This is a genomic window from Microcoleus sp. D3_18a_C4 (assembly GCF_036702415.1).
Taxonomy (GTDB): domain Bacteria; phylum Cyanobacteriota; class Cyanobacteriia; order Cyanobacteriales; family Microcoleaceae; genus Microcoleus.
Window position 1 is genome coordinate 1 of the sequence record NZ_JAUBTI010000015.1, and the last position, 57671, is coordinate 57671.

The window sequence follows — 57671 nt, forward strand, 5'->3', positions numbered from 1 at the left end:
CACAAGGTAGGCAACTATCGAAGTGCCAAAAATACAGTAGGAATACCGCTAGGTTTTACAACATTAATCACCCCGTCCAAGCTCAAAGTCAAAGCCCATCTGGCTAAAATTGCAGAAGTGATAGACACCCATAACACCGCCCCCCAAGTCGCTTTAATTAGTCGGCTGAATCCAATAATTAGGGGATGGTCAAACTATTACTCAACAGTAGTAAGTAAAGAAACCTTCCGAAAGGTAGACAACCTTACTTATGACAAGTTAAGAGCATGGGCTAGAAGGCGGGGAAAAGGTAGCATCAACAAAGACAAATACTGGCGAACAGTAGGCGACAGAAATTGGTGTTTCAGCACAGAAGAAGGATTAGAGTTGCTCCAACACTCAGCAAAGCCTATTGTAAGGCACGTTAAAGTGAAGGGTAACGCAACGCCTTACGATGGTGACTGGATTTACTGGAGCAAGAGACGCGGAGAATACCCGGAAACACCAAAAAGAGTGGCAACACTGCTTAAGACACAAAAAGGTAAATGTACCCACTGTGGTCTGTATTTCACACCTACAGACATTGTAGAAGTTGACCATATCCAACCTCTCTCATTAGGCGGTAAGGATGAATACAAAAACTTCCAACTTCTACATAAACACTGCCACGACACAAAAACGGAAAATGACGGTTCTCTTAATAAGGACTATTGTAACAATCCGTTTTGAATTGTGTCCATAAAAAGGATGAAGATATCAAGGAGCGGAATGATGCGAAAGCATCACGTTCCGTTCTGAACGAGAGGTAGGGGTAGAAATGCCCCTATCGACTCTAACAAAACCAGGGATTTTGGCACAATACCTTTACCCAGATTTTGTAGGGGCGGGTTCCACCAACAATATCTAACGATTACCAACAATCTAGATAAACCCGCCCCCCACCACCGATCGCCCACATCAACCTGGAATTTGCATCGCATCGGAAAATGTAGGTTGGTATTTTTGGTTGGGTGGGGGCGGGTTTATCAGATTGTTGATTATTGGCAATTATGGTTGGTGAACCCGCCCCTACAAGCATCATGTACATGGTGATTTATGGTTGGGTGGGGGCGGGTTTATCAGATTGTCGATTATTGGCAATTATGGTTGGTGAACCCGCCCCTACGGTAATTACCCCAACCCTTCAACTAACAAATTGCGAGCACTTTCCAACGCTTCCTGCAACTTACTTGCATCGCGTCCCCCAGCTTGCGCCAAATTCGGCCGCCCGCCGCCTTTTCCGCCGCAAATTTGAGCAATTCCCCCGATAAACTTGCCAGCTTGCAATCCTTTCTTATTGACTTCAGGACTAAAAGCAGCCACCAAACTTACCTTGTCCGGTTCAGGAATTGATGCCAAAACAACCGCAGCATTTCCTAACTTTTGCTGCAATCTTTCCGCCGCAGTTTTCAGCGCTTCCGTATCCACATCTCCCAATTGAGCTACAATGATTTTGAATTCGCCGAGATCCTCAGCCGCACTCAGCAACTGGTCGGATTTCGCGATCGCCAATTCCGACTTCACAGCAGCCAAATGTTTCTGAGTATCCTTCAACTCATTCTGCAAATTAGTAATCCGGTTCGGCAATTCTTCAGGCTTCGCCTTAAATCGATCGCCCAAATCGCGCACCACCTTATCCCGCACATTCAAATAGTCTAAAACAGCTTGACCGGAAACCGCTTCAATCCTGCGAGTTCCCGCCGCTACCCCCGCTTCGGAAACAATCTTAAACAGCCCGATTTCTGCGGTATTGCTGACGTGAGTTCCGCCGCACAATTCCATCGAAACGCCGGGAAAATCGATAACCCGCACCACATCGCCGTACTTCTCGCCAAACATCGCAGTCGCGCCTTTTTCTCTCGCAAGGGCGATCGGCATTTCTGCAACCTCAGCAGCGTGCGCCTCAGCAATCCAACTATTAACTAAATCCTCAATTTTCTGCAACTCTTCTGCTGTGACAGCGCGCGGAGAATTGAAATCAAACCGCAATCTCTCAGACGATACCAGCGAACCAGCTTGCGAAATCGAATCGTCCACAATTTTCCGCAAAGCTGATTGTAATAAGTGAGTTGCTGTGTGGTTAGCCTGAATTCGGCGGCGACCGCTATTGTCAATTTTCGCAGTAATACTATCGCCAACTCTCAGCGTTCCCCGTTCCACAAAGCTGAAATGCACGAAGAAATCCGATTCCTTCTTCACATCATCAACTCTTACCAACAAACCCTCTCCATTCTCTCCCTGAATGCTGCCATTCAAATAACCTTTATCCCCAATTTGTCCGCCGGATTCAGCATAAAACGGCGTTTGGTTCAAAACAACTTGTACCTCAGTGCCTGCCGCTGCTTCCTCCACAGATTTGCCGTCAACCAAGATAACTTCCACCTCAGCTAAACTCGACAATTCAGCATAACCAACAAACTCAGTTCCTTGGATGGTTTCAGCCAACTTATCCAAAGAACCCTGCACCGTCAAATCGATTGTTTGGCGAGCATCTTTAGCGCGAATTTGCTGTTCCTTCATCGCCGCTTCAAAGCCGTCCAAATCCACAGTAATTCCCTGTTCCTCAGCAATTTCTTGAGTCAGTTCTAAGGGGAAACCGTAGGTATCGTAAAGAGTGAAAGCATCTTGACCAGAAATCTCTGCTGTGGGTTGGGCATCTTGCCCGCCCGGAGACCCAGAAATCTCTGCTGTGGGGTGTAGGGGTTGGGCATCTTGCCCGCCCTGAGAAAGCAACAGGCGCCCGCCCCCAGAAACCGACAGGCAAGATGCCTGTTCCACAAGAGCTTTTTTGAGAATTTCCTCCAGCAGCTTCTCTCCGCGTTCCAAAGTCTTGAGAAACTGCGCTTCTTCCCTTGCCAATTCCGCCTTAATTTGAGCTTCCCGCCGCCGCACATTCGGATAAGCAGCTTCCGAAAGGCCGATCGCACTTTCAGCCACCCGCACCGTAAATTCGCCCTGAATTCCAATCAGCCGCCCGTGGCGCACCACCCGGCGAATCAACCGGCGCAAAATGTAACCCCGACCAACATTCGACGCGCGAATTTCGTCCGCAATCATGTGCACCACAGCCCGAATATGGTCGCCAATTACTTTCAGCGAAACCTTGACTTTTTCATCGCTATTGTGGTAATCAATTCCGGCAATTTCCGCCGCCGATTGAACGATCGGAAAAATCAAATCTGTTTCGTAATTATTGGGGACTTTCTGGAGGATTTGCGCCATCCGTTCCAGTCCCATGCCAGTATCAATATTTTGATTTTGCAGCGGGGTTAAATTGCCCTCTGCATCTTTATTGTACTGCATGAAAACCAGGTTGTAGAATTCGATAAACCTGGTATCATCTTCGAGGTCAATATTGTCGCCTCTCTCTGGGTGAAAATCATAGTAAATCTCCGAACACGGGCCGCAGGGGCCAGTCGGGCCGGATTGCCAGAAATTGTCATCTTCTCCCATGCGCTGAATCCGATCGCCCGGAATGCCAATTTCATCGCGCCAAATCGCAAAAGCTTCGTCATCTTCTCGGAAAACGCTAACAACCAAATTCGACGCCGGTAAACCGAAAACTTCCGTGGAAAGTTCCCAAGCCCAAGCAATGGCCTGTTTCTTGAAATAATCCCCGAAACTGAAATTACCCAACATCTCAAAAAACGTGTGGTGGCGGGCGGTGCGGCCGACGTTTTCGATGTCGTTGGTGCGGATGCACTTTTGAGAAGTCGTGGCGCGCGGTGATTCGGGCGTGCGCTGTCCGAGAAATATCGGCTTGAATTGTAACATTCCGGCGATCGTCAGCAACACAGTCGGATCTTCGGGAACCAAAGAAGCACTCGGCAATATCTTATGTCCCCGCTGAGCATAAAAGTCGAGGAAGGTTTGGCGGATTTGGCTGCCACTGAGAAACTTAGGAGAAATAGTCATGACAAGAACTGTTAAGAATGTAAAGATGTAGCAACAATAGAATTTATAGGACTTTTGCACGGGTGTCCAGAAACCGGGTTTTTCAACCAAAATACTTGCTTAAAATCCTCAATCTCGGTGAAAAAACCCGATTTCTTTGTTCGGAGTGCGTGAGTGCTAACTTACATCTATTTGGATATTCATATCATTATACTTAGTAATGTAAAGACCTATCAAGTTTTGCAAATAGTGCTTTACTCCTGGGAAAGGCCATGCTAACTTAATAATAGACACCGGGACAGGAAGAGAAAGGAGGTCGCTATATTTAGAAAGAAAGTTCGAGGATATAGACATGGTGTCTCCGGTCTAGATTCCCAGGCGCAGCAGAAATTAACCGAACACAACTTGGAATAGTGGCGAACTGCCGATCGCGCAGTCAAGCCAAACCGCAGTCGAGTCAGACTTATTGTGGTAGCGGATTAAAAGTAAAGCTGCACAAGTTGTAAACCCTAGTAAGTCACAGTTCTCAATCGGAAACACATCTCGTTTGTTAGAAAAAACAAAGTTCTCATATTATTGGGTCTGGTCGCTGTCGATCGGGCCCTATGAATTTTTATAGGGCGATCGCAGGATTCGAGGATTCGAGGGGGAGAGCTCGGCCGAGTTCGACTTTATAAGGAATGAGAATTAAATAACTTACAATGCGTGATGGTTCTTGTGGGATGGGCGTCCCGCCCGTCCAGAAAGGGCGGGCTATAAGCCCAACCCCTACCCCCCAAAAACTTGTGTAAATTATTTAATTCGCGATCCTAAGTGCTTTCTGGTCAAAGGCAGCATCCCTCGGAGCCGATCGGCGAGCGATCTGTGCAGCTTTTGAGTTATATATTATATATAATGGGACGTGGAGCAAGCCCGCCCGCTTTTTGCCGGGACTCCAGCGCTGTGGTATGAGGCACTGTCAAGATGGGATATCATTGAGGATGTCACTCAAGACCTTAAAACCTACCCCGCGCTGTGCTGTATAGCAGCAAAATCTACGCTTCTATTAGCCTGCTGCCAGCCAAGGATAGCCAACCGCCATTTTTGGTGACAAGCCCAGGCTCAAAAATTTGAATCTCAGGATATTTAGAGTCAAAACTCTAAAAAATCCCATCCCCGACGCAGGGGTGAGAGTTCAAAAAAATAAAAGCCCGCCCACTCAAAAAAGCTAGTGCCGCCAACAAGTAGTAAATCACTAGCACAGTTCTTAAACTCACAATTTCCGGAGATTCCAGGTGCAAGTATGGCCGAAATAACTAAAGAAGAAATGCGCGAACGGCTGGGAAATATCGACCAGATCCGGGATATCATTTTTGGAGCGCAGCTTAGAGAATACGACAATCGCTTCGATAAAATAGATTCCGACTTGTCGATGATGCAGCAAGATATGCAAACTCGCATCGAACAAGTAAGAACAGTTCTTTCAGGAGAAATGAGGGCTGCAGTTGATTCGTTAGAAAAGAAAGTTAAATCGCTCACCTCAAACACCCAAGAAGAAAGCGCAGATATCCGTCAGCAAGTCGATCGCATTAACCGCAAATTCTCCAGCAGCATGGAAGCCCTCGACGAGGCTATAGACAATCAAACCAGTTCGCTTCGCGACGAACTCTCCCAAACCAGAGATCGACTATCTGAAGAAAGCCGCACTTTGAAAACACAGGTTTTTGAAGAACTCGATCGTCGCTTTTCTATGCTCAGAGATGTTAAAGTTTCCAGAGACGACATGGCAGAAATTCTGTTTGAACTCGGCATGAGGCTCAAAGGAACAGAATTTGTACCCGAACTTAAAGGCGTTGCGGATAATAAGTCAAATACCGAATTTCTGTTGCCGGAGCGCCACCATCACGGATAATAACGCATGGCTTTACCGAAAGAAAATCCGGCTGACGAAAATGAGTTAGAGGGTTTTGTTTCTGAACCTGACGAGTCTCCTGCCGATGCGGCAACCCAGCTAGAACCCTTGCTGAATCTGTTAGTCGATCTCAAAATTTTTGCGGGTTCCAACCAGCAAAATGCAGAGCCCGAAGATCACAGCAGTGGCGAAAATAATCAAGCTGGGGCCCTCGGCGGGTTGATGGATTTGTTAGGTATTTCTGAGCAAGCGCCAGAGGAATTTGCAGCGAGTGTACCCGAAACTGGATCTCGCCAACCGGAGTCTGGCGATTCCCCACCTGTTGCAGACGAGTTCAAAAGTTTGCTATTTGCTACTCACAAACTCAACACTTCAGAACTGGAAAAAGACTATTCCTCAGCTAAAACTATAGATGTTTCCGCGATCGCCCAGCCGGATTTGGAGGAGGAATCACAGCCTGTCGAAGAATTGTCTAACTTGACAATGAAAGATTCTCTACAGTACGTACAGGCTCAAAAATCCCACAAGTTCGATCGGCATTTACAGGATGTTTCCCCTCCCGAAACCGAGTCAAAACCCTCGGAAATTCCCCATAATCCCATAGTTTCCACAGTCTCAGATCCACCAGAAACGGGATATTTAGATACTGCAGTGGCTTCGACTCTAGAAAGCCCTAACTTACTAGAACCGCCAGCAGAAATATTAGGCCAAATTAAACAGGATTTAAATGAAGCCGACAGCGCGATGGAAACGCTGCAAAATCTGATTTTCGGCTCAAAAATCTCGGATATCGAACAAGTCAAAAATCTTCTGGCAGAAAACGACTTGCCGGGGGTGCGCCACCTGATGGCAACAATCGACGATAAATTAGGAAAATTGGAACACCAAATCTACGAGCCCCAAGAGTTGATTGAGTTGATGTTGCCTTGGATCGCAGAAATTCTCAGCCGCAAAGTGGCCGATTCCAGAGAAGAAGTTGTTAAGGCGATCGTGCCCATTATTGACGAAGTGATTAGGGCAAAAACTCAGGAAAACAAGTCGGCAATGAGTGCGGCAATAGCTGAGTTACTTCCCGACGCACTTGCTCAACAAATAGTGAATTCGCCAGCGGATATTGCTAAGGCGATCGCCCCAGAAATCGGTCTGGCAATTAAAGAGCAAATTCGCCTCGACCAAGAGTCGATCGCTCAAGCCCTCGCCCCGGAAATGGGCAAAGCGATTACAGCCCAAATTGAACTTGAACGCGACGCAATGGTGGATGCCCTCTATCCCGTAATTGGCAATACTATTTCCCGATACATGGCAGAAGCTATCAAGACAATCAATGAAAAAGTGTCAAATGCCCTCAGCGTCGAAGGAGTTCAGCGCAAAATTCGCTCCAAAGTACAAGGAGTCTCCGAAGCCGAATTAATCCTCAGAGAATCAATACCCTTTACCATCCAAGCAGCATTCTTAATTCACAAAGCATCAGGCTTGGTTATTTCCGAAGTTCAAAACTCAGAAAGCTACCAGTTAGAATCAGAAATGGTAGCAGGAATGCTCACAGCTATTCGCAGCTTTGTTAACGAGTGCATCGTGCAGCCCGGAGAAGTTTCCGAACTCAATCAAATTGAATACGGCGACTCAAAAATTATGCTAGAAGTAGCGGGATATTGCTACATGGCAGTCGTGATCAAAGGAGAACCGCCAAACTTGTTCATCAACAAACTGCGACAAACCGTTACTAATCTCATCCTTAATTATGCTAAAGTAATTCACGAGTTTAACGGCGATCCCGGTACTATACCTGAGTCCCTGCACCCGTACATAAAAAGTTTATTCGACCCGCTGCAAAGGGAAAAATCAACAAAACCCCCGATCGCCCTAGCCGCGATCGGTTTAGCCGCCCTGAGCTTAATCTTAGTACCTTGGGGGATTTATCAGTATCGCAGCAACATTTACCGTCGCCTCGAAGCAAATGCCCTGGCAGCTTTAGCATCCACTCCCCAATTAGCAGTTTACCGCTTAGATGTTGCAGTTGATGGCAAAACTTTAAAGCTAACCGGAAAGTTGCCAAATCAAGAATTGCGGGCACAAGCTGCAAAAATAGCCGCATCAACTGCACCGAAATTGCAATTAGATAATAGAATTCTAGCTGTAGATGTCCCCCCAGATCCAGTTTTGACGGCGGCCGAGGTACAGCGGATTACCGCTGTTTTGAATCAGAAAGAGGGCCTTTCTATTTCTACGCGGTATGGCGATCGCAAAGTTACAGTAGAGGGTACTGTTAGAGACGGTGCAGACGCACAGAAAATAGCTCAGTCCCTGAAGCAGATTCCCGGTGTTCAATCGGTGATTAGCACAATTAAATTAGATCCGCTGAAAATTACAAGCCGCATTTACTTCCAGCAAGGAACGGCAAAATTAGACCCTACATACGGAGAAATCATCGCCAGTGTCAAAAATTTCATGGATCAATATCCTCAAAAACAGATTAAGATAATTGGGCACAGCGATCGAACTGGGGAAATTTCTACAAATCAACAGTTGTCGCTGAGGCGTGCCGCAGCAGTGCGAGATGCTTTAGTGCGGCAGGGTGCTGACCCAAAGCGCCTCCAAACGGTTGGCATCCCCCATCCTCCTGCCGACGTGGAACCCAATCAACCACGACTTTTAAGCAGATGCGTGGTATTTGAACCAATAACTAACACCATAAACAGTAAATAATTATGTCAGTTACTATAGCTAAAAAAATGTGTATGATCGGCGATTTTGGTGTGGGCAAAACCAGCCTGATCCGCCGTTTTGTCGATCGGCAATTCACCGACCAATACCTCTCCACCGTGGGAGTAAAAATTTCTCGCAAAAACGTAGAATTAGAAAACGTAAAACAGCGGGAAAACGTGACTGCACAGTTGCTGATTTGGGACTTAGAAGGGCATACAAAATTCAAAGGAATAGCACCTACTTACTTGCAGGGAGCTAGTGGCGTTTTAATCGTTGCCGATGTCAGCCGATCCGAAACAGTTGAGCGAATCTCCGAACACATTCAGCTTTATTCTTCCGTCAATCCTAAAGGGTCAATTATCGTCGCTTTGAACAAAGTAGACTTAATTGACGAGGAAAAATTGGCGCTGCTAGTGGAAATGTCCCATGCGATAGGTCAAGACAAAGTAATAGCAGTTTGCACGACATCTGCTAAAACCGGCAAAGACGTTGACGAAATTTTCTACAAACTAGCTTACACAATGGTAGAACAAGTATGAACCCCCTGTTAAGAAAGCTGTTAGGCCCGCGACAAACACAGTATTTTCTAGTAAATCACCATTTCATCATTCAGGAAACCTCCGCCGAAGTGCAGCATTATGCCGATACTCCGGGCGACGCGATACCAGGTGCAGATGCTCGCCTGAGTTTTCCCGAACTGATTGGCATTGAAAATATCCTCATGTCTATCATTATGGGACGGCTCCCTGGTTTTGAAATCAAAGGTATCGCTCGGTTTGCAGACCCGAACCGCCCTTTATACTTTGATATGTTGGCTATCAAATATGAAGAAGAACAAGAATATGTGCCAAGTAAATTGCTAATTTTGATTGAAGATACCACCGAAAAGATGGTAATGAAGCAATCGTTGATTCAGAGGGCGAATGAAGCTAATCTGTTGGTTAGTGCCTTAGCCGCTTCTAAAGATTATATAGATAAAGTTATTCGTTCGATGGGCGATGCTTTGTTGGTGACAACAACATTAGGAACTATCAAAACAATCAATCAATCGGCCCAATGGTTATTTGGGTATAGCGAAGCAGAATTAATTGGCCATCCCCTGTGTTTAATATTAGTAGAAGAAACATTAATTTACCAAGCTCGCCACCGCTATATTTTGTCTCAGAAAGAGCTGCGTAGAGAACTAGAAATAGTCTGCACTACTAAAGCAGGAGAAGAAATTTGGGTAGAATTTTCCTGTTCGGCAATTCAGACAGAATTAGAGGGACTTTACGATTTCATTTATATAGGCAGGGACATCACAGAACGCAAACAACAAGAAATAGAAATTCGTCGCTCTTTGGCAAAAGAGCAAGAACTCAGACAGGTAAAATCTCGTTTTTTCTCGATGATCGCTCACGAATTCGGCAATCCTTTAAATACAATATTATTTGCTACTAAAATCCTCCAAGACTACGGCGACGAAATCACCCACGAGGAAAAACAAGAATACCTCGCACACGTTAAATCCGCATCTAAACACATGGCTCAGCTATTAGATGACGTGCGGTTGCTCAGCAGCGCCGAAGCCGGAAAACTCGAATTCTATCCCGCACCAGTTGACTTAAAAAAATTTTGCAGCGAGTTAGTAGAATCAATTAAAATTAGTTATGGAAAAAATCATACAATTAACTTTATTTATCAAGAATTAGTTACGCCAGCTAAAAAATATGATACCGACTCGCAGGAAACGCAACATTTGCCCGCACTAGATCCAAAATTGCTGCGGCACATCTTGACAAATTTGCTGTCAAATGCTGTCAAATATTCGCCGATCGACAGCAATATTTATTTTGAATTAAATTGTCAGAATAATGAAGAAGCCACATTTAAAATTAAAGACGCAGGCATTGGCATTCCTATCGAAGACCAAGAACAACTCTTTGAATCTTATTATCGAGCCAAAAATGTCGGAAAAATACCCGGTACAGGACTGGGTTTATCCATAGTCAAGCAGTGTGTAGATTTGCACGGAGGTCAAATCGAATTTTCCAGCGAGATCGGGTTAGGCACTACCTTTATAGTCAGAATTCCCTTTGAGAAACAGAGATAAATAGATGGATTTTCGATTATTCGATACACAGGGCGCATTCACTACTAAGAATCTCACATGAAAACCTTGTTTAAAAAACTGTTAGTTCCCCACCACTTGGAGTACCTAGCACTGGATAAAGATTTTTTAATCCAAGAGAAGTCTCTCAAAGTGGAGCGGTTCGGCGACTTTCCCGATGAAGTAGTCGCCGGCAACGATGTCCGCATTCCCTTCCCCGAATTGGTGGGAACTGAAGAAATTTTAATCGATATTTTTGAAAGACGTTTGCCAAATTTTGAATTAAAAGCGATCACGCGGGTATTAGAAAATGGCTCGCGGCTTTATTTTGATATGTATATCGTGCAGTTCACCAATGACGAGAATTATCAGAGATTAATTATATTTTTTCAAGACGTAAGCGACAGGATGGCTTTAGAACAAACTCTAGTCCAAGCTACCAATGAAATGGATATTTTATTGAGTACCTTAGCCGCTACTAATAATTATGTTGAAAAAATTATTACTTCAATGGCAGAAGTTTTGTTGGTAACAACAGCCTCGGGAAAAATAAAAAAACTCAATCAAGCTGCTCAAGATTTGTTCGGTTACAGCGAATCAGAATTAGTAGGCCAGCAAATAGAAGTTCTTGCTGCTGTGGGCGCATCTTTGCAAGCAGTCAGTCAATATCCGCCTCAACAATCTCGAACTAACACTGAAGTAATTTGCACGGCAAAAAGCGGAGAAAAGCTCACCGTTTCGTTTTCCTGTACGGCGATTCCGACGGACATTAAAGGCATTTCTGGATCTTCGCCCGCCGTTCAAGATTTCGTGTACATCGGCCGCGATGTCACAGATAGACAGCGCGCCCGCAAGCGAAAAACAGCTCAGTACGTCACCACTCGCATCCTGTCGGCATCCGAAACAATCAAAAAAGCTATAGCAGCAATTCTCCCCGTAATTTGCGACAGCTTGGGATGGGATACCGCCGAACTGTGGATGCCTGAAGCTGGGGAAAAACTGCTGTCAGGAAGTAAGAGAATAACTGCGGTTTCCGACCCCAATTTGCTTCGCTGCGTCGCCAGTTGGACAAAACGCTCAGTTTCTATCCCCAAATTTGCCGAATTTACCGAACAAATGACTTGTGCGTTTGGCGAAGGATTACCGGGTTTCGTTTGGGCTAGCGGTTCATCTCAGTGGATTGCCGATGTCACAAAAAGCGACAGTTGTATGCGCCGAGAAATAGCCGCAGAAGAAGGATTACACGGAGCTTTTGGTTTCCCAATTTTGGGCGACTACGAGGCGGAAACTTCTGCAAGAGCTGTGTTGGGGGTGATGACTTTTTTCAGCCGTGAAGTGCAGTGTTTTGATGAAGAATTGCTCCAGACAATGGCGACAATCGGCAGCCAAATCGGTCAATTTATCAAGCGCAAGCAAGCGGAAATAGCTTTGCGGGAAAGCGAAGAACAACTGCGAGACTTATTTGAAAATGCTACTGACTTAATTCAAAGTATAGGAGCGGACGGTCATTTTTTGTATGTAAATCGGGCTTGGCGGCAAACTCTGGGCTACACCGAAGCAGAAATTGCTCAAATGACTGTTTTTGATATTATTCATCCCAACAGTTCCCCAGAGTCTCTGGATATATTATATCAAGCTTTTACCCAAAAAACTGTAAATGAAAATACCTTGTATCCAGAATCGATTGAAGTAATATTTATCACTAAAGATCACGAACAAATTTTGTTGGAAGGCAGCCTAAGCTGTAAGTTTGCGGATGGTTCGCTAGTAGCGATTCGCGCTATTTTGCGAGACATTACTGCTCGAAAAATGACAGAAGACGCCCTGGCAAAATCTGTGTCCCTGCTGCAAGCAACTTTTGATTCTACTGCTGATGGTATTTTAGCTACTGACAGGAGCGGAAAAATAGTCACTTTCAATCGAGAATTTGTGGAAATGTGGGGCATACCTAACGAAGTGATGGCACTGCGAGATAACGCGGCAACGATCGCCTTTGTCCTGAACCAGCTCAAAGACCCCCAAGCATTTCAAGAGAGAATAGAATCGCTTGACGAGCAGCCCGAAGCCGAAAGTTACGATTTGTTGGAATTTCAAGACGGCAGATTTTTTGAACGCTATTCGGAACCGCAGCGGCTGGGAGATAAAATTATCGGCAGAGTCTGGAGTTATCACGACATTACGGAACGCAAGCAAGCAGAAGATGCCCTGCGGGAAGAACAAGAAAAATCAGAAAAGCTGCTGTTAAATATCTTGCCCAAGGCAATAGCAGAACGCCTCAAGCAAAACGAAACTACTATTGCCGAATACTTTCCAGAAGTGAGTGTTTTGTTCGCTGACATTGTGGGGTTTACTGCTTTGTCTGCCGTCATGAATCCGATCGAGCTTGTGGAGCTCCTCAATAAGATTTTCTCAGGATTCGACCTTTTGTGTGAACAACATGGGTTAGAGAAAATCAAGACTATCGGCGACGCATACATGGCAGTAGGAGGACTGCCTGAACCCCGGACAGACCACGCAGAGGCGATCGCCCAAATGGCCCTAGATATGCAAGCAGAAATAGCCAGATTTAATGCTAGCCATAATAAATATTTTAGCATTCGCATCGGCATTCACAGCGGCCCGGTTGTTGCCGGAGTAATTGGCATCAAAAAGTTTATTTACGATTTGTGGGGCGACACAGTAAATATTGCTTCCCGCATGGAATCTCACGGTTTGCCTTGGCGGATTCAAGTCAGCGAAACTACTTATAAGTTATTAGAACACAAATATGTATTTCAGGAGCGGGGAACTATTGAAGTTAAAGGCAAAGGGGGAATGAAAACTTATATTCTCATTGGTAGAAAATAATGCCGATCATCAGTCATAAGTCATCTGGCTGATGACTAAAAGTGTTGCTAAAGTTAATTAACAATACTTTTTGACCCAGACTAATGGAACTTGCTAATTTGTCGGCCAATTTACGATCGCCCGACGAAGCTGTCGATCGCCATCCTGTGACGGTTGCGCCCTCAACTTCCATCGGGGATGCGATCGCCCTGATGCGTCGGACGAACAACCATTGCCCACTGCCTAATTCACCTGCATTTCCCGACTCAAACGAAACTGTAAAAGCATTTATTAGTTGCGTCTTAGTTGTCGATAAAAATCAGCTAGTCGGACTGCTAAGCCCGGAAGATGTGCTCAACTTAGCTGCGACCGAATATGGATGGCAAGGCATGAAAGTTGCCGAGGCAATGACGCGGAATTTAATTGTCTTACAAGAATCAGAATTTACAGATATTACTACCGCATTTAAGCTATTTTGTCAATACTCGATCGATTACTTGCCAATTGTAGATGAACGGGGTCAGCCAGTAGGTTTAATCAGTGAAAAAAGTATTCGCCCCGCAATGTATAGCTGGATCGAGGCACTGCACCAAGAAGTGGCAAAACTCCAGGAACAATGCGAACTGTTAGAGGGCAATTGTGAACTAGAAAAAGTCAGCGATCGCCAAAATGCCGAAAATGCCCTGCAGCAGAGCGAGGCGCGCTACCAGGCGATTGTGGAAGACCAAACCGAACTGATTTGCCGCTACCTCCCCGACGGTAAAATAACTTTTGTCAATCAAGCTTACTGCCGTTATTTCGGCTTGCAGCCGATCGACTTACTGGGCAACAGCTTCATGACGCTGATCCCAGAACCAGACCGAGAACTTTTTCAACAGCAATATACTTCTGTGTCTCCCGACAACCCTATTTTTATCTGCGAACACCGAGTAATTTTGCCGAGCGGGGAAATTCGCTGGCAGCAGTGGATCGATCGGGCGATATTTGACGAGAGCGGACAAATCGTCGAGTATCAAGCAGCAGGCAGGGATGTCACGGATCGCAAACAAGCAGAAATCGCTTTGCAGCACCTCAATGCAGAGTTAGAACGGAGAGTGCAGCAGCGGACACAATGGTACGAAATGGCAGTATCGGCCGGCAAAGTGGGGGTTTGGGACTGGAATTTGGAAACCGATGAAATCTACATTGCTCCGTCTTTGAAAGCTTTATTGGGCTATCAAGACACAGAGATTCCTAACCGCATGGAAAATTGGGCGTCTCACGTTCATCCCGACGATCGAGTTGCAGTCGCCGAAGCAGTAAATGCTTATTTAGAGGGTTTGACAGAAATTTATGAAGTAGAACACCGGATGGTGCGTAAAGACGGCAGCACCTGCTGGATACTTGCCCGCCGCAGCGCGATCCGATCGGCTTCTGGCAAGGCCTTCCGCCTGACTGGCACTGACACCGACATTACCGATCGCAAATTGACCGAAGAAAAACTCCAAAACTCCGAAGCCGAACTGCTGGCGCTGTTTAACGCCATGACGGATATCGTGCTGGTTTTCGACGCAAGCGGCCGCTACCTCAAAATCGCCCCCACGGCCCCCGAACTGCTGTACAAACCGGCTCCTGAAGTGCTGGGCAAAACCCTCGCCGAAATCTTCCCAGAAGCGGAAGCTAATTTTGCCCTCGGCCACATTCGCCAAACATTGGCATCTGGGGAAACCCACAGAATTGAATACAGGATGGAAATTGGCTGCAAGTTATTTTGGTTTGATGCCAGTATTTCGCCGCTGGATCTCGATCGGGTGATGTGGGTCGCCAGAGACATTACCGCTCGCAAACACGCAGAAGCTGCACTGCAAAAGAGCGAGGAAAAGTTTCGCAACTTATTTGACGATGCTCCGATCGCGCTTGGTTTGGCAAGCGTGCGCGACTACCGCACGATCAAAGTGAATGAAGCTCACCGCCAGATGTTGGGCTACAGCGATTCGGAGTTGGCTACCATGACTTTTAGTGAACTCACGCATCCAGAAGATTTACAAGCAGATGTGGAGCAAGTCAAGCAGTTGGTCTGCGGCAATATTTCTCGCTTCCAAAGGGAAAAACGCTTGATTAAGAAGAATGGCGAGCTGATGTGGGCAAACTTGACGGTGACGCTGATCCGCGACCGCGAGGGCATTCCTCTCTACAGCATGGGGGCGATCGAAGATATCAGTTATCGTAAGCGGGCAGAAATAGAATTTCAGCAGTTAAAAGAACGGCTGCAATTTTTACTGGGTTCTAATCCTGCGGTAATTTTTACAGCCGCACCGACGGGGGACTTTTGTACTACTTACATCAGCGACAACGTTCAGACAATCGTTGGCTACGAGCCGCAAGAAGTGTTAGCTGATTCTAAATTTTGGTCTAGCAGGATTCACCCTGAAGATCGGTCACATTTTCTAGTAAACTTTTCGGATTTATCCGAGGGGAAAAATTGCATTTGCGAGTACCGTTTTCTACACCAAGACGGAATTTACCGCTGGCTAAGGACGGAACTAAAACTATTGGTTGACAGCAGGGGTATTCCGATCGAAATTATTGGTTATGCCGCTGATATCAGCAATTCTAAATACGCCGAACTCGCTAGGGGGCAGCAGTTCGAGCAAGAACGGCTTGTGGAGGCGATCGCCCGTCGTGTCCGCCAGTCTTTGCAATTAAAGGAAATTCTCAACACCACGGTTGCGGAACTCCAGCAAGTATTATTAGCCGATCGAGTTTTGGTTTATCAACTTTTACCCGAAAACGGCGGCCGAGTCATTGCTGAAGCCGTGGCCGAAGGATGCAGCCAACTCGTGGATAGATGTTTTGCCGAAGAGGCTTTTCCGGCTGAAATTTATCAGCTTTATTTGCAAGGGCGAATTTCTGCGATCTCCGAACGGGATGACCCCTGCATTACAGCTTGTGTGACCCAGTTTATGAAAAAAATTCAAGTTAGGGCAAAGTTAGTAGTGCCGATTATTCAGCACAGCCAACTTTGGGGATTGCTGATAGCCCACCAATGCGAGATCCCTCGTGATTGGAAAGAATGGGAAATCAATTTATTTCAGCAGTTGGTAAATCAATTGGCGATCGCCATTCAGCAATCTCTACTTTACCAGCAACTGCAAGCTGAACTGAGCGATCGCAAACAAGCAGAAGCAAATTTGAAAAACTCCCTCAAAGAAAAAGAAATTTTGCTCAAAGAAATTCACCACCGCGTCAAAAACAACCTCTGCGTAGTTGCCAGTCTGTTAGAATTGCAATCGAACACAGTTGCCGACCCGCAAGTAAGCAAAATGTTTGAAGAAAGTCAGAATCGCCTTTATTCTATGGCTCTGATTCACGAAAAACTGTACCGTTCGACTAACCTGGCGCAAATTAATTTTGGCGAATATCTCGAAGATTTGGTAAGTAACTTGTTTCACTCTTACAATATTAGCAACAACCGAATTCAGTTGCAGGTATTAGCTGAGCCCATTTCCCTAAATCTAGAAACCGCTACTCCCTGCGGTTTAATTGCTAATGAATTGGTTTCAAATACCCTGAAACACGCTTTTCCTGATGGCACAACGGGTACAGTTAGTGTAGAATGCTATCAAACGGGCGATCGAGAAATCAACCTCTTAGTTAAGGACAACGGCATTGGCTTTCCTCAAAACTTAGATTTTAGGAAAACTCAGTCGATGGGCTTTCAAGTTGTCTGCACTTTAACCGAGCAGTTAGAAGGAACCATCGACATATCCAGACAATTTGGTACATCCTTTCACTTAAAATTTAACGAATTAAACTACTTTCAAAGATTGTAAATATATGAGTTTTGCCGAACAAGCAATTAATATTTTGATTGTCGAAGACGAACTGTTAATTGCTAAAAATTTATCCCCAAAATTAGAAAAATTGGGATATCAAATCGCCGATATCGTTTCTTCAGGAGCGGATGCCATCCAGCGCGCCCGCGAACTAAGACCCGATTTAATTTTAATGGATATAGTTATCAAAGGCGACATTGACGGCATAGAAACAGCAGCAATAATTAATCAAGAATTAGATATACCAATTATCTATACAACTGCCTATGCCGACGACGAAACTTTGCAGCGAGCCGAAAATACTGGTTCTTACGGCTACCTGCTCAAACCTTTTAAAGAAAGAGAAATGCACGCCACTATCAAGATAGCACTGAGCAAACATCAAGAAGCAGTTAATCTGAAAAAAATAATGGCGTTAGCAGCAGAAAAAAGCGAAAATAGATCGCGCTTTATTTCTATGGCTTACCACGATTTAAACACTCCTTTAACTACTATACAGTTATCGGCTGAAATGCTAGAAGATAGCGACTTGCCTAGAACCGCAGGAAGTCCCAATAAAAATGTCTATCGCATTAAAAAAGCCGTCAGTAATATGAGTGGGCTGCTGGAAGATATTTTAATGCTTAGCAAAGCAGAATCCGGCAAAATATCCTTAAATTTAAATCAGATTAATGCGACGGATTTATGCAATTCAATTTTAGAAGAACTGCAACCGATCGTCACCGATAAACACCTAGTACATTTCCGCAGCCAAACAAATCCGCTTCACGCCAATCTTGATGCAAAACTACTGCACCACCTCCTGACTAATTTGCTTTCAAACGCTATTAAATATTCTCCCAACGGCGGCAAGGTGAGTTTAGAATTAAGCTGCGAAAACCAACAAATAATTTTGTGCGTTCGAGATGAGGGAATTGGGATGACAGCGGAATATCAAGAAAAACTATTTCAGCAGTTTGAACGGGGTGCTAATGTAGGCAAGATTAAAGGATCGGGTTTGGGACTGTGCATTGTCAAACACATAGTTGACCTGCACGGCGGTACAATAAGTGTGGAAAGTGCGATCGGCAAAGGTACTACATTTATTGTCACGCTGCCTTTGTTAGTCAGTAGTCAATAGTCATTAGTCAGTAGTCATGTCCGGTAAAATAAGCACAATACTTGTAGGGGCGGGTTTCACCAACAATCTATCATCCAGACTAACAATCTACATAAACCCGCCCCCACCACGCGACAGAATTTCATCGCGGACGATTCAACGGAGAGGAGATAAAAGTATCGGGGGGGCGGGTTTATGAGATTGTAGATTACAGGCAATTATTGTTAGTGAACCCGCCCCTACAAAATTCATACAAGTCTCAATCAGGCCGGACATGATATCATTTTTAAGCAAATCTATTGGGAGACAAAAGCTCGATCGCCCTATCTTCTTCTCCCCCCGCCCAATTAGCAAATCGCTCCGCCAAAGGAGGTACAATAGTCAAAGGATTGCTGAGGCCAGAAAAAACGTTCAATCCAGGGCGATCGGCAATCGACCCCACTACAGGCAAATTATCAGCGCTGAATGCCACACTACACTCGTGCCAAGTTGCAGGTAAACCTGCCAAATCAGGCAAAACCTTGGCGATTCCTGCACGAATTGCCGTTTCGCTGGTTTCGCGATCGACTTTAGCATTCAAATCGCTCAAAGTGCGCGACAATTGCCCGATCCGCAAACTGCCATCATTAAACTGAATGGCACCTGAATCTAAAATCGGCGGCTGTAACTCTTTACCCGGTTCATCCCAAAGAAAATCCACCTCATTTCTACTCGATTCTGCTTCCAATTCAAAACGTTTTAATACCGCAGGCATCACCAAAGTCCTGAGTTTCAAATCCACAGGTGCAGTTTCCAAAATCTCGGTGCGAGTAAAATAAACTCCCACAGAAACACCAGCGGCTTTCAGTAAACTCCGACTCCAACCTCCAGCACAAATAACCGTATTTTCGCAGGCATAACTTTCCTGTACCGTCTGGACTCCCGAAATCCGATTTCCCTCTTCGATCAACCCAATTACTTCAGAAAATTTTATAGTTCCTCCCAACCGCAGAAACCCTTGACAATAAGCTTTATTTGTGGCAGTCGGCGAAATGTGACCGTGACGCACAGTCAGAGCTCCGGCGATCGCGCTTTTATTCAACAAAGGTTCCAACTCGCCAGCTTCTGCAACACTCAAAAGCTGCGGAACGATCGCAAAATGCGCGTAATTAGCCGCCACTTTTTCGGCATCGGAGCCCGCATCAATTGTCAGCAACAAATCCAACTCGCGAAATTCAGTATCAGCATCTAATTGGGCCGATAAATTGCGGTGGCGTTCGATACCTTCCCGACACAATTGCCGAGTTAAATCAGTCGTTCCCGACCAATAAGCCAAGCCGCCATAACTAAAACGAGTAGCATTTTGCATGGTAGCATCTTGTTCCAAAAGCAGCACAGCAAAACCTTTTTTTGCCAGTTCGTAACTCAGTGACGCACCCGTAATGCCACCGCCGACAACAATCCAATCGTAACTTTTCATGGGCAACTCAAAGGGAAGGAAAATATCATGCTTAGATTTTAGCTTACGTTTTTTCGGCACCAATCGAAAAACCTCTACCTACAGGAAGAGGCTGCCTGCGATCGCCCTAACTGAAACTTCCACCCGTCGGGAGATGTTTACTTAGAGATATTTTTCGTTCAATAGTAGGAATTAGAGTCAGCAAAAAATTAGAAATACCAGAGAGGTTTTTATGAGTATCGACAAACCGGGCAGAGATATGGAGCGCACTGTCAATCCGGGCGATCGTATTTCCGACAAACCGCAAACCATTGAAGAAAAAGCGCAGCAACTGGCGGTAGACCACGTACCCGACATCGTGGGAGATGTTGTTACAGTTCCAACTTATGTGATCGTCGAAGAACCGGATGGGGAAAAGAAAGCTTTGCACCACGTCAAAGACGCCGACGAAATTTCTGACGTAATTCGGCAGGCCCGCGTTGACGAAAATGGCGAGCGGGTTTGGGATTAAGTTCAATCCAATAAAAACGGCTTTGTTGTACAAAAGTTATCAGAGAAATCATGGAAACAAATCCCAGAAATAGTACGCCCTATCCCAATCTTCCGCCGATTCTCGAAAGTGACGACGCCGAGTACCGCGATGCCGGCATTACAAGTACAGTTTCCGTTGCAGGCCATCCGCTTCACCCAGTGATCGTCATCTTTCCGGTAGCCTTTTTAGTAGGAGCCGCCGGCACGGACATCGGTTATTGGCTGACAAGCGATCCGTTTTGGGCGAGAGCTTCGCTTTGGCTGATGGGTGTCGGTTTTGCTGCGGGGATTTTGGCCGCTATCACGGGCTTTTTAGATTTTTTCAAAGTTAAAAGAGTGCGCGATCGCAGTGCCGGTTGGTTGCACATGGGCGGCAATGTAGCCGTTATGGTACTTACCCTGATTAACCTGGTGTTGCGCCAAGAAAATCCGGCTGAGCCGATCGTCTATACAGGTTTAGCAATATCGATCGTCGTTGCGACCTTGCTGGGCGTTACAGGCTGGTTCGGCGGCGAACTAAGTTTTCGCCACAAAATCGGAGTCATTGGCCCTACCAGCCATAATTCGTAGGTTTCTGACCATTTGTAGTAGGGAGTTCAGTCGGGAGCATCTCAGTTTTGCATTTACAGTGCGAGCGTCCCCGCTCGCGTATTGTACAATACGCGAGCGGGGACGCTCGCACTACAATAAAAAAAATGCTTTTTACAAAACTGAGATGCTCCCCTTCAGTCCCTCTTCAATGGGATAATTTAGGACTAAAGTCCTTACTACAAACTTAAAGATTGTCCCAGCCAATTCAGATAAGCATCGCTGCCAGCGATAATAGGAATAGCAATAATTTCGGGAACTTCATAGGAATGGAGTTCCTGAACTTTTGTTTTTAAAGCCTCAAATTTAGCCAAATCAGTTTTAATCAGCAACTGCCACTCTGACTCGGCATGAATCTCGCCTTGCCAACTATAAATCGAGCGAATTGGTGACAAACTCACACAAGCAGCCAGCTTGTTTTCAACTAGAGATTTCGCGAGATTCTCCGCTTCCGCCTCCGATGCCGCAGTTACCAGCACCACCCCAAAATTAATTGTCATAGTAATCAGTGAACAGTCAATCGATTTTAGATTTTAGATTTTAGATTTTAGCATTGACTTGCGCGAGATAAATACGTTCGGCTCCTTTATCGGATACAGGTTTTTTATTTCTCCACAGATGAATCACGTGGCGGGTATCCTGGATGCTTTCAGTCATCAGTGAACAGTCAACAGTCAACAGTCAACAATCAACCGTTAATCTCATTAACTTCCCAAGAATTGACTCTGCCAGCCCCAGCTAAGGAAAAATAGCGCCTAGTAGATTCCGGCAAAATAGCTCCCGCCAACAAAGCATTATCTAAATTAGCTCCTATTAACGTCGCCTCGCTCAAATCTGCAGCCATCAAATCTGCTTGACACAGCTTTGCCCAATTCAGATTTGCCCCTCTCAAACAACTTCCCCTCAACTTAGCCCCGGTTAAGTTTGCACCCGCCAACTTCACCCCCCGCAACTGAGCCGCGCTGAAATTCGCCCCCGCCAAATTCGAGCCTTCCAAATTAGCTCCCATTAGTTTAGCTTCACTGACGTTAACACCGCTTAAATCTGCACCGCAGAGATTCACCCCAGCCAACTGCGCTCGCCGCAAACTGACTCCTGTTAATTGAGCTCCAAAAAGTTTTGCACTATTGAGCCTTGCACCGTAAAGGTTGGCCCACTTAAAATTAGCTGCAGTCAGATTAGCGCCCAGCAAGTTAACTAATTGCAAGTCGGCGCTGCACAAATTGGCATTCCACAACACAGCACCCCGCAGGTTTGCGCCAGTTAAAGTTGCGCCGCTTAACTTTGCTCTCGGCATTTTTGCTTTTACCAAAAAAGCACCGCTGAGATTGGCTTTTGTCAAATCTGCACCTGAGAGTTGGGTTTCACCCATTTTGGCAAAAGTTAAATTTGTTCTGTGCAGCAGTGCACCTTTGAGTGTTGCTTTGGTGAGAAACGCCCTACTGAGGTTCGCCCCGGAAAGATTAGCTCGCGAAAGGTTGACTCCGATTAAGATTGCTCCGCTGAGGTCTTTCCCGCTGAGGTCGGCTCCAGTAAAGTCTCTTTGTCCTTTTTCGTAATTGTTGAGCAGTTCGCTAACTTCCATAGGGCGTGATACCTTCTATGATTGGGGGGGTTTCGATCGAGAAATCTCTAATCTTAAGGTTGTTTCAGAAATTAGACTGTTTCAGAAATTAGACTGTTCCAGCGTTTGCCTCAAACGGTATAAATCCCAATAACATCACTTTCTGTTTAAAGGCAATCTCTTAATAAAGATTTTATATCTTCCACGCGGTAGCGATCCCGGTTTCGGTATTTTTGAATTAAAAATTAATGTTTCTTGACATAGATAGTCATTGCTTAACGATCGACCGTTATTCGCAACTTCAGGCGCAGCGTGCCCTTGAATCCTGCAGGAGGTTGCCAGGAACTCAAGGCCCTCTTGAGAGCCTCTACGGCGTCTGTTGCTTGCAGCGTCGAGGTTTTAGTGTCGATTGCCAATCGGGCAACGCGGCCGTCTTGTACCAATAACTTCCATACCGTTTCACCGCTAACCCCCGCCGGGAGATTAACAGATTGCAGGTATTGAGTCAAATCCGCGATCGCCCCGGCATCCAACCCTTCGACGCTAACTACTTGGAGGCGAGAAGCCTTTGGCTGCGATGGTTGCAACTCACCGTAACCTCGCGGCGGCGCCATAGCAGGAGCTGGACTCACCGGTGCCGAGTTGCGATTCGAGGTAACGCTGCGAGTGCCGCCCCTAGTTGGCTCTGCCCCTCCAGACTCGAAAATACCCTCATAGCTGACACCCTGCGGCAATTCTACAGGCACTTGCACCCTGCGACGAGATCCATCGGGTTCGACTCGCACTTCTTCGCTCACAGCCACAAAAGCCGTGTATTCCGACAGCAAGCGATAAGTCAGAGCAGTATTAGTCACAGCTTCCACTAGAGATTTAGTCTCGCCACCAAACATTTGATTCATTAAATCTTTAATGCGCGATCGCGCCCAAAGTTGAGCTACCGCCGGATTGCCAAAATCCGTAGCGGTTGCTGTGACTGAAGTTGACTCCCGCTGCCGCCCGCCGGATTGAGCAAAATTAACAGGTAAAACTTGCTCGTAAGCTTTGCCGCCGGCAAGAGTGCCGCGGATGCGAAGTTGGCCGTTAGTTCGATCGGTCTTTTTGCCAAACAAAACCAGTGGCCCACTCGCAAACAAGTCTGGGGGTGCGATCGGATAAATCTCCGGTTTTTCCCCCATTCCTTCCCAACTAATTTGAATATTAGTCAATACCGGACGATTAATTTCACGAAAAAACTTTTCTGCTGCTTCTGCTGACGGTTCATCTTGACGAATTACTTGAGATGTGCCTCTTCCCACTTCCGCCAAACGGTTGAGCAAAAACCGATTCACCGAACCCCCGACACCAAAACTATAAAGTCGATTTCCCGGTTTCAGACTCTGCTTAACCAGAGCCAAAACTTCATTTTCATTACCAATGTAACCATCCGTAATTAATACAATACTCCGCAGCCTTCCCGTAGCCGCCGCCGGAAAATTCATCACTGCTTGAATGCCGTTAAGCAGTTCACTGCCTCCGTTAGCCTGCAACTTTTCGATATAATTAATTGCGCTTTGTCGATTTTCTGCCGTATTCGCTAAAGGAGTAGTTGAAAGCGCTTGCGTAGTGTTGGCAAAATCAATAATAGTAAAAGTATCGTTGGGATTCAGTCCTTGAATGAAGCGGCGCATCAACTCCTTAGATTTTGCTAGTGGTTCGCCCTTTTGAGAACCGGAAGTATCCATCAGAAACACGACATCTTTAGGTACAATTTCATTAGTTTGGTAGTTTAATGCCGGAATCAAATAAGTAGCAAAATGACCGCCCCGCTGGTCGGATTGAGTCAAGACAGTTGAGCGCGTATTTTCGCCCGCCACTCGATAGCGCAAAATTAAATCTTTATTGGGAATTGTGTCAGAATTGGCTAATTGGACTTGCACAATATTTCCCCTGCGGTCAGTTGTAATTTGATGGGAAGTAGAGCGGACATCGCCGATCGCAACTCCGGCATCTATTTCTACCGAAACAGCAATATTGTGACCCGATCGCGTTCCCGGAGGCAAAACAGGCGGGTTAATGCGATCGGCATCGGTATTAACCCCCCCCTGCCCCCCCCTTGCTAAGGGGGGGAATTGAGAATCGCCCCCCCTTACTAAGGGGGGGAGTTGAGAATCGCCCCCCCTTGCTAAGGGGGGGAATTGAGAATCGCCCCCCCTTAGCAAGGGGGGGGTCGAATTTCCCGAAATATAGCGAGGCCCTACCACCATTGGAAACACAAATTCGTAATCGCCGCCAGCAAACTTGAGACTTTCGGTGTAGCGAATCGTAACTTCAATTTTTTCTCCCGGTTTGATATTAGCCAGAGACTGAGTAAAAATATTATCGCGTTCTTGTTCCAACAAACCAGCACTCCGGCCTTGCTTTCTGGCTTGTTCGTACATTTCCAAAGCTTCCTCGCGGCGTTTGATATCAGCTTTAATAATTCGTGAGCCTATTTTAATTTCCATATCATCCACCGCCGCTTCGTCGGGCAAAGGAAATACATAAACAGCTTCTATAGATTCGGGAAAAGGATTTTCAAATTTCTGAACAACTTCGACGCGGGAGATATTGCCAGCTATTTTGGCTTTAACTTCCGTCTGCTTGAGAGGAAAGACTTGTTCTGGGGCCGTATTTGGAGTTTTGACGAACAAACCGCCGACTCGACAGCGATTTTGTGGCGATCGTCCGCCATTGCAATTAACATCGTTACTAGCGAGGATTTTCGGCGACACAGACGAATAATTTTCCCCAGGATCTTTTGCCCGCGCTGCATGGGGAGCAAGCCACGCGCCACACTCTATCGCAGCGAGCAATGCGATACCAGCACAAAGCAACCGTTGAGGGGATAGAACGCAGACAAACTTCATAGCTGTTTTTTTTAGCAGACTTGAGGTGCTTTGTGTATCATGACTTTACGATTGCCGAAACGTTCCTGAGTTAGCTTTTTGGGAAAAATGACTGAGCGCGCAGGGCTGATTTTAGATTTTGGATTTACCCCACAGATAAATCTGGGAGCTTGAACTAGGGTCTAAAATTTTTATCTTTCCACGACTCCTGTACGTGGCAGCGTATCCGTTTTTGGGCTGGGTCAATGCTTCAATTCTAAAATCTAAAATCTAAAATCTAAAATCTAAAATCGATTGACTCGCCTAGGGGCGGACTGGGCGCTGGAACTTTTGTCGAAGCCATGATTGCTCAGGGCGGCTGCTGTCGGCCGCTTGATCCGTATTTGGGTGAGGTCGGTTGGGGCGATCGTCCGCGAACCCAACCTAGAAGATTGTATGATAGTTAAATAATTAAATAACTCTAACCTCAACCTCTCAACTTCTAATAAATTGAAAAAGCCATGAATTTTATTAACCCCAAAACCGACTTTGCATTTAAAAAAATCTTCGGCTCGGCTGACAGCAAAGACATTTTGATTAGCTTCTTAAATGCCATCCTCTACGAAGCGCAGCCAGTCATCGAAGATTTAGAAATTCTTGACCCTTATTTAGCTCCCAAAATCAAAGGAGTCAAAGATACTTACTTGGATGTCAAAGCTAAAATTAGTGGCAGCAAAACAGTGATAATTGAAATGCAAGTATTGAATGTAGAATCCTTTGAAAAGCGGATTTTATACAATGCTACCAAAGCTTACTCAGTGCAATTGAAAAGCGGAGAAAACTACAACCTCTTAAATCCCGTGATTGCCTTGACGATTACAGATTTCCAAATGTTTGAGCATCTGGAAACAGTAATTTCGCGGTTTGGTATCAAAGAAAAAAACAATCTGGTCGAGTATTTGGCGGAGGAATTAGAATTTGTCTTTGTTGAGTTGCCCAAATTTGACAAGACTTTAGCAGAATTAGAGACTCTGACTGATAAGTGGATATATTTCATGAAAACCGCTCGCACGTTAAGGTCTGTGCCGGAAGAGTTGGGAAATGTACCGGAACTCCGCAAAGCTTTTACAATTGCCAATGAAGCAAATCTCGATCCTGATGAATTGGAAGATTTAGAAAGGCGAGAAATTTTTATTCAAGACCAGCGCGGTGCAATTACCAAAGCTACCAGAATCGGGATAGAACAAGGCATCAGACAAGGCATCGAACAAGGCATCGAACAAGGCATCAAACAAGGAAATGTGACATTAATTGTTCGTCAGTTGGAGCGCAGTGTCGGCGTGCTGTCGCCGGAGATTCAAAGTCGCATCGCTCAGTTATCCGCTCAGCAATTACAGAGTTTAGGAGAGGCGCTATTAGACTTTGCCAGTGTGTCAGATTTGACAACTTGGTTGCAAGCACATAACAATCGTCAATAATTTGGTCAAATGGGTGTAGGGGCAATCCCCCGTGGTTGCCCTTATGGATTACCTATGTCACATTTGAGTCTGACCTGACATTGAAGCATCTAAAGTCGAAAATCCTATGAGCAAATTTGTGTTTGTGACCGGCGGCGTGGTTTCCAGCATCGGCAAGGGAATTGTCGGTGCTTCCTTGGGCCGCCTATTGAAGTCGCGGGACTATTCTGTCTCGATTTTGAAGCTAGACCCCTATATTAACGTTGACCCCGGCACTCTGAGCCCGTTTCAGCACGGAGAAGTCTTTGTCACGCAAGACGGTGCGGAAACTGACTTGGATTTGGGGCACTACGAGCGTTTTACCGATACTTCCATGTCTCGCCTCAATAGCGTCACCACGGGTTCCATTTATCAAGCGGTGATCAACAAAGAACGCCGCGGTGAGTATCAGGGGAGCACGGTGCAGGTGATTCCGCACATCACTAACGAGATTAAAGAGCGAATTCATCGGGTAGCAAAAAATACTAATCCCGATGTGGTGATTACGGAAATCGGCGGAACGGTGGGAGATATTGAATCTTTGCCGTTTTTGGAGGCAATTCGCCAGTTTCGCAAGGATGTCGGCCGGCAAAATGTTGTGTATATGCACGTCACGCTGATACCTTGGATTCCTTCGGCTGGGGAAATGAAAACTAAACCGACTCAGCATTCGGTGAAGGAATTGCGATCGATCGGCATTCAACCAGATATTTTAGTCTGTCGGTGCGATCGCCCGCTGTCTTTGGGCATGAAACAGAAATTGTCGGAATTCTGCAACGTGCCCGAAGAGTGCGTCATCACGTCTCAAGATGCTAAAAGTATCTACGAAGTACCCCTGATGATGGAACAGGAAGGTTTGGCCCAACAAACGCTCAATTTGCTGCAACTCGAACATCGCCAGCCAGATTTGCATCAGTGGCAAACTTTAGTCAACAGGCTTTACAGTCCCAATCACAAAATTGATATTGCTTTAGTTGGCAAATACGTGCGGTTGAACGATGCTTATCTTTCGGTGGTGGAAGCTTTGCGGCACGCGGCAATTGCGATCGGCTGCGACCTGAATTTGCACTGGATTAACTCAGAAGATTTAGAATCGGGAAACCTCGATAATTATCTCAAAGGTATCAACGGCATTGTTGTACCGGGAGGTTTTGGGGTTCGGGGAGTTGATGGCAAAATAGCGGCGATCGAATATGCCAAACACCACAAAATTCCATTTTTGGGCTTGTGTTTGGGGATGCAGTGTGCTGTGATTGAATGGGCGCGCAACATCGCCCAACTACAGGATGCCAACAGCGCTGAATTTAACCCAGATACAGCAAATCCGGTAATTAATTTATTGCCAGAACAGCAAGATGTAGTTGATTTGGGCGGTACAATGCGACTGGGTTTGTATCCGTGCCGTGTCAACCCAGACACGCTAGCTTTCAAACTTTATCAGAAAGAAGTGATTTACGAGCGGCACCGCCATCGGTACGAATTTAACAACGCCTACCGCAATCTTTTCTTAGAATCAGGTTATGCAGTCTCCGGTACATCTCCAGACGGCCGATTGGTAGAAATGATCGAATTTCCCAACCATCCCTTTTTCATAGCCTGCCAATTTCACCCCGAATTCCAATCTCGACCTAGCGCCCCCCACCCATTGTTTCAAGGGTTTATCCAGGCCGCTAGCATCCAGGGAAAGCAGGATGTTTTAGAAGATGAGGGTCGCGACTTGGTGGCTGGGAAAGTTGTCGCAAACTGATCTCATATCATGTGCGATCGATTAGTTCTGATATATTAGATGTCTGTAGGGGCGGTTCCGAGTAGACAATATTCAAATCGCCCAGACAATCGACATTACAAAACCCACCCAACAGACCAATAGGATTTGATAGGGGTCGCACTTACCGGACTAGATATCGGGCAGCATTCTCAACGAGTGAAAAACCTCCCCCCCCAACCCTATGCTAGGGCTGGGGGGCTAGTACCACAAGGGAGAAGGCAGAAGGCAGAAGCCAGAAGGCAGAAGGCAGAAGGTAAAAATGCTGATATTTTTACTTAACTTTTTACGGATTTCAAGGGTGATACCAGTTTCAAAAAAAATGCAACTGTAGCCAACTTCCCAACCCCGATAGTCATCTGTCATGCCCAATCTAAAATCTAAAATCTAAAATCTAAAATGGTATGAGTTGTCAAACTATCCTAAAATACCAGGAAACACAGGTTTGAGGAGGCTTTGTGGCTTATTGGAGCAAAATTACTTATGAGAAAAGTACATACATAATTGACCTTGACACTATTAGTGCTTTTTCTAGCGAACTGGATAACAAGCGTATCACCTTTTGGCTGCCTAATAGCAGTCAGCCGATTATCCTCAATCCCCAAGGCAATTCTGAGGCTTACAAGCAAGTTCTCGATTACCTCAAAAAAACCCTTGAGCGCAATTCTAGAGGTTCGTGGATTAAAATTCATTATGACCGCAAAGAATTTGCGATCGATATGAGTCGAATTAGTTCTTTTGCTTGCGAACAGAACGGTCGGCTAAGCTTTTGCCTGCCTGACAGCGCAACTAATATTATTATCCTCCGCCAAAGCAACCCGGAAACTTATCAAGAAATTCAGGAATACATTAAAAATACGACGGGACAATCTCTGCCATGAAGAAGTCATTAGTCATTAGTCATTACTCAGTAGTCATTAGTCAGTAGTCAGTAGTCATTAGTCATTAGTCAGTAGTCATTAGTCATTAGTCATTAGTCATTAGTCATTAGTCATTAGTTAGAAGCATGAACCATGAAGGATGAAGGAGACTATGTTTAGTAAATCCTCACATTCATTTTATTGTTTTTGAGCTAAAATACTTAGGTTGCACCCTAATTTTAGATAGGAAAAAAGCGCAGTAAAATGCGCTGCTTTTTTAAATTTTAACTATTGAACAAGCTGCCAAGCTAATTTGGCTGCCCCTACCATGCCTGCTTGATTGCCCAATTCAGCAACCAATAACTGTAAATCTTCGCGAGAACTCGGCAGTACACGTTGCTGAATTTCGGCTTGAACCTGCGGTAAGAAAAATTCTGCACCTGCACTAATTCCACCGCCGATAATAATAGCTTCCGGCGTCAAAATATAAATGAGACTTGCCAAACCGATACCCAGATAGCGCCCGTAATTTTGCCAAAATTCTAAAGCTTTGGCATCTCCAGACTTAGCTAAATTTGCTAATTCTAGCGGTTCCAAACCCGTTTCCCGGCGAATTGCTTGCACCGAAACGTACTGTTCTAAAGAACCGCGATTGCCGCTGTTGCACTCCGGGCCGTCGGGATTTATGGCAATCAATCCTAGTTCTCCGGCCGCGCCTTGATGACCTACAAATAGTTTGCCGTCTAGGATAACTGCACCGCCGACTCCTGTACCTAAAGTTATTAAAATTAGGTTTTTAAAGTGCCTTCCTGCGCCCAACCAAGCTTCTCCCAATCCGGCACAGTTGGCATCATTTGCTAATATTGTCGGCAGTCCGGTTTTAGCTTCCAACCAGTCAGCTAGGGGGACGTTATGCCAGTTTTTGAGGTTAATTGCTACTCTGGCTATGCGGCCGGCGGCGTCTGCGGGGCCTGGAGTCCCGATGCCGATCGCACTTACACCATTTTCGACCGGATTAAGTTGTAAAATAGCATCGGTCATTGTAGCTAAAACGGCTTCTGGCGTTGCGGGTTGAGGGGTGGGGACAGTTAAGGATTGGTGACAAATGCCGTCTTCGCTAAATCTGCCGAGTTTAATGGCGGTTCCGCCTAAGTCAATGCCGATTACTTGTGTCATTCGATTTGGGTTTGGGATGCAAGAATTTGGGATTAATCCTCATAGGATAAACATATTTTAAGGTGCGGACTGTACACATTACCAAGTAAGTTTGTAGTGAGAATTTAAATCCTCCAACTTCTATTTTAGTCTATAATACTTAGCGACAAAAAATGGGTTAATTATTAATACTATCATACCGATCGCAATCCATAGCAAAAATTATGGATACCAGCGAGTTCGCCTATTTAATTTCGCCTAACTTACGTTGCGCTACCTCTCGGTTGTGCAAAGCATCGTGATAGTCTGGTTGGAGAGCAATTGCCTGGGTATAAGATGCGATCGCCTCTTCAAATCTTCCTAAATTATACTGCTCATTCCCTCTCTCGCACCATGCCTCAGCATCTACATTAACTTCCGATTCTGCCTCCGCACCCTCAGCGCCTCTGCGGTTCACTTCCCCAGAAAAACCCAAACCATTCCCAACAAACACCGCCTCAATCACCCTCCCCTTTGTATCCTCCTCCTCAACCTCCGGCAGCGGAAACCGTGTCAATATCTCCCGCCCAATTTGCCGCGCCACCTCTGACAATTCCCCGCTGCCAATTCTACCTAACAAAACCAGCCGCTGCGCCAATTCCTGAAGCGATGCCACCGCATCCGTAGGGGCGGTGCCCCCGTGCCCGCCCTGCTGGTTTTCCCCCTCTAACAATCGAGTCCCAAACCGTCGCAGCCAAGCCGCCAATTCACCATCTTTAAGGCGTTTTGCGATTAAGAATCCCGCTACATCCCCTCTACTCCAACCGGCATTCACCCCTTCCAGGATTTCCATGAATTTCGACTCGTATTCCGCGTCTGTTAAGGTTGGGCGGATGGCGGTATTTTCTGAAGGCGGGGAGGGTTTGCTTGGGGTTCCGAAAAGTCGCTGAATTAGTCGTTTGAAGAATTGCAGAATTTTGTTGAGCATTTGTGAGGTTGGGAGGGTGGGGTATTTTCTATTTTATAGCAATTATCAAAAGTAGGATTACATATAGATTGTCCGCGATATCTGTAGGAAGACGGCACTGTTGTGTCTGGGATTGCGACGCACAGCAAACAATCACATGAATAGGACTTACGCAATCATCCCAGGTATGGGGGCAACCGGGCGTGGGGAGAGCCCCTACAAAACACTATATATTGAGGCTGTGCGTAAGTCCTGATGAAGTAGAATTAATCTACTTTAAAAGCGGATAATACAGTTCTCCTGTTGAGTTGATATAACCGGCCCGATCGCCCGCTAAATCCCCCGTTCCCATAAATACGTCAACTCTCCCCGCCCCTTTGATTGCGCCGCCAGTATCTTGATCCAAAACGTACCGATTCACGGCATTTTGTTCGAGTTGTCCCGCCGCATTCGGATAAGGGAGTTTTGTACTAATTAATGCTAGTGCACCGGGCGGCATTAAGGCTTTGTCCGTGGCGATCGACCTTTCGGCAGTTACTGGCACTCCAATGCTTCCTGTGGCTGGAGATCCATTACTATCCCGGAAGAATACAAAGCTTTCATTTTTCGGCAAATATTTGTTCATATCTGCGGGAAAGTTGGTAAAATATTCCCTTAGTTTCGGCAAAGTTAACTCTTCTAAAGTAAACTTTCCGTCTTTAACTAATTCTCGTCCAACTCCTGTATAACTGTGACTGGTTTTGCCGGCAAAACCGACGGTCATCTCGCTACCATCTGTTAGTTGCAATCTCGCCGAACCTTGGACGTGCACGAGAAATGCTTGGAATCGATCGCGCAACCAAACTAATTCTAATCCTCGCAGCAATCCTTTACTTGCCTGCAAAGCATCTGCGCCTTCTAATTGCAATCTTGTCGGGTGAGGTTTCGGCCAAGATGCCATGTTTGGCGGCATCCGGTACAGGGGATAACGGTATTCGGAATTCGGCGTGCGAGATGCTGCGTAAGTCGGCTCGAAATAACCTGTAAATGCGACTGTTCCTTTGCCATCTTTGCCCGTGGATTTGTAAAATACAAACTCGCGCTTGACAGATTCCTGAAGTTGTGCTGGGGTTGTGGAACTGACAACTAATTGGCGGAATCGATCGAGGGAACGGCGGACTCGATCGCGCGTAACTCCTGCGACTGGATAGCGGCTGTAAGCAGTGGCGGCGGCCGATGTATTGAGATAGCGGAGGCTGTGGTCGATCGACCTTAACAGCAATTCTTTATCGCCCGGTTTGCCATTTTCGCCCCAGATTTGAGCGTCAAAGGCGATCGAATCCAACTCACTCGCTTGTAATTGATTTACACTCATTGGTTGCAGCGATGGAACTGCAACGGCGGGCACCGAAAAAGCGATCGCCAAAACGCAACAGGCGATCGCTAATAGCTGATAGCGAAAAATCTTGCTCAATTTCCAATCTTCCCTACTGAATTGATAATTTTCCTTATTCATCGTATCGTTCGACGCTAGAAGTAAATATCGGTTCTACGCGAATTGCGAGAACGCTGGTAGGCCGAACTACCATGTATTCGCCTTGAATATTTTTAATCGGGACGTTAAGAAATTCTCTTGAATCTTGTTTCGGCACCAGCGTACTGCTGTACCACTTTTGAAAATCTTGCAGGGTTGCGAAACGCACTTCTTCGCGATGGCCGCCCTCAAGCAGCAGGTGCACGGAATATTCGCTGGGTGTTCTAGGCATAGGAGATGGGGAGAGTTGTTGGAGGACAATCAAAAATCAAAAATCAAAAATCAAAAATTGATGTGGTTGTCCTCAAGCAGCAGGTGCACGGAATATTCGCACTTGTGTTCTAGGCATATCTGTATTTTAGATTTTTGATTTTAAGCTTTTGGAACGATTCCATATTTTACCCCTTCCTCGGCGCATTCCCTCATCTAGTGGGTTGGATTGAGGGAGAGGGGGAGAGGGGGGGAGAGGGGGAGAGGGGAGAGGGGGAGAGTGCCAGAAGGGGAGGGTGAGAGAGACTGGAGAGTTGTTGCAGGAAAATCTCAATCTAAAATCTAAAATCCCAAATCTTAAATCGATTGACGGCGGCCCCCATCTGCGGCTACGCTGTGAAAGTGAACTACCAGACGCTGACCACTTAAGTGGTACAGCGCTGGCTTCCTGATTCAACGGGGATAGCGTCCAATAAAACCGAAGTTTTACCCGATCGACTTACATCCCCTCCGCAGGCAGAAGCGCTAGTTCCTAACGCCAAAATCCGCAAGGCTTCATTTCTAATGTTTATCGCTGCGTTTACATCACGGTCATGGTGAGTACCACAACGCTGACAACTCCATGCTCTAACATCAAGAGTGAGATTATCAACTCGATTTAGGCATACATGGCAAGTCTTAGAGCTAGGAAACCATCGATCAATCTCGACATATTGTTTTCCTTCACTCTCGGACTTGTACTTAAGCATCGTGCAGAACATACCCCAGCCAACATCATTAATTGATGAAGCTAAATTATGATTCTTAACCATGCCTTTGATATTGAGATTTTCCACTGCAATAACTTGGTTTTCGTTAACTATCTTGCGGGATAGCTTCTGTAGAAAATCTTCACGGCATCTAGCAATTTTGGAGTGAACTTTTGCCACCGCCAGTCTTGCCTTTTTTCGGTTTTGACTACCTTTCTTTTTGCTAGAAAGCTTTTGCTGCTTACGTTTTAGGTTGCGTTGACGCTTGATAAAATGTTTGGGGTTGTCAAACTTAGAACCATCACTGGTAATCGCAAAATGAGTTAACCCTACATCAATGCCAATAGCTTTATCTACTGGGACTAACTCAGGTTTTGCTTCTCCATTATCAATCAAAACAGAAACAAAATATTTGCCGTCCGGGTTGCCAGACACGGTAACGGTCTTGATATCGCCCTCAAAATCACGATGTCGCCGACAGAAAACTAAACCAATCTTAGGTAGGTTGATATAGTCACCGTCGAATTTGACGTTTTGAGGATAGCTAATCGACTGCCTGCTGTGCTTTGACTTGAATTTGGGCAGCATTGCCCTCTTGTCAAAGAAGTTTTTGTAGGCAGTAGATAGATTCAATGCGACCACTTGCAAGCATTGAGAATAGGGTTCTTTTAGCCATTCGTATTCTTTTTTGAGTGCAGGGAGCAAGCCTTGTATGTATGCCCTAGATAGTCCTTTGCCAGTATTTTTGTAAGTTTCTTGACATAGATTTAAAGCATAGTTCCAAAACCATCTCGCACAACCAAAAGACTTTGCAAGCAAGGTTTCTTGCTCACTTGTGGGATAGATTCTGTACTTGTAGGCTTGATACATTTATCAAGATTGCAGAATACCGATAAGACTATCATAGCACACAAAAACGATATTGATTCGCTGTCGCTCAATTTATTTTCACCGCGAGCTTTCATCCCGACGCTCACCTTCGGTAGAGCGCGGGACTTCCCATTCGCATTAGTTAAGGCTGCTTTGCTCAAAGAAAAAGCAGCCCACGTCGCTCAAAAATCTAGTTGCACTCCCTCCGCTTCGCTCCGCCCAAAGCTGCTACCAACAGCAATGGACAGCTAACCGCCAAACTGAGTAAGCAGTATGGAGGCTAGTTGAGAATTTTAACATTCTCTGTAGCCGCCCTGCTCTGTGTTAACGTGCGGGGCGGCTGGGTTTTTGGGTTTTCCTAGAAAACCAAAAACCAGGAGACCATATTATGTCACAGGAATTCGTGCGTGACGATAACTTTTCCGATCGTCCAAATGACGCCTCAGCAGTATCGGAACAGGAAGTCGTGCGGATAACGGTTGTCGGTTCCCGCGCAGCCGTGTTAGACACCATCCACACCTTGTACCGACTGGGATTTGCCGCCGTCGGGGATTGGAGCCCGCCGCAGCGAGGCGCACAGCCGGGACAAGTGATAAGCGTACTCATTCGCCGATCGCGCAAAGCCTAAAAATAGGCTGAAATACGCTAGGGACACGACACCGTGCCTTTCGTCGTGTCAACAAACACGTTAAACCCGCAGTCCGACAGGGGGTTGAAACCCCTGCCTCAAAACTCAACTCCTCGCGATGAGGACTCAGAAGAAGACTTGTGAAATCATTAGTCCTCTTGAGAGGACTTTAGCTATTAGACAGGGAATTCATTCCCTGGCGGACTGACGGGCGGGTGGGAGGACTGGCGGACGATGGGCTTAAGTTGACACGCTTTGCACAAGGTATTGCCGTGTCCTCCATCGCCGCGGCTACATGGCTATATCTACGATTGTCACATCCTCCGAGGGCGAGGGCGGGACGCCATCGCCCGTGCTACGGGAAATTTCATCATCCAACCCCGTTAATTTTATCCGTTCCCCACAGTCAACACAAGCCTTGGCCCAAGTCCCTACAATGATTAATCCGGCGGAATACAGGGATTGTGTATTTTAGAACACGATTTGACCGCAACACTTAAAATAGTCTTGATTTACCGATCGACTGCACCCTTTTCTCATCAATATTTCTGGTTAGCTGGGGGTGTCTGTGGGCCGGAGTTGCGAGGTTCTGCTTCCAAAAGGCTGATAATGGTGCACAATTTCAAATTAACAACAAAACTTGCACTATTTTGAGTAAGCTTTGGGGGGAACAGCTTAGAAAGCCTGTTTCTAAGACTGATGCAAAATATCAAATTAATCCTCCACCTTGTCCAATTACTAATTACGAACCTATGCCCCGTCGTCAAGACTTAAAAAAGATTCTTCTTATTGGTTCCGGCCCAATTGTTATCGGTCAAGCGTGCGAATTTGACTATTCAGGGACACAAGCTTGCAAAGCTTTGCGAGAAGAAGGTTTTGAAGTAGTGTTGGTGAATTCCAACCCGGCAACGATTATGACCGATCCAGAAACTGCCGATCGCATTTACATCGAACCTCTAACGCCGGCCATCCTCGAACAAATCATCGCTAAAGAAAGACCTCAAGCAGTTTTACCGACTATGGGCGGTCAAACGGCGCTAAATTTAGCAGTGGCAGTCGCTAAAAATGGCGTTTTAGAAAAATACAACGTCGAGTTGATTGGTGCTAAGTTGCCAGCAATTGAAATGGCAGAAGATCGGCTATTATTTAAGGAAGCGATGGCGCGAATTGGGGTCGCCGTTTGCCCTTCGGGAATTGCCAACACTCTCGACGAAGCCAAAGCAATTGGTCACCAAATCGGCAGTTATCCGTTAATTATTCGTCCTGCTTTTACAATGGGCGGCACGGGAGGCGGCATTTCTTACAATCAAGAAGAATTTGAAGAAATGGCCCAAGGCGGGCTTGATGCCAGTCCAGTATCGCAAATTTTAATCGAACAATCTTTGATTGGTTGGAAAGAGTACGAACTGGAAGTAATGCGAGATTTGGCAGATAATGTAGTGATTATTTGTTCGATCGAGAATCTCGACCCGATGGGCGTCCACACCGGCGATTCCATCACCGTCGCCCCGGCGCAAACTCTCACAGACAAAGAATATCAGCGCCTGCGGGATGCTTCGGTGAAAATTATTCGCGAAATCGGAGTTGAAACCGGCGGTTCCAATATTCAATTTGCCGTCAATCCTGTCAACGGAGATTTCATCGTTATTGAAATGAACCCTAGGGTTTCCCGTTCCTCCGCCTTGGCCTCGAAAGCAACTGGTTTCCCTATTGCAAAAATGGCGGCAAAATTAGCGGTAGGTTACAGCCTAGACGAAATTTCCAACGATATTACCAAGAAAACTCCGGCGTCTTTTGAGCCCACAATTGACTACGTGGTGACGAAGATTCCCCGATTTGCCTTTGAAAAGTTCCCCGGTTCCGAACCGACTCTGACAACGCAAATGAAGTCAGTTGGGGAGGTAATGGCGATCGGGCGCAGCTTCAACGAATCCTTCCAAAAAGCCCTGCGGGGATTGGAAACAGGCCGCGCAGGTTTCGGGTGCGACAAACCGGAAAAGTTGCCGAGTTTGGAACAAATTCGCGCCGGATTGCGGACGCCAAATCCCGATCGCATTTTTACAGTTCGCCACGCGATGATGATGGGAATGTCGGTGGAAGATATCTTCGAGTTCACAGCAATTGACCCTTGGTTTTTGGATAAAATGCAGGAATTGCTGGAAACTGAGAAGTTCTTGAAACGAACGCGGTTGGAACAGTTGACAAAAGAGACAATGTTTGAAGTAAAGCAGTTGGGATTTAGCGATCGCCAAATTGCTTACGCCACCAAAACATCGGAAGATCGAGTCCGCGCTTACCGCAAACAGTTAGGCGTAATTCCGATTTACAAAACCGTCGATACCTGTGCCGCTGAATTTGAAGCGTTTACACCGTATTATTATTCCACCTACGAAGCGGGAGCGGCTATTTGGGAATTGGGCGATGAAGAAAAGAAAGTTTCGCCTGTGGGCCACAGTCTGGCGCCGGAGTCGGAAGTTTTGCCTTCTACCAAACGAAAAGTGATGATTTTAGGTGGCGGGCCCAACCGAATCGGACAGGGAATTGAGTTTGATTACTGCTGCTGTCACGCTTCCTATTCCCTAGGAGAAGATGGCTTTGAGACAATTATGGTCAACTCGAACCCGGAGACGGTTTCGACGGATTATGATACGAGCGATCGCCTGTATTTTGAACCTCTAACAAAAGAAGATGTTCTCAACATCATCGAAGCCGAAAATCCAGAGGGAGTAATTATTCAGTTTGGCGGACAAACGCCGCTGAAATTGGCGCTGCCTTTACAAAAAGCTCTGGAAAATCACCCCGACGTACAAACAAAAATTTGGGGAACTTCGCCGGATTCTATTGATACGGCTGAAGACAGGGAGCGATTTGAAAAGATTCTGCGGGAATTGGATATTCAGCAAGCTGCTAACGGTTTGGCCCGCAGTTTTGAGGATGCTTTAATAGTAGCTCAACGCATCGGTTATCCGGTAGTGGTGCGACCGAGTTACGTGTTGGGCGGGCGAGCAATGGAAATTGTTTATTCCGATACGGAATTGGAACGTTACATGACCTATGCGGTTCTCGTAGAACCAGATCATCCGATTTTAATTGATAAGTTTTTGGAGAATGCGATCGAGGTTGATGTAGATGCGATCGCCGATGTTACTGGCAATGTGACGATTGGCGGTATTATGGAACACATCGAGGAAGCGGGAATCCACTCCGGCGACTCTGCTTGTTCTATCCCTTACCAAACGCTTTCGGACGCAGCTTTGGCAACAATCCGCCGCTGGACTGTAGAATTAGCAAAATCCCTGAAAGTGATCGGGTTGATGAATATTCAATTTGCCGTTCAAGGGGAAGAAGTTTTCATTTTGGAAGCTAACCCGCGCGCTTCTCGAACAGTGCCTTTTGTCTCCAAGGCGATCGGAGTTCCCTTAGCAAAAATGGCCTCGCGAGTCATGTCTGGCAAAACTCTAGAAGCTTTGGGTTTTACTGAAGAGATTATACCCACTCATGTTTCGGTAAAAGAAGCAGTATTGCCCTTTGCTAAGTTTCCGGGAACTGATACTTTGTTAGGGCCAGAAATGCGATCGACCGGCGAAGTCATGGGAATTGACACCGATTTTGGCAAAGCATTTGCCAAAGCTCAATTAGGTGCCGGACAAATGATGCCGCTGTTGGGAACTGTCCTGGTTTCGATGCGCGATCGGGACAAACTAGCAGTTGTACCCGTTGTCAAGGAATTCTTAGAATTGGGTTTCAGAGTAGTAGCAACTCACGGAACACGCAAAGTTTTGCGAGAGCAAGGTTTAGAGGTAGATTTGGAATTGAAACTGCACGAAGGGCGGCCGAATTTGTTGGATTCAATCAAGAATGAGAAAATTCAACTAATTATCACCACGCCTTCCGGCGAAGAATCCCGCGCCGACGGCATCTTTATCCGTCGCACAGCTTTGACTTACAAAATCCCGATTATTACCACAATAGCCGGTGCCAAAGCGACAGCAGCGGGAATTCGATCGCTCAAATCCCACCCAATGGAAGTAAAAGCAATTCAAGACTATTACCCGCAAGCCTAGAGGGCGAAACACCCTATGTTTAGGGTGTGCAGGGCGCACTATTAGTGTCAACTTAAGCTTTTAGTCCGCCAGTCCTCCCGCTCACCCGGCAGCCCGCCAGGGAATGAATTCCCTGTCTTATAGCGAAAGTCCTCTCAAAGAGGACTGAAGAACTCATTAGTCTTCATAGCGAGGACTTTCGCTTTGAGGCTCTTGTTTCAAACCCTGCCGGATTGAGGGTTGAACGTTAAGTTGACACCAATGACCGCGCACCTTACCCTAAACATAAGGTGCGCGCCACCAAAACCTAATCTGCATCGGAATCCAAAACTCCGCTAGACAGCATCAACCTCGGCCAAACTAACAAGAAAAAACCCATCCAAGCTAATAAAGGAATCGCGACTAAAACAGTTATCCAAACAGTTTTTAATAAAAACCAACTACCGCTAATCAGGCTAGTACCAGTTAAAAGAATCGACCAAGGTTGACACCACCAAGGTTTGTAACTCCAAGGACTAATAGCTTTTTGATTAGAAAGTTTTTTATCAGAAAGAGATTTCATATTTTTAGTGATTGTTTATGGAGAATAGTCGGGCTAGCTGGATTAACCGAAGTTAAACATTCATCACCTCTTCTGCTGTCAGCGTTAATTCGGGAAAAGTCCGTGATACAATTCGTTCGCTGCCTTTAAACGCGCTTCTTTGATAGTTGCTATCTGCATCCAAAATGTGGACAAATACAGTTGGAACTTTGGGATTTCCCAGAAATTCCCTGCTGCCAATTGCTAAATAATCGACAATCCAATACTCAGGAATTCCGAGGCGCCGATATTCGTCCAATTTGTCTATATAATCGTCCTCCCAATTTGTTGATGTTACTTCCACTGCCAGTTGAATTGGTTCCCGCATTGCAGCATAAGCAGAACGGTTCGATCGCCACAAGTCGCGATCGATTACGCTGACATCCGGTCTCCGCCCTTGTTCGATGCCGGCTTTACTTACAGTTCTGATAACGGCGGTATTTTTGACTACATAATTTAAACTTAGCCGTTTAATTTCATCTTTAAATGAGTCAGACGTAAAATCAGCAACATCACCATAATTTCTTGTGGCATTCCTCTCTACAATTTCTCCATTTACCAGTTCATATAGTCCATCTTCTGGACATTCTACAAGGAATTGGTCAAAGGTTAATTTTTGCGTGACTGTGGCAATCATAAGATTTCTCCTTATTTTGCAGTAATACTATTAGTCTATATTACCACAGGCAGGAATGAATTTGTTTTTTTGACCCCAGACATCCAATTATAAAATCTAAAATATACAATTAAAAATCTCAAATCGATTCAGGTAAATGGTAAAATACGATCGCCAGCCGGCAGATTGAGGTGATACTAAACGGCAGTTTCGTATACTTTTGGTGACATTAAAGACATATTGGACAAAAAAACACCGTTTTCTTGTCTTTTGTGGGCTGTGACTGGTAAAATAAGTATCCGAAGAAGGCAGTCCTGACTCTCTCCCCAGCCTATGTACGCCCTAAAGCTAGAACTAAAACTCAACAATTCAGAACGTACAAGGATGGCGCGACACGCCGGTTACGCTCGGTTTTGCTATAACTTGGCTCGTACCCTTTACTTGGGCGTGATGGATATCAAAGTTAGCCGTACTCGAAAAATTGCCCTCATCAAAAAAACCTTCACAAACTTCATCAAAAAACAACCAGAATATCAATGGACTAACACTTTATCATCTCGCGTTTATCAAAATGCTTTCCGGGCCTTCAATAATGCCCTAGAACGTTTTTTGAAAGGTAGAGGTGGCTTTCCTAATTTCAAACGCAAAAAATCCGGGGACTCGTTTACTGTAGACAGCAGCAATGGGCCAGTATTTCTGAGAGCTGGCAATCGGATAAAAATTCCTACAATGGGAACGTTTCGCCTGAAAGAAGCTATCGGGTACAACTGTTGCTCTCAAACATTTACTATCAGCCGCACTGCGGATAAATGGTACGTCAGTTTTACAATAAAAGCCGACAAAATCCCCCCTTTGTATCACTCAGTCTCCGAAACCATCGGCATAGATTTAGGAGTTTCAACCTTTGCCACCTTGAGTGACGGTACGGTATACCAACTGCCAAATTCCCTAAAAAAAGCGAAAATCAAGCTAGGGAAACTACAGTACCGCAATCGAAACAAGCAATTAGGCAATAGAAAACTAGGGATTAAAGCCTCAACCAACGCTCAAAAATTTTATCGCAATCAGGCTAAACAACACGCCGATATTGCTCAGGGGCGACGAGATTTCTTGCAGAAAACAACGACAGAAATTAGTCAGAAGTATGCCCACATCCGCATCGAAGATTTAAATATTTCTGGGATGCTGGCAAATCACAAACTGGCTTCTTCAGTTGTAGACTCAGGATTTTATGAATTTCGACGCTTTCTCACTTATAAATCTCCCATTTACGGCACTGTTGTCGAACTGGTAGATAGATGGTATCCTTCATCTAAAACTTGCTCAAGCTGCAGTCACGTTCAACCGATGCCACTTCAAGCGCGAATGTTTGTTTGTGAGTCTTGCGGTAACAATTGTAATCGAGACTTGAATGCTGCGATTAATTTAGCATCAGTCCCAAAAGATCGAGTAAGGATGGCTAGTCCTGAATTAACGCCTGTTGAGTAGAAGGAGCCGACTCCCTACGCAGACACAGGAAATAAGTTTTAAGTGTCCGAGATGTCAGTCTTGTCCGCTTTATGTCAATCTTATGTAGCAGTTAAATATGTCACCTACTTGCTAGGGTAGAAAGTAACAAACCTAGAAATCGAGCCACTCCCAGGTCAACCCCGAACCATGAGACTAGACGAAGCCGTAGAATTTGCCGAAAACCCAGAGCCGCGCTGTCCCTGCGTCCTCCTGCTGGACACATCCGGCTCCATGCAAGGCGCACCCATAGATGCCTTGAATGAGGGGCTGGAAATTTTTAGGAATGACCTAATTAAAGACGAACTAGCTAAAAAGCGAGTCGAAGTCGCGATTATTTCATTTGACAATCAGATCAAAGTCGTGCAAGACTTCGTTACCGCCGACCAGTTCGAGACGCCACTGCTGACAGCTCAAGGACAAACCCACATGGGCGCAGGCATTCAGCTAGCATTAGATACCATTGCCGCCCGCAAATCCGAATACCGCAACAACGGCATTACCTACTACCGCCCGTGGGTATTTATGATTACCGACGGCGAACCTCAAGGCGAATCCGACGATGTTGTGGAAATAGCAGCACAGCGGATTAAAGAGGAAGAAACTAACAAGCGCGTGGCATTTTTTGCAGTCGGAGTGGAAGGTGCTAATATTCCCCGTCTCGCGCAAATTGTCGATCGCACGCCTGTAAAATTGAAAGGATTAGACTTTAGAGAGATGTTCATCTGGCTGTCGGCTAGTATGCAGAGAGTTTCTCACTCAAAAATTGACGAACAAGTAGCACTGCCGCCACCCGGATGGGGAACTGTTTAGTTATTAGTCATGGGTCATTAGTCATTAGTCATTAGTCATTAGTCATTGGTCATTGGTCATTAGTTATGAGTCATTAGTCATTAGTCATTAGTCATTAGTAAGAGTGCCGTGTCCCTACGGCACGGCCGTGTCCCTACAAGGGCTAGTACCTACGAACCCAGAAAAGTGCTGTAATTAGGGATAAATAAACCCGTCCAGACTTTGCATAGTTGTGAATTTACGAAGTTTTGAGTTAAAGAGTTATTAATGCAGAATTCATCCTTTAATTGGCAAGTTGTAGCGGCATCGGTGATAGGTACGAGCCACGAAAAAAGATCGCAGCCTTGTCAAGATGCCCACTGCTGGCGTCTCTTGCCAAACGGTGTTTTAGCGGCAGCGGTTGCCGACGGTGCGGGCTCGGCCCCACTCGCAGAAGTTGGGGCAAAAATTGCTGTGGAAGCGGTTGTCGAAACGATTTGCCAGCAACAGGAAAGGCTGCCTGAAAATGACGACGAATGGCAGGTATTCTTGACGGCATCGCTGCAAGTGGCGCGGGCGCAGGTAGAAGCAGAAGCGGCTGTGCGGGAAGTGGCTGCGAGAGATTTAGCCTGCACTTTAATTGCGGTTGTTGCTACGCCTGAATTAATCGCAGTTGCTCAAATCGGTGACGGTGCGGCGGTAGCAGGTGACAGTGCAGGAAATGCGATCGCCCTGACAGTACCCCCCTGCGGCGAATACATCAACGAAACTATCTTTTTGATTTCGCCGAATGCGATCGAAACAGCGCAATTTCAGGTACTGCGGGAAAAACTGCAGCACTTAGCCGTTTTTTCCGACGGCTTGCAAATGCTAGCTCTCAAAATCCCAGAAGGCACGCCGCACAAGCCGTTTTTTGCGCCTTTGTTTCGGTTTTCTGGCGAGTGGAAAGAAGAGGAAGATGCAAAACAGCAATTAGAGTCATTTTTGCGATCGCCCCGGGTTTCCGAACGCACCGATGATGACTTAACATTATTGTTAGCAACTTTTTCGACCAATGTCTAGTCTGTTCAACTTGAGATATTGCACCATTCTCAAGAACAGGCAAGATGCCTGTTCCACAAAAGATAAATTTTCTTGTGGAACAGGCATCTTGCCTGTTCAGAAAAGGCTTATTGAGAATGGTGCAAGATGTGATCTCAACTCCACTTACAAAAAGCGGATAAAAAATTATGACAGGTTCACGAATTAGTGCCAGAAGCTTGTTGCGAGAAACATTTGCTACTGCGAAACCTATATACGCTCCCCTGTTGACCATCAATTTTCCCAATTTTATATTGGTCGCGCTCAATAGTTTGGGCAATCTCGGTTCAGCAGGTGTTGCTTTCAATATTATCTACTCGTTCGTGGCAGTTCCTTTATTTTCGGGAGCCATGATTTTCTACAGTTACCGAAGTTTGACTCGAAATCAAGTAACTGTGGGTCAGGCTTTCAATCAAGCAAACCGAAGATTGCTGCACCTTATTTTGGTTTATATTATGTTTGTGGTGCTGGTGTTTGCAGGCTTCATTGCACTAATAATTCCCGGTCTTTATGTATCATATCGCTTAATATTTTCATTGTACGCTACCGTCATTGATAACTCTTCAGCGCTGGACAGTCTTAGCAGCAGTTGGAACTTAACTAAAGGGCGCTGGTGGTTGCTATTTCGAGCGATTTCTCTGATGGTTTTGCTTGTTTTTGTGCCAATAATATTGATTTCCCTATTAATCGATCCGACGGCCAAATCCGTAGGATATCAGCTTACAAGTAATCTACTCGGATTTTTAGCCGGGCCGTTGATGAATGTTTATTTGGTTTTATTGTACCTGCGCCTGCGGGAATCGGCAGCAACTATTCAATAGACATCTCCGAAAAATCAAGTCCAGGGCTGTCAGGATACCTACCCCACAAAAATTGTTAGCGCTGTCTCGCGAGCGGTGAAAATTTGGCGCGGTTCTATAATAAAATCGAGGTGTCACACAATTCTGCTTTAGTTTGTACAGTAGGTCGTCATTTGCAAGCACAAGAGATTAAGGATCAGCTCAACTCCCTAATTAGCGACGCAGATCTAATAGATCCGAGTTTAGCGAGAAGATTGGATGAAATCAATCGCTGGGTGAAAGATATTAAACCCGGTTCGCTAACTGCTAAAAAATTTGTGATGGCTTTTTTGCTGCAGCTTATCCGAGATTCTCAGGTTTGGCTGGCAGTTCAATCTCTGCCTTCGGAAAGAGAACAGCAAGCCGCGTTTGAGTTAATGACGCCGGGAGAAAGGTATTGGTACAGCTATCTATTTCCTAAATGGCTGAGCGAAAACGATCGCAAATTTTACATCTGGAAACAAAAACTCAAGGCCGGCGAATTCGATCCGGGAGATGATATCGTGATTCGTGCGATCGCAGCCCGAATTGTCGATCGCCAAGGCACCGTTTTGTATCGATATGTTGCAGATCTTTCTATGGCAACCGATTCCATCGTTAGCAACCGCCAACAGCAGCCCCTCTGCATTCAAGTCACAACTCTTTCGGATGAATTCTCTGAACAAAAATATCAGAATTGGCAACAAACTCTTCAAGATTGGGGGATTGACAGAGGATTATTTTTAAGTTATGATAAAAACGATGCAAATTTCCTGAACCAGTTAGTTAACATTGCATTATATAATAGTGATAATTTGCCCGCAGGTCGTTACCTCAAGTTCCCGTAAATCAAGCAGATATGCTGCTGAGAATAGTTCGACTGCTCCAAACTCTGTGAAAAAAAATTTGACTAACTCACATATTGCACAATTCTCGACAATGGCAAAAGCCTAGTCCCCAGACAGCTTCCTGCAAAAGGGAAGGCGGAGCAAGATTCTTCCTCCCCTTTTCTGTTTCCGGGAGGAGTCTGCCAGACGCTGGCAACAGGTGCTTGATACCAAGGCTAAGCAGGGAAGATTTACCGCAGCAATCAATAAGAGTGAAATAAGTAGCAACTCGGCCTAAATTGAATTGAGATTTGATTTAATCGCCGTGGAATTGTGGGAAAAAAAATCAAATTACATCAAAATCAAATACTATGACTGTACAAGGTACGAGCATCGTTGAAAATAACTTGCAAAAAGTCTGGGAAGAACTGGAAGCAGCCCGAAAAATGCAGGATGACTGGATGAATTACGGGGTAGATTTTGTGGATTTGTACGTGGAAGATGCTGGCGGGGAGTGGTTGGAAAAGTGGGGAAAATGTGAAGAAGAATTAGAGCTAATAAAAATTAAACAGGTAGATATTGAAGCAGTCAAAGCAGCGATCGACCTTTCCAGCTTTCAGCAGACAAAACTGCTGGAAATTGCCTTGAATTGCCGTTACTCTACCAGCTATTACTCCGATCGCCCCCAGGAGTCTCCCGCTTGGCAAGAGGTTAAGTACAAACGGCTGTCACTCTTAGGCGCAGCGATTTTCGGTGCTGTTGTTACCGATTACCTCTACCGCGAATATCCAGAACTCGATCCCGATGCTATCTCAACCTTAAAAGCTGGTTTAGCAGATCCGAAAAAACTTGCGGATTTTGCACAAAATCTGAAATTAAACGAACTCGGTTGGCGCGTCGGGAATGGGAAAGAAGCCGACAAAAGCGAGCACACTAGGAATTTTTTGGAGGCTTTTGAAGCTTTGTTTGGCGCGATTTACTTGGAGTTGAATCGCGATTTTTTCCGTGGGGGAAACTGGCTGATTCAGCACTTGATTGAACCCAACGTTAGCCAGCATGAGGATCTAACTGGGCCGCGACAAATAGGGCCAGAAAACGAGGTGAAACGGCGGGAAATCCTCGGTGCGGATATTCTAGATGCGATCGCGATCGACTATTTGTACAACCGCTTTCCCGAACGCAACGCCAGCCAGCTAACTCGCTGGAAAAATATGTTAGTGGCCAAAGACATTTTCCCCAAAGACTTTAAGGCAAAACTAGGCAGTCAGTACCTGGAATTGAGAAGCAATTTCTCGCGTACCCGCGACTGGTTGGTGGATAACTTTATCCAAACCGCAGTTGACGAACTGGAAGAGGAAACAGGCGATAGACTAAAATAAAATCAACTTGTCAAAAAAATTGGGGAAACAGCAATGGTTACACAACTGCAATCTCCCGAAAAATCAAATATCATCTACCCCGACGATAACGGCGAACCGATGTCAAACAATACGGATCAGTTTCGATTAATTGTTTGGATTAAAGAAAACTTAGAATTGATGTTTGCCGATGATCCAAATGTTTTCGTAGCAGGTGACTTGCTTTGGTATCCGGTTGAAGGAAATAATAAACTTTGCCAAGCACCAGATGTGATGGTAGTTTTGGGCAGATCAAAAGGATATCGAGGTTCCTACCAACAGTGGCATGAAGATAATATTGCACCGCAAGTCGCGTTTGAAATTTGGTCGCCGGGAAATCGTCTGACTCCGATGATTGAAAAATTCAGATTCTACGAACGCTACGGCGTGGAAGAATACTATTTGTACGACCCGCAAACATTAGAACTGACAGGATGGTTGCGGGTTGAGTCACAATTAGAAGCGATCGAACAAATGGACGGTTGGGTAAGTCCCAGACTGGGAGTGCGGTTTCAATTATCAGAAACAGGACTCGAAATGTTCGGGCCCTCTGGAGAACCGTTTAGGAGTTTTGTGGAACTCGATCGACAGATCCAGCAAGCCGAGGCGCGGGCCGAACAAGAACGGCTGCGGGCCGAACAGGCAGAAATGCTGCTGGAACAAGAACGATCGCGATCGCAAGCTTTGGAATCAAGACTCCGAGAAAGGGGCATCGATCCCAATCAATTGTAAGCACAACTGCAAAATTAAACTATTGTGGAACAGGCCCTCGTAGCCTGTTGTTGAGTTTTCCAGGGCGGGCTCTCCTGCCCAACCCACAATAAAATAGAATTATCGTGGAACAGGCCCTCGTAGCCTGTTGCTGAATTTTCCAGGGCGGGCTCTCCTGCCCAACCCCTACTCCCCACAATAAAATAGAATTACGGATTTATCAGTGGGGTAAGTTCTAAAATCTAAAATCCAAAATCTAAAATCTAAAATCGATTGATGCCCCCATACCCTAAGCGAATTCTATGCAGTTGCAGCGCCAATTTAGCGGACAACTGATTGCGATCGACACCAAAACCGCGATCGCCAGTGGGGGTGAAGGTCGCATCTACCCGATCGCCCAAGACTCGTCCCTTGTAGCAAAAATCTACCACAAACCGACAGACGAAGACGGCGACAAACTCACAGTCATGTTCAGTATGCCGCCGGATGCGCCGATCGCGGAACCCGGGCACGCTTCCATTGCTTGGCCGATCGATTTGCTGCATACTGTCGGCGGGCGAGAAAAAATCGTCGGTTTTGTGATGCCGCGCGTCAACAAAGTGATGCCGGTACACACTTTCTACACTCCCAAAACCAGGCGCGAACAAAAACCGCTATTTAGCTATCTTTACCTCCACCGTACCGCCAGAAATCTCGCCTCGGCTGTAAACGCCCTCCACGTCAGGGGTTACGTCATCGGCGACGTAAACGAATCGAACATTCTGGTGACGGATACGGCTTTGGTAACGCTGGTAGACACGGATTCGTTTCAAGTCCGCGATCCTTATACGGGTTACGTTTATCGGTGTCCCGTGGGGAAACCGGAGTTTACGCCGCCAGAGTTGCAGGGCCAGACTTTCCGGGATATCGATCGATCTCCAGAGCACGATTTGTTCGGTTTAGCGGTATTAATTTTTCAATTGCTGATGGAAGGTACGCATCCGTTTTCGGGAGTTTATCTCGGTAGCGATGAACCGCCGCCTTTGGAAGCGAGAATTCGATCGGGCCATGTCCCCGGATGCAGTAGGGGCGGTGCCCCCGTGCCCGCCCGCTACCGCCCGATGCCCGCTGCGCCTCCTTTTGAGATGCTGCATCCGCGACTGCGGCAGATGTTTATCCGCTGTTTTGAGGAAGGGCACGGCAATCCTTCGGCGCGCCCGGATGCGAAAACTTGGGTGAATGCGATTCGGGAAGCGGAAGATGCTTTGGTAACTTGCAGCAAAAACAGTCAGCATAAATACGGGAATCATCTCAGTCGGTGCCCTTGGTGCGATCGGGCAAAACTCCTCAAAGGTCGCGATCCGTTTCCTTCGCGCCAAGCAGTCAGCCACGGATTGCACTTGCAGCCCGCGAAAATCAAGCGTAAAAAGCCCCAACCACCGCCCGTCGTACCCCAGCCCGCAGTGCGCCGGCAACAGCCCGCCACGGGGCTGCCGCGCCCCCTCGGCCAGTACGCAGTGCCGTTGCTACCGATGCCGATGTCTTCTCGGAGTCGGACTCCTGCGCCTCAGCTTCCAGTGGGCAAGTTTGAGCGCATTGTTCAGGATGCTGCTTGGGGAGGTGTTTGGGGTAGTTTGTGTTTGGCGGCGATCGGGGGGATTTATTCGGTAATAGCTGAGGGCGGCGGCGCTATTTTGGGGGCGATTTTTGTTGGTACGATTTGGGGCTGTTTTTTTGGGATGATGTGGGGCGTTTTTACTTTGCCGCCGAATCAGATTTGGCGGAAGTGGGGGGGAGTTTTGGTGGGGGCTGCTTGGGGGGCTTTTTTGTTGGCGGCGATCGGCGGTGCGGTGTTTGGCGCAATTAATAGCACTCCGGGAATTGGGGAGAGGATTTTGGCTGGGGCGGGGGTTGGTGCTGTCTGGGGCTGTGTTTGGGCGAGTTTTCGGCCTCCTCTGGCGCTGCCGGCGGGGAGGGTGTGGGGCCGGCGGGGAGGGTATTTGGGGGCTGTCTGGGGCTCGTTTGTGGGGACTCTGGCTGGTGTTTTTTTGGGGGCTGGGCTGGTGGTTTGGCAGCAGTACGGTGTCCAGATGCGGCCGGTGGATGAGTTTGCGCGTTTGCTGCTGGGTGTGGCGATCGTGGCGGCTGGTGTGGGTTCTGTTGGGGGTGTGGTTTCTGGGGGTTTGTTGGGTTTTTGCGGGTTTGCGCCGAAGTTGCCGATTTCGTTTCAGCCTTCGGGCTTGAAGGGTGGGAGTTTGGGGGCGATTTGGGGCAGTTTTTTGGGGACTTTGGCGGGTGCTGTGTTGGGGGGGGTGGTGTCTGCGATGTTTCCGGCTGTTAGCGCTGGGGTGCCGGTGCAGTTGGGGCCTGTGGCGGGGGCGATCGTGGGGGCTGGTTTGGGGGCGATTTGGGGCGTGGTTTCGGGTACTGTTTGGGGGGCTTTGGGTAAGTGGTGATCGGGTTGATGTGTGTTTTTGGGTTGAAAATGCGTCTAGGAGTAGGTGTAAAAATCGAGGTGTTAAATTGGGGGGCTATAATGTATATGCTCTAAGGGTTAGAGGCAGTTCCAGCTTAAAATGGTAGACGCAATCGCTGAAATCTATGCAGGACAAGGGTTTGAGGGCTGTCTGAAAAGTTGGGTATTGACAAGTCGAAGGCTGAAATGGTACTTTTGTTTTATGCAGACGCAAATGAACCTTGAAAACCAAATACAGCAAAGCTTCTGGAACGGGCGGCCGCAATTAACCAAACTCCCTATCAGGGATTGAAACTGGATTTTCTGCACACCATTTTTCTGCCTCAGGCCGCAATTAACCAAACTCCCTATCAGGGATTGAAACCGCGAACCAAAGGACTTAGAGCAATTTAAAACCATTGGCCGCAATTAACCAAACTCCCTATCAGGGATTGAAACGATTCTGTAGATTCCGGGGAATCTTGCTGCAAGCCGCAATTAACCAAACTCCCTATCAGGGATTGAAACCATCGCAGAAAGTGGGGAACTTCCTCAAGGTGTCGTGCCGCAATTAACCAAACTCCCTATCAGGGATTGAAACTACAGAAAGGAAACGAAATATCTTTTTGCACAGAGCCGCAATTAACCAAACTCCCTATCAGGGATTGAAACAGTTCATCTGGGCAACCGAGTAGAGTTCGCCCTTGCCGCAATTAACCAAACTCCCTATCAGGGATTGAAACACTCCCCCACGGAGTCCTAAAAGTCCCCCCGGAGCCGCAATTAACCAAACTCCCTATCAGGGATTGAAACATTGGCGAAACCTTCCTCAAAGCTACCGCCGGAGGCCGCAATTAACCAAACTCCCTATCAGGGATTGAAACCTGCTATTAATCTATCAGCTTCTTCGGCTTCATGCCGCAATTAACCAAACTCCCTATCAGGGATTGAAACCGGCTGGGTTGTTGCCTTCTGCGTCGTCTTCCCGCCGCAATTAACCAAACTCCCTATCAGGGATTGAAACTTGCTCCAAGTCTGATGCTGAGCCAAACCGTCAGCCGCAATTAACCAAACTCCCTATCAGGGATTGAAACTTGAGGAGAATAGAATCAGCATTTATCCTAGTGGAAAGCCGCAATTAACCAAACTCCCTATCAGGGATTGAAACAGTCAGCCCGATTACGCGCGATCGAGCTTCTGCCGGCCGCAATTAACCAAACTCCCTATCAGGGATTGAAACGCAGGCGATTTGAGCGATCGCGATTTTGTGATTAAAGCCGCAATTAACCAAACTCCCTATCAGGGATTGAAACTCAAGAAGCGATCGCAAATCCGACACCTCAGCGGCCGCAATTAACCAAACTCCCTATCAGGGATTGAAACCCTTGAGTGAATCCCAGCTTTTGAATGGCTCCCCTGAGCCGCAATTAACCAAACTCCCTATCAGGGATTGAAACATCGCACGGTATGCCTTTTGCTCCTGCTGGGTCGCGCCGCAATTAACCAAACTCCCTATCAGGGATTGAAACTAAACTTTTGGGATTGATTTTCACGCTTTTATGGCCGCAATTAACCAAACTCCCTATCAGGGATTGAAACGCCTTAGCTGCGAATGCCAATAGAGCCGTATTGCCGCAATTAACCAAACTCCCTATCAGGGATTGAAACTAAGCGAGTTGCTACCAAAAAAGCAAATGTGCCATAATGCCGCAATTAACCAAACTCCCTATCAGGGATTGAAACCAACGCCTTTTAGGGTTGAAGAATAAGGCAGCCTTGCCGCAATTAACCAAACTCCCTATCAGGGATTGAAACCCGGTTCCGCTTCCGGTGCATCTGCGATCGCTTCCGCCGCAATTAACCAAACTCCCTATCAGGGATTGAAACGATGGGCTGTTCTAGCAGCCCTTACAGCATCTTGCCGCAATTAACCAAACTCCCTATCAGGGATTGAAACCTACTGGATCAACTTCAATACCAGCACCTACGCGCCGCAATTAACCAAACTCCCTATCAGGGATTGAAACAGCACTAATTCCATCCTGACAACCGCCTGACGAGCGCCGGCCGCAATTAACCAAACTCCCTATCAGGGATTGAAACAAGGGGAACAATGGACAATCAGCAGCCCGCCGTAAAGCCGCAATTAACCAAACTCCCTATCAGGGATTGAAACGAGAAAATAATGATGAATATGCTGCAAAATCGCTTGCCGCAATTAACCAAACTCCCTATCAGGGATTGAAACGCCGATTCTGTACTCGATTCGATCGTTGAAAGGCGCCGCAATTAACCAAACTCCCTATCAGGGATTGAAACCTCGCCCAAAATTACATTAAAGATGTCGCTGGTTGCCGCAATTAACCAAACTCCCTATCAGGGATTGAAACCCGGACACCCTTCTTAACTTCAATCGCAATCCGGCCGCAATTAACCAAACTCCCTATCAGGGATTGAAACCCAGCAATTCTCCCTGAGTCACTTCGGCAATTAATTGCCGCAATTAACCAAACTCCCTATCAGGGATTGAAACTCCATCATTCCTCCTCATCTACTAACTCAGTCAAGCCGCAATTAACCAAACTCCCTATCAGGGATTGAAACACCAGCTAACATCGCCGTGAAAAAATCATCTGCCATGCCGCAATTAACCAAACTCCCTATCAGGGATTGAAACAACTACAAGATGCAATCAAATTTGAAACATTCAAAGCCGCAATTAACCAAACTCCCTATCAGGGATTGAAACGCGGCGGTTGACGCAGGTTCCCAAACCCAAATCGCCGCAATTAACCAAACTCCCTATCAGGGATTGAAACCACCTATCCGATCGGCTGACGGTCAGCTTATGTCTCAGCCGCAATTAACCAAACTCCCTATCAGGGATTGAAACAACCTTATCGTTTGCAGCTCCCCCGGTGCATTTTTCAGCCGCAATTAACCAAACTCCCTATCAGGGATTGAAACTTCAGGTTTACCGGGAGACATGACACAGGCCGCGCCGCAATTAACCAAACTCCCTATCAGGGATTGAAACTACTCAAAGGACAATAAAGCAGATGAAGCCAGCGAAGCCGCAATTAACCAAACTCCCTATCAGGGATTGAAACACCTTACAGGAGTAACTTACGTTGCTCCAACAGGGGGAGGCCGCAATTAACCAAACTCCCTATCAGGGATTGAAACGCAGCGAGCAGAGGGCCCGCACCAGCAACAGCACTGCCGCAATTAACCAAACTCCCTATCAGGGATTGAAACTTGAATTGCAAGAATTAATCATCTCTCAGTGTCTTGAGCCGCAATTAACCAAACTCCCTATCAGGGATTGAAACCAATGAACTTATCCTTGTTTGCACTATCTTCTAAGAAGCCGCAATTAACCAAACTCCCTATCAGGGATTGAAACTGCTGGCGGTATGAGCCAGAAATGCGGAGATAAGCCGCAATTAACCAAACTCCCTATCAGGGATTGAAACGGGGCGCTTTAAATTCTAGCGGCACGTTGTTTCTTGAAGCCGCAATTAACCAAACTCCCTATCAGGGATTGAAACAGAAGATGCTATCTCTTTATCAATGGGATATCGCCGCAATTAACCAAACTCCCTATCAGGGATTGAAACAAAAGGGTAGCGGAGGATTGGCGCTTACTGGAGCCGCAATTAACCAAACTCCCTATCAGGGATTGAAACGGCAATGCCACACTCGAACCAACGGGGATTTAGGCCGCAATTAACCAAACTCCCTATCAGGGATTGAAACTTCAGGCCGATCGCCTACATAAAGGATTTGCTCAAAGCCGCAATTAACCAAACTCCCTATCAGGGATTGAAACAGTTGCATTGAAGCTACTTGCTCGCCTAGATTTGAAGCCGCAATTAACCAAACTCCCTATCAGGGATTGAAACGTTATAATAGCTGTATAGATAATCGACAATTAAGCCGCAATTAACCAAACTCCCTATCAGGGATTGAAACTGCTACCTTTACCAGGTACGCTACCAGCGCTAGGCCGCAATTAACCAAACTCCCTATCAGGGATTGAAACTTTACAATTGCCTGCGGTATTCTAAACCTGACAGGGCCGCAATTAACCAAACTCCCTATCAGGGATTGAAACAGAAACCGATGGCGTAAAACTTGAACAGTCAGCGCCGCAATTAACCAAACTCCCTATCAGGGATTGAAACAAAAAAGTCTGATAAGCAACCTTCTTTTAATGCGAGCCGCAATTAACCAAACTCCCTATCAGGGATTGAAACTTTTACTTTCAATATTGGCGCAGGAGCGTTTGAGCCGCAATTAACCAAACTCCCTATCAGGGATTGAAACATCCAAATATAGTCAGACTTGGCTCGGCACTTGCGGGCCGCAATTAACCAAACTCCCTATCAGGGATTGAAACACGCGCAAAGTAACAAAAACTATACGATCGTCGATCGCTGCCGCAATTAACCAAACTCCCTATCAGGGATTGAAACAAAACTGGCGCTTTGCGAGATAGTTTTACCTATGCCGCAATTAACCAAACTCCCTATCAGGGATTGAAACACAAAATCGAGTTAACCCGATTCTCAGGATAACAGCCGCAATTAACCAAACTCCCTATGAGGGATTGAAACTGGAAACTCCCCAATGGTGGAGAAAAGCCGTGGGATGCCGCAATTAACCAAACTCCCTATCAGGGATTGAAACGACAAGGTGGAGATATGTTTCTATCTTCCAGTTTGCCGCAATTAACCAAACTCCCTATCAGGGATTGAAACACGGGGTCAATCGCCGCGCATCCTCCCTGGTTGCCGCAATTAACCAAACTCCCTATCAGGGATTGAAACCTTCCCTAATGTAGTCATCAACAATCCATTCAAAGCCGCAATTAACCAAACTCCCTATCAGGGATTGAAACCATCTAATAGGAAAACCCGGCTCTGGCAAAGGAAGCCGCAATTAACCAAACTCCCTATCAGGGATTGAAACGCTATACTGCAATCATTGGGGCAAAGGATGAAGCCCATGCCGCAATTAACCAAACTCCCTATCAGGGATTGAAACGATATTGATGATGATGTTGTTGTCTTCGGACATTTCGCCGCAATTAACCTAAATCCCTATCAGGGATTGAAACTTTCGGAAGTATTCACCAGAGGAGGAGACAGGAGGAAAGAGGGTATTCTTCTCCTGACTCCTGACTCCTGACTCCTTCTTCGCCGCCATCAACCTAAATCCCTATTAGGGATTGAAACGTACCGGAGCAAGCCGTTTGCTACTGCTGAGGAATTAGACACGAAAAACCGCTAAAATCGAGGCCCAGCAAGAGTGAAATGCCTTCCCCGGCAGAGCCTGGAACGAGATTTTTATCCGCGTTCTCTGCGGTTTAAAATTCCAAATATTAAGAAAAACTACAATTTGTGTTTGCGTCACTCAAAATACGCTAGCGTCAAAAGTATAGAATCATACCAAAATCTGAAGTTGCTCGAAAATGCAATAAAAATTAACCTAGAAAAAGTCTAGAAAATGGTAGAGAACTGATTGCACCAAGAGCAATGGAAAACAAGTTTTCGGTTGGAGGGAATATGAACGAAAAAGTCCTTGGGGCCACGCGGAACGTTGCAATTGTTGGCCCTTATTTAAGCGGGAAAACCGCACTGCTCGAAAGTTTGCTGTCGGTGACAGGGACAATTACCCGCAAAGGAAATGTCAAAGATGGCAACACAATAGGTGATAGTTCGCCGGAAGCACGCGATCGCCAAATGAGCGTAGAAGTAAACGCCGCTACCGCTGAATATCAAGGCGTCCGCTTCACATTTCTCGACTGTCCGGGTTCGGTAGAATTTGCCCAAGAAACTTACAATGCACTCATCGGTGTGGATGCGGCGATAATAGTTTGCGAACCCGTTGCCGATCGCACTTTAACCCTCGCACCCCTGTTTAAATTCCTCGACGATTGGGAAATTCCCCACCTAGTTTTCATCAACAAGATCGATCGGGCTTACACAGACGAAACCACTTGCGGCACCAACTTCACCGAGGTGATCGACGCGCTCAAATCCGTTTCCAGTAGACCGATCGTACCTCACCAATATCCGATCGGCAAAAACGAACAAATCATCGGTTTTATCGACCTAGTAACCGAACAAGCTTACCACTACCATCCGGGCGCCGCCGCAGATCCCGTCCCGCTTCCAGAACACCTCAAAGCAGAAGAAAGCGCAGCGCGGCAGCAAATGCTCGAAGAATTGGCCAATTATGACGACCATTTACTCGAAGAATTGCTCGAAGAAATCAATCCCGACGCCGAAGAAATTACCCGCGATTTAAAGATGGAATTAGGCGCAGATTTAATTGTGCCAGTATTCATCGGCATCGCCGAACAAGATTTCGGCGTGCGGCCTCTGCTGGAAGCTTTGCTGAGGGAAGCGCCGACACCGGAAACAACAGCCGATCGGCGCAGCATTATACAAAGTGAAAACAAAGTTCTAGCTCAAATCCTCAAAACTTATTACACACCGCAAGGAGGCAAACTATCGTTAGTGAGAATGTGGCGGGGGACGCTGGCAGACGGAGCAAATTTGAACGGCGTTCGAGTTAACGGTTTGTACCGCTTGACCGGCCAGCAAACGCAAAGTTTGCAATCCGTCAGCGCGGGAGAAATTGTGGCGGTGGGAAGGCTAGAAGGCTTGAGAACAGGCGATACGCTGGCGATTGACCGATCGGAAGAATTGCCAAAAGCCGAAATCATCCCCCCTGTCTACGCACGGGCGATCGTCCCAGAAAAGCGCAACGATGAAGTTAAGCTGAGCTCCGCTTTAGCTAAATTGCTAGAAGAAGACCCATCTTTAGTCTGGGAACAGCACGGCGACACTCACGAAATTATACTTTGGGGTCAAGGCGAAATCCACCTGAAAGTAGCTTTAGACAGGTTGCGCCGCAAGTATAACTTGCCGATGACAACTCACTTACCGCAAGTGCCGTACAAAGAAACCATCCGCAAACCTGCATCTTCCATCCACGGGCGCTACAAACACCAAAGCGGCGGGCACGGACAGTTTGGCGACGTGTACCTCGACATTACACCGCAGCCTCGCGGAGAAGGTTTCACCTTTACCGACAAAATAGTCGGCGGCGTCGTCCCAAAACAGTACATCCCCGGCGTGGAAGTGGGTGTGCGCGAGTATTTGGATCGCGGCCCCCTGGGTTTCCCGGTGGTAGACGTAGCGGTGACGCTGACGAACGGTTCCTACCATACCGTTGACAGTTCCGAACAAGCTTTCAAGCAAGCAGCGCGTTTGGCGATGCAGGAGGGAATGGCCAAGTGCGAACCGGCATTGCTGGAGCCGATCGCCAAAGTTGAAATTTGCGCTCCGAACGAGTGTACATCAAAGGTGTTGCAGTTGGTC

General features: G+C 46.4%; 37 protein-coding genes and 1 CRISPR repeat array (1 of these 38 running past the window's edge). Of the genes, 25 read left to right on the forward strand and 12 right to left on the reverse strand.

Going from position 1 to position 57671, the window contains the following annotated elements:
• On the forward strand, window positions 1-708 hold a 708-nt coding region (locus QUB16_RS10020), incomplete at its 5' end, for a group II intron maturase-specific domain-containing protein (protein WP_333315809.1).
• A gap of 441 nt (window positions 709-1149) precedes the next feature.
• Here QUB16_RS10020 and alaS read toward each other — a convergent pair.
• A complete protein-coding gene (gene alaS, locus QUB16_RS10025; RefSeq protein WP_333315810.1) occupies window positions 1150-3933 on the reverse strand; it encodes an alanine--tRNA ligase in 2784 nt (927 codons plus the stop codon).
• 1261 nt (window positions 3934-5194) lie between these two features.
• Between alaS and QUB16_RS10030 the strand changes: the two genes are divergently transcribed.
• The 7 genes from QUB16_RS10030 (at window position 5195) to QUB16_RS10060 (ending at window position 18359) form a co-directional block, all read left to right on the forward strand.
• Entirely contained in the window at window positions 5195-5803 is a 609-nt protein-coding gene (locus QUB16_RS10030) for a hypothetical protein (RefSeq protein ID WP_333315811.1), read from the forward strand.
• A 6-nt stretch (window positions 5804-5809) separates the two neighbouring features.
• Window positions 5810-8509: an OmpA family protein gene (locus QUB16_RS10035; RefSeq protein ID WP_333315812.1), complete on the forward strand. Its 2700-nt coding sequence runs from the start codon at window positions 5810-5812 to the stop codon at window positions 8507-8509.
• A 2-nt stretch (window positions 8510-8511) separates the two neighbouring features.
• Window positions 8512-9048 carry a Rab family GTPase gene (locus QUB16_RS10040; RefSeq protein ID WP_333149463.1) on the forward strand — a complete coding sequence of 179 codons (537 nt, stop codon included), beginning with the start codon at window positions 8512-8514 and terminating at the stop codon, window positions 9046-9048.
• Window positions 9045-10601, forward strand: coding sequence for a PAS domain-containing sensor histidine kinase (locus tag QUB16_RS10045; RefSeq protein ID WP_333149461.1), 1557 nt, complete (start codon window positions 9045-9047; stop codon window positions 10599-10601). The genes QUB16_RS10040 and QUB16_RS10045 overlap by 4 nt, the downstream gene beginning before the upstream one ends.
• A 57-nt stretch (window positions 10602-10658) precedes the next feature.
• Window positions 10659-13445 (forward strand): adenylate/guanylate cyclase domain-containing protein, encoded by a 2787-nt coding sequence (locus tag QUB16_RS10050; protein WP_333315813.1) that lies wholly within the window; start codon window positions 10659-10661, stop codon window positions 13443-13445.
• Between the two features lie 83 nt (window positions 13446-13528).
• Window positions 13529-17236 (forward strand): PAS domain S-box protein, encoded by a 3708-nt coding sequence (locus tag QUB16_RS10055; protein ID WP_333315814.1) that lies wholly within the window; start codon window positions 13529-13531, stop codon window positions 17234-17236.
• A gap of 4 nt (window positions 17237-17240) precedes the next feature.
• The gene (locus QUB16_RS10060; RefSeq protein WP_333315815.1) at window positions 17241-18359 is read left to right on the forward strand and encodes an ATP-binding protein; all 1119 of its coding nucleotides are present in this window, start codon (window positions 17241-17243) and stop codon (window positions 18357-18359) included.
• Window positions 18360-18624: 265 nt separating this feature from the next.
• Here the strand turns inward: QUB16_RS10060 and QUB16_RS10065 are convergent, their stop codons facing one another.
• Entirely contained in the window at window positions 18625-19797 is a 1173-nt protein-coding gene (locus tag QUB16_RS10065) for an FAD-binding oxidoreductase (protein ID WP_333315816.1), read from the reverse strand.
• A gap of 211 nt (window positions 19798-20008) precedes the next feature.
• On the opposite strand from QUB16_RS10065, the gene QUB16_RS10070 reads away from it, so the two are divergent.
• Window positions 20009-20287 (forward strand): hypothetical protein, encoded by a 279-nt coding sequence (locus QUB16_RS10070; RefSeq protein WP_333315817.1) that lies wholly within the window; start codon window positions 20009-20011, stop codon window positions 20285-20287.
• 50 nt (window positions 20288-20337) lie between these two features.
• Complete coding sequence (locus QUB16_RS10075; protein WP_333315818.1) at window positions 20338-20877, forward strand: DUF2231 domain-containing protein; 540 nt, start codon at window positions 20338-20340, stop codon at window positions 20875-20877.
• 197 nt (window positions 20878-21074) lie between these two features.
• Here QUB16_RS10075 and cutA read toward each other — a convergent pair whose 3' ends face one another.
• The 3 genes from cutA to QUB16_RS10090 all read right to left on the reverse strand — a co-directional run bounded on the left by cutA (window position 21075) and on the right by QUB16_RS10090 (window position 25344).
• The gene (gene cutA / locus QUB16_RS10080; RefSeq protein ID WP_333315819.1) at window positions 21075-21395 is read right to left on the reverse strand and encodes a divalent-cation tolerance protein CutA; all 321 of its coding nucleotides are present in this window, start codon (window positions 21393-21395) and stop codon (window positions 21075-21077) included.
• Between the two features lie 188 nt (window positions 21396-21583).
• Window positions 21584-22480, reverse strand: coding sequence for a pentapeptide repeat-containing protein (locus QUB16_RS10085; protein ID WP_333315820.1), 897 nt, complete (start codon window positions 22478-22480; stop codon window positions 21584-21586).
• 254 nt (window positions 22481-22734) lie between these two features.
• Window positions 22735-25344, reverse strand: a complete 2610-nt coding sequence (locus QUB16_RS10090; RefSeq protein ID WP_333315821.1) for a VIT domain-containing protein — start codon at window positions 25342-25344, stop codon at window positions 22735-22737.
• A gap of 479 nt (window positions 25345-25823) precedes the next feature.
• Here QUB16_RS10090 and QUB16_RS10095 point away from each other — a divergent pair, with 479 nt between their 5' ends.
• The 3 genes from QUB16_RS10095 (at window position 25824) to QUB16_RS10105 (ending at window position 29444) form a co-directional block, all read left to right on the forward strand.
• A complete protein-coding gene (locus QUB16_RS10095) occupies window positions 25824-26780 on the forward strand; it encodes an Rpn family recombination-promoting nuclease/putative transposase (protein WP_333315822.1) in 957 nt (318 codons plus the stop codon).
• Between the two features lie 106 nt (window positions 26781-26886).
• Window positions 26887-28545, forward strand: coding sequence for a CTP synthase (locus QUB16_RS10100; protein WP_333315823.1), 1659 nt, complete (start codon window positions 26887-26889; stop codon window positions 28543-28545).
• A gap of 476 nt (window positions 28546-29021) precedes the next feature.
• A complete protein-coding gene (locus QUB16_RS10105) occupies window positions 29022-29444 on the forward strand; it encodes a hypothetical protein (RefSeq protein ID WP_333315824.1) in 423 nt (140 codons plus the stop codon).
• A 267-nt stretch (window positions 29445-29711) separates the two neighbouring features.
• On the opposite strand, the gene QUB16_RS10110 is transcribed toward QUB16_RS10105, so the two are convergent.
• From QUB16_RS10110 to QUB16_RS10130, 5 genes are all read right to left on the reverse strand, one after another.
• Window positions 29712-30599, reverse strand: a complete 888-nt coding sequence (locus QUB16_RS10110; protein WP_333315825.1) for an ROK family protein — start codon at window positions 30597-30599, stop codon at window positions 29712-29714.
• A 223-nt stretch (window positions 30600-30822) separates the two neighbouring features.
• Window positions 30823-31545 carry a tetratricopeptide repeat protein gene (locus QUB16_RS10115; protein WP_333315826.1) on the reverse strand — a complete coding sequence of 241 codons (723 nt, stop codon included), beginning with the start codon at window positions 31543-31545 and terminating at the stop codon, window positions 30823-30825.
• 250 nt (window positions 31546-31795) lie between these two features.
• Window positions 31796-33019 carry a murein transglycosylase A gene (locus QUB16_RS10120; protein ID WP_333315827.1) on the reverse strand — a complete coding sequence of 408 codons (1224 nt, stop codon included), beginning with the start codon at window positions 33017-33019 and terminating at the stop codon, window positions 31796-31798.
• The gene (locus QUB16_RS10125; protein WP_172192361.1) at window positions 33012-33269 is read right to left on the reverse strand and encodes a hypothetical protein; all 258 of its coding nucleotides are present in this window, start codon (window positions 33267-33269) and stop codon (window positions 33012-33014) included. Before QUB16_RS10125 ends, QUB16_RS10120 begins: the two co-directional genes overlap by 8 nt.
• A 403-nt stretch (window positions 33270-33672) precedes the next feature.
• A complete protein-coding gene (locus QUB16_RS10130) occupies window positions 33673-34866 on the reverse strand; it encodes an RNA-guided endonuclease TnpB family protein (RefSeq protein WP_333315828.1) in 1194 nt (397 codons plus the stop codon).
• A gap of 9 nt (window positions 34867-34875) precedes the next feature.
• On the opposite strand from QUB16_RS10130, the gene QUB16_RS10135 reads away from it, so the two are divergent.
• From QUB16_RS10135 to carB, 3 genes are all read left to right on the forward strand, one after another.
• Complete coding sequence (locus tag QUB16_RS10135; protein WP_333315829.1) at window positions 34876-35118, forward strand: hypothetical protein; 243 nt, start codon at window positions 34876-34878, stop codon at window positions 35116-35118.
• Between the two features lie 136 nt (window positions 35119-35254).
• Window positions 35255-35494 carry a hypothetical protein gene (locus QUB16_RS10140; protein WP_333315830.1) on the forward strand — a complete coding sequence of 80 codons (240 nt, stop codon included), beginning with the start codon at window positions 35255-35257 and terminating at the stop codon, window positions 35492-35494.
• Between the two features lie 752 nt (window positions 35495-36246).
• Window positions 36247-39558 carry a carbamoyl-phosphate synthase large subunit gene (gene carB, locus QUB16_RS10145; RefSeq protein ID WP_333315874.1) on the forward strand — a complete coding sequence of 1104 codons (3312 nt, stop codon included), beginning with the start codon at window positions 36247-36249 and terminating at the stop codon, window positions 39556-39558.
• Window positions 39559-39844: 286 nt separating this feature from the next.
• Here the strand turns inward: carB and QUB16_RS10150 are convergent, their stop codons facing one another.
• Window positions 39845-40099 (reverse strand): DUF6737 family protein, encoded by a 255-nt coding sequence (locus tag QUB16_RS10150; protein WP_333244344.1) that lies wholly within the window; start codon window positions 40097-40099, stop codon window positions 39845-39847.
• 52 nt (window positions 40100-40151) lie between these two features.
• A complete protein-coding gene (locus tag QUB16_RS10155; RefSeq protein ID WP_333315831.1) occupies window positions 40152-40754 on the reverse strand; it encodes a Uma2 family endonuclease in 603 nt (200 codons plus the stop codon).
• 312 nt (window positions 40755-41066) lie between these two features.
• Between QUB16_RS10155 and QUB16_RS10160 the strand changes: the two genes are divergently transcribed.
• From QUB16_RS10160 to QUB16_RS10200, 9 genes are all read left to right on the forward strand, one after another.
• Entirely contained in the window at window positions 41067-42221 is a 1155-nt protein-coding gene (locus QUB16_RS10160) for a transposase (protein WP_333315832.1), read from the forward strand.
• A gap of 168 nt (window positions 42222-42389) precedes the next feature.
• The gene (locus QUB16_RS10165) at window positions 42390-43052 is read left to right on the forward strand and encodes a VWA domain-containing protein (RefSeq protein ID WP_333143204.1); all 663 of its coding nucleotides are present in this window, start codon (window positions 42390-42392) and stop codon (window positions 43050-43052) included.
• Window positions 43053-43298: 246 nt separating this feature from the next.
• Window positions 43299-44072 carry a PP2C family serine/threonine-protein phosphatase gene (locus tag QUB16_RS10170; RefSeq protein WP_333315833.1) on the forward strand — a complete coding sequence of 258 codons (774 nt, stop codon included), beginning with the start codon at window positions 43299-43301 and terminating at the stop codon, window positions 44070-44072.
• 167 nt (window positions 44073-44239) lie between these two features.
• The gene (locus QUB16_RS10175; RefSeq protein ID WP_333315834.1) at window positions 44240-44911 is read left to right on the forward strand and encodes a hypothetical protein; all 672 of its coding nucleotides are present in this window, start codon (window positions 44240-44242) and stop codon (window positions 44909-44911) included.
• A 110-nt stretch (window positions 44912-45021) separates the two neighbouring features.
• On the forward strand, window positions 45022-45756 hold the full coding sequence (locus QUB16_RS10180) for a hypothetical protein (RefSeq protein WP_333315835.1): 735 nt from the start codon (window positions 45022-45024) through the stop codon (window positions 45754-45756).
• A gap of 350 nt (window positions 45757-46106) precedes the next feature.
• Window positions 46107-47114, forward strand: a complete 1008-nt coding sequence (locus tag QUB16_RS10185; protein ID WP_333315836.1) for a ribonuclease III domain-containing protein — start codon at window positions 46107-46109, stop codon at window positions 47112-47114.
• A gap of 33 nt (window positions 47115-47147) precedes the next feature.
• The gene (locus tag QUB16_RS10190) at window positions 47148-47864 is read left to right on the forward strand and encodes a Uma2 family endonuclease (protein WP_333315837.1); all 717 of its coding nucleotides are present in this window, start codon (window positions 47148-47150) and stop codon (window positions 47862-47864) included.
• Window positions 47865-48145: 281 nt separating this feature from the next.
• Window positions 48146-50278: a DNA-binding protein gene (locus QUB16_RS10195; RefSeq protein WP_333315838.1), complete on the forward strand. Its 2133-nt coding sequence runs from the start codon at window positions 48146-48148 to the stop codon at window positions 50276-50278.
• Window positions 50279-50556: 278 nt separating this feature from the next.
• A CRISPR array of direct repeats spans window positions 50557-55517; the repeat unit is 37 nt; unit sequence GCCGCAATTAACCAAACTCCCTATCAGGGATTGAAAC.
• 330 nt (window positions 55518-55847) lie between these two features.
• Window positions 55848-57671, forward strand: partial view of an elongation factor G gene (locus QUB16_RS10200; RefSeq protein WP_333315839.1) — the 5' portion only. Its footprint extends 240 nt past the window's final position; only the first 1824 of its 2064 coding nucleotides appear in the window; its start codon is at window positions 55848-55850; the stop codon falls past the right edge of the window.

Coding starts and splice junctions, on each gene's coding strand:
- alaS (WP_333315810.1), bottom strand. CDS start 3,933: ATGACTATTTCTCCTAAGTTTCTCAGTGGCAGCCAAATCCGCCAAACC.
- QUB16_RS10030 (WP_333315811.1), top strand. CDS start 5,195: ATGGCCGAAATAACTAAAGAAGAAATGCGCGAACGGCTGGGAAATATC.
- QUB16_RS10035 (WP_333315812.1), top strand. CDS start 5,810: ATGGCTTTACCGAAAGAAAATCCGGCTGACGAAAATGAGTTAGAGGGT.
- QUB16_RS10040 (WP_333149463.1), top strand. CDS start 8,512: ATGTCAGTTACTATAGCTAAAAAAATGTGTATGATCGGCGATTTTGGT.
- QUB16_RS10045 (WP_333149461.1), top strand. CDS start 9,045: ATGAACCCCCTGTTAAGAAAGCTGTTAGGCCCGCGACAAACACAGTAT.
- QUB16_RS10050 (WP_333315813.1), top strand. CDS start 10,659: ATGAAAACCTTGTTTAAAAAACTGTTAGTTCCCCACCACTTGGAGTAC.
- QUB16_RS10055 (WP_333315814.1), top strand. CDS start 13,529: ATGGAACTTGCTAATTTGTCGGCCAATTTACGATCGCCCGACGAAGCT.
- QUB16_RS10060 (WP_333315815.1), top strand. CDS start 17,241: ATGAGTTTTGCCGAACAAGCAATTAATATTTTGATTGTCGAAGACGAA.
- QUB16_RS10065 (WP_333315816.1), bottom strand. CDS start 19,797: ATGAAAAGTTACGATTGGATTGTTGTCGGCGGTGGCATTACGGGTGCG.
- QUB16_RS10070 (WP_333315817.1), top strand. CDS start 20,009: ATGAGTATCGACAAACCGGGCAGAGATATGGAGCGCACTGTCAATCCG.
- QUB16_RS10075 (WP_333315818.1), top strand. CDS start 20,338: ATGGAAACAAATCCCAGAAATAGTACGCCCTATCCCAATCTTCCGCCG.
- cutA (WP_333315819.1), bottom strand. CDS start 21,395: ATGACAATTAATTTTGGGGTGGTGCTGGTAACTGCGGCATCGGAGGCG.
- QUB16_RS10085 (WP_333315820.1), bottom strand. CDS start 22,480: ATGGAAGTTAGCGAACTGCTCAACAATTACGAAAAAGGACAAAGAGAC.
- QUB16_RS10090 (WP_333315821.1), bottom strand. CDS start 25,344: ATGAAGTTTGTCTGCGTTCTATCCCCTCAACGGTTGCTTTGTGCTGGT.
- QUB16_RS10095 (WP_333315822.1), top strand. CDS start 25,824: ATGAATTTTATTAACCCCAAAACCGACTTTGCATTTAAAAAAATCTTC.
- QUB16_RS10100 (WP_333315823.1), top strand. CDS start 26,887: ATGAGCAAATTTGTGTTTGTGACCGGCGGCGTGGTTTCCAGCATCGGC.
- QUB16_RS10110 (WP_333315825.1), bottom strand. CDS start 30,599: ATGACACAAGTAATCGGCATTGACTTAGGCGGAACCGCCATTAAACTC.
- QUB16_RS10115 (WP_333315826.1), bottom strand. CDS start 31,545: ATGCTCAACAAAATTCTGCAATTCTTCAAACGACTAATTCAGCGACTT.
- QUB16_RS10120 (WP_333315827.1), bottom strand. CDS start 33,019: ATGAATAAGGAAAATTATCAATTCAGTAGGGAAGATTGGAAATTGAGC.
- QUB16_RS10125 (WP_172192361.1), bottom strand. CDS start 33,269: ATGCCTAGAACACCCAGCGAATATTCCGTGCACCTGCTGCTTGAGGGC.
- QUB16_RS10130 (WP_333315828.1), bottom strand. CDS start 34,866: ATGTATCAAGCCTACAAGTACAGAATCTATCCCACAAGTGAGCAAGAA.
- QUB16_RS10140 (WP_333315830.1), top strand. CDS start 35,255: ATGTCACAGGAATTCGTGCGTGACGATAACTTTTCCGATCGTCCAAAT.
- carB (WP_333315874.1), top strand. CDS start 36,247: ATGCCCCGTCGTCAAGACTTAAAAAAGATTCTTCTTATTGGTTCCGGC.
- QUB16_RS10150 (WP_333244344.1), bottom strand. CDS start 40,099: ATGAAATCTCTTTCTGATAAAAAACTTTCTAATCAAAAAGCTATTAGT.
- QUB16_RS10155 (WP_333315831.1), bottom strand. CDS start 40,754: ATGATTGCCACAGTCACGCAAAAATTAACCTTTGACCAATTCCTTGTA.
- QUB16_RS10160 (WP_333315832.1), top strand. CDS start 41,067: ATGTACGCCCTAAAGCTAGAACTAAAACTCAACAATTCAGAACGTACA.
- QUB16_RS10165 (WP_333143204.1), top strand. CDS start 42,390: ATGAGACTAGACGAAGCCGTAGAATTTGCCGAAAACCCAGAGCCGCGC.
- QUB16_RS10170 (WP_333315833.1), top strand. CDS start 43,299: ATGCAGAATTCATCCTTTAATTGGCAAGTTGTAGCGGCATCGGTGATA.
- QUB16_RS10175 (WP_333315834.1), top strand. CDS start 44,240: ATGACAGGTTCACGAATTAGTGCCAGAAGCTTGTTGCGAGAAACATTT.
- QUB16_RS10185 (WP_333315836.1), top strand. CDS start 46,107: ATGACTGTACAAGGTACGAGCATCGTTGAAAATAACTTGCAAAAAGTC.
- QUB16_RS10190 (WP_333315837.1), top strand. CDS start 47,148: ATGGTTACACAACTGCAATCTCCCGAAAAATCAAATATCATCTACCCC.
- QUB16_RS10195 (WP_333315838.1), top strand. CDS start 48,146: ATGCAGTTGCAGCGCCAATTTAGCGGACAACTGATTGCGATCGACACC.